Source organism: Streptomyces sp. 2A115 (assembly GCF_052245575.1).
GTDB lineage: Bacteria > Actinomycetota > Actinomycetes > Streptomycetales > Streptomycetaceae > Streptomyces.
Genome location: NZ_JBQQCG010000004.1, coordinates 284,991 through 332,227 on the forward strand (window position 1 = coordinate 284,991; position 47,237 = coordinate 332,227).

Sequence of the window (47,237 nt, forward strand, 5' to 3'; positions counted from 1 at the left end):
GCGCAGGACGTTGCGGATCGAGTTCATGTGCGTCTCGACGTTGGCCTCGCGGTAGGTGCCGCCGCCGACCTCGATGGTGATGGCGGGCTTGCCGGCCGCCAGGGTGGGGTGGCGGACCGTGCCGCCCCACTTGCCGCCCTTCCAGACCAGCTCGTGACCGGCGGCGAGGGCGAGGTCCGTCGCCAGGTCCTCGTAGCCGCCCTGGAGGATGACGAGCGGGGCGATCTCGCCGTAGGCGCCACCGGTGTGCAGGTCGACCAGGGCGTCGATGGCGGGGACGACCTGCTCGACGAAGGTGGCGGCCAGGCGCTGGGAGTACGAGCCCTCCGCGTCGCCCGGGAAGATGCGGTTGAGATTGAGGTGGTCGAGGCCGCTGGTGCGGGCGGCCGCCTCGAAGGCCGGGGTGTTCAGGCAGGGGATGCCGACGACGGTTCCGCGCAGGGTGGCCGGGTCGAGCTCGGCGAGGACCCGGCGGACGGCCTCCTGGCCGTCGTACTCGTCGCCGTGCACGCCTGCGTCCACACACAGGACCGGGCCGTCCTGGACGCCGTTGACGACGATCAGCGGAATGCCGAGCTCCACGCCGTAGCTGCTGGTGCCGACCGGGATGAGGCCCTGGGCGCGCTCGCCGGGGGCGACGGTCAGCGGACCGATGGAGTACATGTCGTTCCTTTCCGAAACAGGGATCAGATGCGGGCGGACGCCTCGGCGAGGGTCTCCGCGAGGATGTCGGCGATACGGTCGAGAAGTGCCCGGTCGCTGATCAGCGGGGGCGCGATCTGGACCAGCGGCGCGGACCGGTTGTAGACGCGGGCCAGCAGGCCGGCCTCGCGCAGCCGGCGCGGGATCAGGTCGACGATCAGCTCGGCGCGAGCGGGGTCGCTGAAACCGCCGCCGTCGAGATCGCCGACGAGTTCGCAGGTGTGGAAGAACCCGGCGCCCCGGACGTCGCCGACGATCGGCAGGTCCGCGAGGGATGTCAGCCGGCCCGCCAAGTGGTCCTGGAGGCCACGGACGTTCTCCAGGATCCGGTCCCGTTCCATGATCTCCAGGCTGCGCAGGGCGATGGCCGCGCTCAGCGGGTGCCCGGCGAAGGTGTAGCCGTGGTTGAGGACCACGCCGGGCCGGTTGATGACCTCGGTGACCTTGGTGCTGACGAGGGTGGCGCCCATGGGGGCGTATCCGGCGGTGATGCCCTTGGCGACGGTGACCATGTCCGGGCGGGCGCCATAGCGGTCACCGCCGAACCACTCCCCCAGCCGCCCGAAGGCCGTGATCACCTCGTCGGCGACGAGCAGGAAGCCGTACCGGTCGGCCAGCGCCCGCAGACCCTGCCAGTAACCGGCCGGCGGGGTGATGCAGCCGCCCCGGTTCTGCACCGGCTCGGCGATCAGCATGGCGATCGTCTCCGGGCCCTCGGCCAGGATCGCGGCCTCCAGCTCGGCGAGCAGCCGGGCCGTGTACACGCCGTCGTCCGCGTACTCCGGCCCAAGACCGAACCGGTTGGTGTTGGCCACGAACCGGGTGTCGATCGCCGGCGGGCCGTACGGCTCCGCCAGCCCGGGGTCGTCGGTGAGCGACAGGGTGCCGATGGTCAGCCCGTGGTAGGCGCCGCGCCGGGCGATCGCCTTGACGCGGCCGGGCTCGCCGCGCAGGGCGTGGTAACGGCGGGCGATCTTCCAGGCGCTCTCGACGGCTTCGGCGCCGCCGCTGGAGAAGAAGACGTGCTCGATGTCGACAGGGGCGATCCGGGACAACCGCTCGGCGAGTTCGATGGCCGTCGGGTGCGCGGAGGAGGTCCACAGCGGGCTGTAGCACAGCTCGCGCAGCTGCCGTTCGGCGGCCTCGGCGAACTCGGGGCCGTAGGAGTACCCGAGCTGGCAGCAGTACAGACCGGACAGGCCGTCGATGTAGCGCCTGCCGTCGGCGTCGTCGACGTACGGGCCCTCCCCCCTCCGAACGACGAGGAGGTCCTCGCCCTCGGGGCCGAGCGAGCCGTTGGGGGTCATGTTGAGCAGCAGGTGTCTGGCCGCGGTGGCGGACAGTTCACCGGCCGGGGTGCTGGTGCCGGTGCTGGTGGTCATGAGGTCTCGCTCCCGGTGGACAGGCCCGCCGCGGGCTCCGTCGGCAGCAGACCGTCCTGCTTGCCGGCGCCGCCGAGCCGGCGTACCGCGGCGACCAGGGCGAGGGCCTGGACGGCGACCGCGATGAGCACCGCGCTGATGGCCGTCACCGACGGGTCGACGTCGAACTGGAGGACGTTGAACACCTGGACAGGCAGCGTCACGGTGTCCACCGAGGACAGGAACATGGAGATGAAGAACTCGTCGAAGCTGGTGATGAAGGAGAAGATCGCGGCGGCGATCATGCCGGGCATGGCCAACGGGAGGGTGATGCGCCGGGCGACGGTCAGGCGGTTCGCGCCCATGCTGGCTGCCGCGTCCTCCAGCCGTTCGTCGATGCCCTTCAGGGTGGCCATGAGGATCATCACGGCGATCGGTGAGGCGAGCACGGTGTGGCCGAGGGCGATGGCGATCGGGCTGCCGAGCATCGCGGCTGGCTCGAAGAGCAGGAACAGGCCGAGGGCGACGACGACCTGGGGGATCACCAGCGGGGCGAGGACGAGGCCGTAGACCGCCGAGCGCAGCGGCAGGTTGCTGCGGACCAGAGCCGTGGCCGCCGTGACGCCCAGGACGAGCGAGAACACGGTGGTCAGTGAGGCGACCAGGGCGCTCAGCGAGAGCGCGGCCGGCCACTTGCTGCCGTCGGCGAACAGCGACTTGTACCAGCCGAGTGTCCAGGAGTCCGGAGGGAAGGAGCCGAACGCGTCCTTGCCGAAGGAGGTGACGACGATGAGGATGATCGGCAGGGCGAGGAACAGCAGGATCAGCGTGGACGCGGCGGTCAGGGTGATCCGCCCGGCCAGGGTCGAGCGCAGCGCGATCATGAGATACCTCGATTCTTCGCGGCCTCGCTCAGAACCTTGATCAGCCGCAGCATGAGCAGGCCCGCGAAGGTGAGGAGCAGCAGGATGATGCCGAGCGCGGCGGCGCCGTTCCATTGGCTCTGTTTCATCACCTGTTCGCTGATGAGCGAGGCCACCATGGTCTGCTTCGGGCCACCCATGAGGGCGGGCGTCAGGTAGTAGCCGAGGCAGAGGATGAAGCACAGGATGCCCGCGTTGACCAGGCCGGGAGCGACCATCGGCAGGTAGACCCGGCGGAAGATCGTCAGCCGTCCGGCGCCCATGCTGGCCGCGGCGGCCGGCAGTCTGCGGTCGATGCCCTTCATGACCGCGTAGAGCAGCAGCACGGTGTACGGCAGCATCACCGAGGTCGTGCCGATGACGACGCCGATCTCGTTGTAGAGCAACTGGAAGGGAGCGCCGGGGACGTTGAGATCCGTCAGGGCGTTGTTCACCACGCCGTGTTCACCGAGCAGGATGATCCAGCCGTAGGTGCGCACCAGGGCGCTGATGAAGTGCGGCACGATGACGATGACCATCACCAGCCCTGCCCACAGCGGCTTGAGCCGGGAGACGGCGGCGGCCAGCAGGAACCCGATGACCAGACTCAGCAGCGAGGTCTCGGCGGAGATCCGCAGGGTGGTGAGGAGGACCTCCAGGTTGGAGCCCTGGAGCGCGTTCGCGTACCAGTGCAGCGTCCAGCCGCCGTCCTCTCCTTTGAAGCTGAGGAGGAGGGTGCTGAAGATCGGGTAGACGAACAGCACCAGCAGGTAGATGACGACGGGGGCGGCGTTGAGCAGCCCGAAGCGGGTGCGGCGCTCGGACAGTGCGCGGCGCAGCCGGTGAACGCGTCCCTTGGGTGCGGCGGGGGTTGTGGGGCCGGGGGCCGGGGGCGCGGGGGCGAGGAGGGATCCGGCCATGCTCACCCGCCTCCTTCCACGGCGAAGACGCTGACGTCGTCGGGGTGGGCCGTCAGGCTGACCTGCTCGCCGACGACCGGGGCCCTTCCGGCCGGGAGTTCCAGCCGTACGAGGCCGGTGTCGACGTCGCCCGCCGGGCGGACGGTGACGCGGACGAGGGTGCCGACGTAGGTGACCGTCTCCACCATCCCGGTACAGAATCCGTCGCCGGGTGCACACAGCCCGAGCCGGCCGGGCTGGACCGCGGCCCGTACCCGGGCTCCTTCCGCTCCCGACTGCGGGCGGGCCTTGAGCAGGCCTCCCGTGTCGAGCCGTACGAGGGTCTGTTCGGAGGCCTGCTGCTGGACGGTGCCGGGAAGGAAGTTGGCCGCGCCGAGGAAGTCGGCGACGAACGGGGTGCGTGGGCGCTCGAAGAGTTCACGCGGGGTGTCGAACTGGTCGATCCGCCCGTCGCGCATCACCGCGATCCGGTCGGACAGGACCAGCGCCTCCTCCTGATCGTGCGTCACGTAGATGACGGTCAGGCCGAGTTCCTGCTGGATGCGCTTGATCTCGGTCTGCAGCTGGTCGCGCAGCTTCTTGTCGAGGGCACCGAGCGGCTCGTCCATGAGGATGACCGGCGGCCGGTAGACCAGGGCCCGGCACAGCGCGACACGCTGCTGCTGGCCGCCGGACAACTCACGCGGTCGGCGCCGGGCCAGGGCGGAGAGCCCGGCCATCTCCAGGGTCTCGCCGACCCGCCGACGCAACTCCGCCTTGGGTACGCCGCGCAGTTGCAGGGGGAAGGCGACGTTCTCCCACACCGTCATGTGCGGGAACAGCAGGTACTGCTGGAAGACGAAGCCGAGGCCGCGCTTCTGCGGGGCGAGGCGGGTCACATCACGGCCGCCGACGACGATGCTGCCGGAGTCGGGTTCGGTGAACCCGGCGATCATCATCAGGGTGGTCGTCTTGCCGGAACCGGAGGATCCCAGGAAGGTGACGAACTCGCCGCCCGCGATCTCCATGGAGACCGTGTCGACGGCGGTCACACCGCCGTACGTCTTGCGCAGGTCCGTGACGGAGAGCGGTTTTCCGGTGCCGGTGCCCGGCGGCGGGGAGCCCGCCGGGGACGGCTGGGGCTGGGACTTCAGATGCAGCTCAGTCATTGACCCACTCCTGCCAGCGCTTGGACACGGCTTCCTCGTTCTTGATCCACCACTCGACGTCCAGGTCGAAACCGGACTTCAGGTGCTCGGGCGAGCTGGCCAGGTTGTCGGCGGCGGCCGGGGAGAGCTTCTTGTACGCGGCGGGCACGACCGGGGCCATCGGGTAGACCTCTGCGTAGTTGGCCTGGATGTCGGGCCGCAGCGCGAAGTCGATCAGCTGGTAGGCGGCGTCGGGGTTCGCCGCGCCCTTGGGGACGCAGAAGCCGTTGCTCTGCCGGCGGGCCCCGTTCCACTGGTACGCCATCGGCGAGCCGCCCTTGATCAGGGCGTCGAGACGGCCGTGCCAGACGCTGCTGGCCACGACCTCCTCGCGGCCCAGCAGCAGGCCGGGGAGGGCACCGGTGTCCCAGTACTTGCGGACGGAACCCTTGATGTTGTCGAGGGACTTGAAGGCCCGGTCCACGTCGAGGGGATACAGCTTGTCCAGGGGCACGCCGTCGGCGAGGAGCGCGAACTCCAGCTCGGGCAGGTCGGCGTCGCGGGCCTGGAGGGCACGGCTGCCCTTGAACGCCTTGGTGTCCCAGAAGTCCGCCCAGCTCTCGGGCTTCTTGCCGTCGAAGGAGTCGGTGCGGTACGCCATGACGCTGGCCCAGTAGTTCTTGCCGACGCCGTGGGTCGTCATCAGGGAGTCGGCGATGCCCGTGTTCTTGGCGCTCTTCAGCCGGTCGTAGTCGAGCTCCTCGGTGGCGTCCTGGTCCTTGAAGCGCACGACGTCGGCCATGGAGGTGTCGATCAGGTCGAACTGCGGGCGGCCCTGCTTGATCTGGGCGAGCAGCTGGGCGTACGCGATGTTCACCACCTTGATCTCGATACCCGTCTCCTTGGTGAACGCGTCGTAGACGGCCTTCTGGTTGGCCTCGCCGTACGTGCCACCGCTGTTGCGCACGACGAGCGTCTTGGAGCTCTTGCCGCTGCCGGCGGTCGTGCTGCGGCTGCTGCCAGTGCCACAGGCACTCAGTGCGGACGCGGCGGCGAGACCCGCCGTGACTCCGCCGACTCCGCGCAGGAACAGCCGGCGGTCTATCCGGACATCTCTCATCGTGTGCCTCCTGGGGCGGTGCTGCTGGGAAGGGGGGCAGGGGGGTGTGGGGCGCTGCGGGCAGGGAGTTGGGGTGCTACGGACGGTGGGCCGTCTCGTCGGAACCGAGGCCCGCGCCGGGGGTACGGAGGGTGTCGGGGCGCGAGACCGCGTCGGGGTCCCACGGGACGGCGAGGGCGGCGAGCTCGGCGCCGGGGGCGACGGTGAGGCCGTGCATGCCGTAGAAGACGCGTCCGCCGGCCGGGGCGTGGACCGTGTGCTCGGTGCCGTCGGCCGGGTCGACGATGCGGCCGAGGACGTCGCCCTCGACGAGTTCGCCGATGACGTAGGCGTCGGCGTCGAGGGAGAACTCCGGGTACCACAGGCCGGCGGCCTCGGCGGTGACGCCGGCGGACCAGACCCATTCGCGGATCGGGGCCGGGGCGGAACCGTCCTGGTCGAGGACGCCCAGGTGGCGCAGTGCCGTGAGTAGGCCGTCGACGCGGCGGAGGGCCGTGGGCTCGTCCCGCTGGCCGAGTGAGCCCACCTCGACGAGGACCGCCGCGACGCCCCGGCGGGCGGCGGCGGCATGGCTGTTGCCGCCGTCGGCCTTCAGCCCGAGGATGACGTCCTCGATGCCGAAGGAGCCCGCCAGTTCGGCCGTGGCCTTGTCGAGGTCCGGGTCACCGGTGAGGCGGTAGCCGACGAAGTCCCGCAGGACCTGGTCGATGCCGCCGCAGTGCAGGTCGATGTAGACGTCGGCACCGTCGACCAGGTGGGCGAAGAGCCAGGCGGCCAGCCGTTCGGTGGGGCCGCCGGCCGGGTCGCCCGGGAAGACGCGGTTGAGGTTCACGCCGTCGACCGGGGAGATGTTGAGCCGGCCCTGGTACACGGCGGGAGGGTTGGCGACGGGGCAGACGATCACCTGCCCGTGCACCTCGCGGGGGTCCAGCCTGTCCGCCAGTCGTACGACGGCGTCGATGGGCGTGAACTCGCCGCCGTGCACGCCCGCGGTGATGACGACCCGGGGGCCGGGGCGGGTGCCGTTGACGAGTGTCAGCGGAATGTCCACCGTGAGGGTGCCGAGGTCGGCCTGGACGGTGCCGCGGGCCTTGGTGCCGGGCTGCGCGTGCAGGGAGCCGACGGAGAGGGTGGCGTCGTTCATGGTCAGGCCTCCGTACGGCCGGCGGTGGAGAGGAAGTCGATGTGCTGGGGCGAGGTGCCGTCCAGCGCCAGGTCCGCGGCGATGTCGCCGAAGGCGGGCGAGAGCTTGAAGCCGTGGCCGGAGAAGCCGGCGAGCAGGACGACGTTCTCGGCGCCGGGCAGCGGGCCGACGAGGGGACGGGTGCTCTCGGTGTAGCCCTCCATGTAGACGGAGAGACGGGTCGGGTCCGGGTGCAGGTCCGGCAGGTAGCGGTCGATCAGTTCGGAGAAGGTCTCCAGTTCCTCCGGCTGCACCGCGCGGTCCAGCTGGTTCGGGTCGCCCGCGGGGCGGTGCAGGGCGCGGGAGAGGCCGAGCTTGACCGAGATGCCGTCCGGGGAGGGCAGCCCGTAGCAGTGGGTGGGCGCGGTCCGGATGAAGGCCGAACGCTCCTCGCCGAACCAGGCGTCGGGGGTGGTGGGCACGTACCAGGCGCTGACGACGCGGCGGATGTCCACCTCCCACGGCAGGTCGGGCAGCAGGTCGTTGACCCAGGGGCCGGGCGTGACGACGGCGGTGTCGAAGCGCTCGCTGCCGGAGTCGGTGCGGATCTCCACGCCGTTCGCGACGGGGACGATCTCGCGGACCGTGGTGTAGCGGTGGATCAACGCGCCCAGCTGCTCGGCGCGGCGGGCGGCGGTCTGGATGGTCAGCTCCGGGCGGATGAAGCCGGCTCGGCGGTCGAGCACGGCCGCGTCGCCGTCCTCGATGCGGTACTGGGGGAAACGTTTCGCCAGAAGCTCGGCATCGAGCACCTCGTGGTCCAGGTCGTGCTCCGCGATGGACTGCAGGACGGTGGACATCTGGTGGTGCCCGGTCGGCCCCATCAGCAGACACCCGGTCAGCCGGCGCAGCTCACGGCCGGTCTCCTCCTGGAGTTGCTCCCACAGGGCGTCGGCGTGCTTGAGCAGCGGGACGTACCGGGAGTCCTCGAAGTGCGCGCTGCGGAAGATCCGGGTCTCACCGCCGGCGGCGCCGCGGTCGTGGCCGGGGGCGAAGCGGTCGTAGCCGACGACCTCGGCGCCGCGGGCGGCCAGGCGCCAGGCGGCCTGGCTCCCCATCGTTCCGACACCGACGACGGCGACGCGCTTCCTGGCAGCTGACACAGGACTTTCCTTTCGTATCGCCGAGGCGCATGCTGAGCGCCCGACGTGAGGCTGATCGATTCGAGGCGGTTTGGACGGGGGCCGGGCCCTTCTTCGGACCCACGGCTCACAGCCGCCGTGCCTCGCGGTGCGGCCCAACGTCTTCGGGATCTCCCCGTTGAGCCGTGCCACATTGTGGAACGCTGTGCTAGAATCTGGCACAGACAATGACAGCGGCCCGGAGGGGAGTCAAGAGGGTGTTCATCAGAAATTCCGAGGATTAACGGGGGGAAATCGGATGGAAATGAAGAGCGTCACCAGGTCGCTGCGAGTCCTGGAGGCGGTCGCCCAGCATCAGCCGGTCACCGTAGGGGAGTTGACGAAGCTCTTCGGTCTCCCGAAGTCGACCGTGCAGCGCACCCTGGTCACACTGGCCGAGGCGGGCTGGCTGCGCGCGAGCCGCAAGGACACCACCCGCTGGGAGATCGGCGCCCGCGTCCTGGCCGTACGACCCGCCGCCCTCCAGGGCTCCAGCCTGTTCGCCGCCGCCCGCGAACCCATGATCCGCCTCCGGGACACGGTGAACGAGACCATCCACCTCTCCGTACCCGACGCACTGCACAGCATGGTCGTCGTCGACCGCGTCGACTGCGACCACCCCGTACGCACCTTCCACACCATCGGCGACACCTCACCCCTGCACGCCACCGCCGTCGGACGCGCGATCCTCGCCCACCTTCCGAAGCGGGACGTCGAGGAACTCATCTCGCAGGGACTGGAGCGCTTCAGCGACACGACCCCCGCCGACCCCGACGAACTGCGCGGTGAGCTGGACCGGATCCGCACCGACGGCTACGCGATCAACCGCAACCAGTACCGGCCGGGCGTCTGCGCCCTCGCCGCACCCGTACTCGACGAGACCGGGACACCGGTGGCCGCCGTGGCCATCTCGATGCCCGACTCCCGGTACGACGCGGACCGAGCGCCCGAGTGGGGCGGCCTCGTCGCCGGCACGGCCGCGGAGATCACCCAGCGCCTGTCGGGCACCTGAACGGAAGGCGGAGCCCCACGAGGGCTTCGGACCGGCAAGGGCCGGCTCGCACGCTCCGACGCGTGCGAGCCGGCCCTTGCCGCATGTCGCGGCAGCCATCGCTCCGGGCCCGGCCGGGGATGCGCCGGGTCCAGGGCGGCCGCCCCGCGCGACGGAGGAGGGCTGAGCGGAGCAGAGCGTGGCCAGGGCGCCCCGCCGCTCATCGCCGCGGAGATCGTCGAGTCCGCTCGGCATTCATGCCGCATTGTGGAACATCATGCTAGAATCCGGCACGGATCAGCCCCGTGGCTCCGGAAAGGAGTCAAGAGGTGAGCACGAGGAAGCCACGCAACTGACGGGGGCACGGGATGGAAATGAAGAGCGTCACCAGGTCGCTGCGAGTCCTGGAGGCGGTCACCCAGCATCAGCCGGTCACCGTAGGGGAGTTGACGAAGCTCTTCGGTCTCCCGAAGTCGACCGTGCAGCGCACCCTGGTCACACTGGCCGAGGCGGGCTGGCTCCGGGCCAACCGCAAGGACACCACCCGCTGGGAGATCGGCGCCCGCGTCCTGGCCGTACGACCCGCCGCCCTCCAGGGCTCCAGCCTGTTCGCCGCCGCCCGCGAACCCATGATCCGCCTCCGGGACACGGTGAACGAGACCATCCACCTCTCCGTACCCGACGCACTGCACAGCATGGTCGTCGTCGACCGCGTCGACTGCGACCACCCCGTACGCACCTTCCACACCATCGGCGACACCTCACCCCTGCACGCCACGGCCACCGGGCACGCGATCCTCGCCCATCTCCCGAATCCCGAGGTCGACGAGTTCACGACGGGCACGTTCGAGGGTTACGGCGAGGAGACCATCACCGACCCGAAGGAACTGCGCACGGAGCTCCACCGGGTCAGGGAGCGTGGATACGCCGTCAACCACAACCAGTACCTCCAGGGTGTCTGCGCCATCGCGGCCCCCGTCCTGGACGGTGACGGCGTCCCGCTGGCCGCGGTGGCCGTCTCCCTGCCGGACTCGCGCTTCGAGCCCGGCCGGCTCGCCGAGCTGGGGCAGCTGGTGACCGAGACGGCGGCGGAGATCACCGCCCGCCACCTGCGCTGAGGGCATCTTCGGACCGACCCTCCCGCGGCGCGGCCGACCGTCCCCCGTGCCCGGTCGGGAGACGGTTCGGCCGGGCACGGGGTGGCCGCGCGGTGCGCGAGGGTGCGCCTGTCAGGGCAGGACCGCCGCCGTCATCGCACGGGCACCGCGAGGTACTGGTACTCCAGGAACTCGTCGATCCCGACCCGGCCGCCCTCGCGACCCAGCCCGGACTGCTTGACGCCGCCGAAGGGGGCGGCCGGGTTGGAGACGAGGCCGGTGTTGAGGCCGACCATGCCGACCTCCAGGCGTTCGCCGGCACGCAGGGCACGGTCCAGACCCTCGGTGAAGAGGTAGCCGACGAGGCCCCAAGGTGTGTCGTTGGCCCGGCGCACGACCTCGTCCTCGTCGTCGAAGGTGAGGATCGCCGCGACCGGGCCGAAGATCTCCGTGTCCATCAGGCGGCTGTCGGGGGCGACGTCCGTGAGCACGGTCGGCGGGTAGAAGCAGCCCTGCCCTTCGGGTGTACGGCCACCGACGAGCACCCGGGCGCCGCGCTCCACCGCGTCGGCCACCAGTTCCTCGACCTTGGCCCGTCCGGCCCTGTCGATCAGTGGGCCGACGTCGACGCCGTCCCGGGTGCCGGGGCCCACGACGAGCGCTCCCATGCGCTCGGCCAGGCGTCGGCCGAACTCCTCCGCCACAGAGGTGTGGACGAAGAAGCGGTTGGCGGCGGTGCAGGCCTCGCCCATGTTGCGCATCTTGGCGACCATCGCGCCGTCCACGGCCTTGTCCAGGTCGGCGTCCTCGAAGACGATGAACGGCGCGTTGCCGCCCAGCTCCATCGAGGTCCGTACGACGGCGTCCGCGCTCTGAGCCAGCAGGAGCCGCCCGACGTTGGTGGAGCCGGTGAAGGAGAGCTTGCGGATCCGCCCGCCCCGCAGGAGCGGTTCGCAGACCTCCCCCGCACGGGAGGTGGTGACGACGTTCAGCACGCCGTCCGGCAGCCCCGCCTCCTTCAGGATCCCGGCGAGCGCCAGGCTGGACAGAGGGGTCTGCGGGGCCGGCTTGAGGATCATCGTGCAGCCGGCGGCGATCGCCGGGCCGATCTTGCGGGTGCCCATGGCCAGCGGGAAGTTCCACGGGGTGATCAGCAGGCAGGGGCCGACCGGACGGCGGGAAAGGAGCATGCGGTTGCGTCCGTCGGGCAGGACGCCGTGGCCGCCCTCGATACGGACGGCCTCCTCCGAGAACCAGCGGAAGAACTCGGCCGCGTACGCCACCTCGCCCCTCGCCTCGGCCAGCGGCTTGCCCATCTCGGCCGTCATCAGGTGGGCCAGCTCGTCGGTGCGGTCGAGGATGATCTCGTACGCCCGGCGCAGGATCTCGCTACGGGCCCGTGGTGCCGTACGGGCCCACTCCTCCTGCGCGCGGACGGCCGCGTCCTCCGCGCGCTGCGCGTCCTTGACGCCCCCGTCGGCGACATGGCAGAGGATCTCACCGGTCGCGGGGTCGTCCACGGGCATGGTGGCGCCGTCCGCGGCGTCCACCCAGGCCCCGCCGATGAACAACTGTGTGAGTGTGTCGGTCATGAGGTTTCTCCTGGTTGATCGGCGGTGGGGTCGAGCAGTTCCGCCAGGTGCAGGGCGCGGATACCCCGGTTCCCGGCGAGGTGGTCGATCTGGGTGGCGCAGCTGAAACCGTCGGCCACGACCACCGTCCGCGTGGCCTGGTCGATGTCGTCGAGGCGTGGCTTCAGGGCCAGGTCGGCGACGGCCATCGAGGTGTCGTAGTGCTGGGCCTCGAAGCCGAAGTTCCCGGCGAGTCCGCAGCAGCCCTCCGCCTCGTCGACCTTGCCCACGCCGAGGCGGCCGAGCAGATCGCGGGGGTGGTGGCCCTTGAAGGTGGCGTACTCGTGGCAGTGGGTCTGCAGGACGACGTCGTCCGGCAGTTCCGGCGGGGTCCAGTCCGGCGCGGCGAGGTCGGTCAGGGCGCCGGTGAGGGTGTGGACGCGGGCGGCGACGCGCTGGGCGGCGTCGGTGCCGAGCAGTTCGGGCACGTCGCGCTTGAGGGCGGCGGCGCAGCTGGGTTCGGCCACGACGATGGGCCGGTCGTCGCCGTTGTCCAGGCGGGCGACCGTGCGGGCCATGATGCGGCGCGCGGTGGACAGCTGGCCGGTGCTCACCCAGGTCAGGCCGCAGCACAGGCCGTCCTCGGCCGTGCAGGGGAGGCCGGCGTCGGCGAGCACGCGGCTCGCGGCGCCCGCGACCTGGGGGCGGAAGGCGCGCGTGAAGCTGTCGACGAAGAGCAGGGCTTTCGCCGGTTCGTCCGTCTTCGCCGCCCGCAGGACCTTTCGCAGGGCGCGCCGGGAGGCGAAGGCCGGGATCCGGCGCTGCGTCGTCACACCTCCGAGGCGGGCGAGCAGCCTGCCGACCGGTCCGCGAAGCAGGGCGTTGAGAGGTCGGGCGGCGAATCCGGCGAGGGCGGAGGTCAGGGGCAGCCAGCCCAGTGAGTAGTGGGAGCGGGGCCGGAGCCTGCCCTTGTAGTGCTGGTGCAGGAACTCCGCCTTGTACGTGGCCATGTCGACGCCGACCGGGCAGTCGCTGGAGCACGCCTTGCAGGACAGGCACAGGTCGAGGGCGTCGCGCACTTCTGCCGAGCGCCAGCCGTCCTGGACCCTGTCGCCCCGCACCATTTCCTGGAGCAGACGGGCCCGGCCCCGTGTGGAGTCGTTCTCCTCCCCCGTGGCCCGGTAGCTGGGACACATCACGCCACCCGCGTCGCTGCGGCAGCGGCCGATTCCGACGCAGCGGCGGACCGCGCCCGCGAAGCCGTCCTCGTCGTGCGGGAAGGAGAAGAGGCTCTCGACGGGCAGCACGTCGGACGGCGTGTGCAGCGCGAGGTCGGCGTCGAGGCGAGCCGGGGTCACGATGACACCCGGGTTGAGCAGCCCCTCGGGGTCGAAGATCTCCTTGAAGGCGGCGAACGCCTGGATCATCCGGTGGCTGTACATGACCTCCAGCAGCTCCCCGCGCGCCCGCCCGTCCCCGTGCTCGCCCGACAGCGAGCCGCCGTGCTCGACGACCAGGGCCGCGGCTTCGGAGAGGAACCGGCGGGCGGCGGCCCGGCCGGGGTCCGTGGCCAGGTCGAAGTCGATGCGGACGTGCACGCAGCCCGCCCCGAAGTGCCCGTAGAGCACCCCGGTCAGCCCGTGGGAGGCCAGCAGCTTGCGGAAGTCCCGCAGGTAGGCGGCCAGGTTGTCGGGCGCGACCGCCGCGTCCTCCCAGCCGGGCCACGACTCCCCGCCGTCCACCAGACGGGCGGCGAGACCGGCCCCGTCCTCGCGGACCCGCCACAGCGAGCGATGCTCGGCCGGGGTCCGCACAACCCGTCCGCCGGTCATCCGGCCCTGCGCCCTGAGCACGTCCAACAGATCCGCGGCTCGGGCGTCGACCACCCCCTGGTCGTCGCCGTCGAGTTCGACGTAGAGCCAGGCCCGCCCCTTGGGCAGTCCGGTCACGGAGTCCGGTCCCCGCCGGGCGCGCATGGTGGCGACGATCGCCTCGTCCATGCCCTCCACGGCGGTGGGATTCCAGCGCAGGATCTCGGGGACGTCTTCGGCGGCGTCGACCACGTCGTCGTACCCGAGGGTGAGGAGTGTCGAAGCCTGTGCGGTCGCCACCAGGCGGACCGTCGCGGCGGTGACGACCGCACAGGAACCCTCGGTGCCCACCAGGGCACGGGCCATGTCGAAGCCGTGTTCGGGCAGCAGGTGGTGCAGTTGGTAGCCGGAGACCTGACGCGGAACGCGGCCCAGTTCGGTGCGGATCGGCGCCAGATTGGCGTCGATCAGGCGTCGTACGTCCGCTACGAGGCGGGCGACACTTCGGACCGCGTCCGTGTCGTTGGGATCGGCCGCGCGCAGGCCCGCGCCGTCGGCGACGGCTCGCACGCCGTCGGCCGTCACGATCTCCAGCGCCTCTATGTGTGTACTGGTACGCCCATGGCGCACCGACCTGTTGCCGCACGCGTCGTTGCCGATCATGCCGCCGAGGGTGCAGCGGCTGTGCGAGGAGGGGTCGGGGCCGAAGGTGAGCCCGTGCAGGGCGGTCGCGCCGCACAGCGCGTCCAGGATCACGCCCGCCTCGACACGCGCGGTGCGCGCGACGGGGTCGATGTCCAGGATCCGGTTCATGTACCGGGAGAAGTCCAGGACCACACCCGGCCCGATCGCGTTGCCCGCCATGCTGGTGCCGCCGCCGCGCGCGGTGACCGGGACGCCCGCCTCCCGGCAGGCCCGCAGCACCGCGCACACGTCGTCGGCGCTGCGGGGGAACACCACGGCCCGCGGCGGGACCCGGTAGTTGGAGGCGTCGTAGGCGTACGGACCGGTGGGGCCCGGGCCGGTCTCCACCCGCAGGCCGGGAGCGGTCTCGGCGAGCCGCGCGACCAGCGGCTCCAGGGCCGTGGTGGTGTCCGTCATCGCCGTGCCGCTCCCGAGGTGCCGACCTCGACGGCGGTCGCCCATGCCTGGAGGCCCTCGTCCACCGCCGTCTCGTCGATGACGAGCGCGGGGATCATGCGCACGACCTGGTTCCAGGCGCCGCACAGCAGCAGGAGCAGGCCCTCGTCAACGGCGGCGCGCTGCACACGGGCGGCGGTCTCGGGGTCGGGGCTGCCGTCGTCGGTGACGAACTCGGTGGCCAGCATCAGCCCGAGGCCCCGCACGTCGCCGATGGCGGGTGTCCGGTCGGCCACCGCCTCCAGACCGTGGCGCAGCCGCTTGCCCATCGCGTCGGCGTTCTCGACGAGCTTCTCGTCGCGTACGACGTCGAGGGTGGCGCAGGCCGCGGCGCAGGCGACGGCGTTGGCACCGTACGTACCGCCCTGCGAACCGGGCCACGCCTTTGCCATCAGCTCCTCCGAGGCGGCGATGCCGGACAGCGGGAAGCCGCTGGCCAGGCCCTTGGCGGTGACGAGGATGTCCGGGGTGACGCCGAAGTGGTCGTGGCCCCAGAAGCGGCCGGTGCGGCCGACACCGGTCTGCACCTCGTCGAGGATGAGGAGGAAGCCGTGGCGGTCGGCACGCTCCCGCAGTCCTTCGAGGAAGGCGCGGGTGGCGGGCACGTAGCCGCCCTCGCCGAGCACCGGCTCGACGATGATCGCGGCGGTGTCGGCAGGCGAGGAGATCGTCTGGAGCGTGTAGTCGAGCTCCTGGAGGGCGAAGCGGGTGGCGGTCTCCTCGTCCCAGCCGTAGCGGTAGGCCGTGGGGAACGGGGTGACGACCACGCCGCTCATCAGCGGGGAGAAGCCGGAGCGGAAGCGGGTGCCGGAGGTCGTCATGGCGGCGGCGGCCACCGTGCGGCCGTGGAAACCGCCGTGGCAGACAAGGACGTTCGGCCGACCGGTGGCCTGCCGGGCCAGCCGCAGCGCGGCCTCCACGGCCTCGCTGCCGGAGTTGGTGAAGAACAGGCTGTCCAGGCCGGCGGGCAGCACCTCCCCGAGCTTCTCGACGAGGCGCCGCAGCGGCTGGTGCATGACCGTCGTGTACTGGCCGTGGACGAGCGTGCCCACCTGCTCCCGCGCGGCCGCCACGACCTTGGGGTGGCAGTGTCCGGTGCTGGTCACGCCGATGCCGGCGGTGAAGTCGAGGTAGCGGCGGCCGTCCTCGCCGTAGAGGTGGACGCCCTCGCCCCGGACCGCCGTCACGGGCGTGGCCTGGCGAAGGTGCGGCGACAGTGCGGTCATGTTCGTCTCCCGGCGGTTTCGTCGGTCTGCTCCGGTCTCCCCGAGCATGTCCGCGGGTCGGGGTGTCGCCGACGCGCGATCTGTCCAGCCGCGACGCGGTATCCGGACGTTGTGTCAGGCGCTTCGGGCCGGATACCCCTCCCGTCTCCCTCGCAGGCGCGTTCTCAGGGCTCTTGCGCAGGTCAACGGCGCTTGTCACAGTGACGGGGCACTCCCCGAGCGCTCGGGGTCAGCGAGCAAGGGACCCACATGGAGGCACCGTGAGCGAGAACCACCACACGGCTCCAGGGCCCGACGCCGACGGCCCCGACGCCTCCGTTCCGGGACCGGACATGGCTGCCGCCGGCCGTCCGCTCACCGTGGGAGACGTCCTGGCCCTCCCCGTCCTGGCCGCCGGACAGCCCCAGGTCGTCACCGGCGTGACCGATCTCGACCGCCCCGTCCGCTGGGTCCACATCACCGAGCTGACCGATCCCGCCTCCTTCCTCAAGGGCGGCGAACTCGTCCTGACCACCGGCATGCCCCTGCCCGAGGAAACGGCCGGCGTACGCCGCTACGTCGACGAACTCGCCGACATCGGCGCGGCGGCCCTGGTCATCGAACTGGTCCGCCGCTACCACCGACCGCCCGACGCCCTGGTCCACGCCTGCCAGGCCCGCGGTCTGCCCCTCGTGACCCTGGCCAAGGACGTCAACTTCCTGGAGGTCACCCAGGTCGTCCACGCCCTCCTCCTCGGCAACCAGGCCGAGGTGATGCGCCGGACCCAGCGCATCCACGAGGCGTTCACCGCCCTCACCCTGCGCGGCGCCGGACCCCAGGACGTCGTACGCGCCGCCGCCGAGATGAGCGGCCACACCGTCGTACTGGAGAACCTGGTCCACCAGGCACTCATCTGCGAGCCCTCCGGCGACACGGTCGGGGCGGCGCTCACCGAATGGGAACAACGATCCCGGGCGACAGAGCCCGTTCACCACACCACGGTCTCGGGTCCCGAGGGCTGGCTCGTGACACCCGTGGAGTACCAAGGTGAACGCTGGGGCAGGGTGGCCATGCTCCCCGCGCCACCCGGGCCGGCCGCTCCCTCGGCCTTCGGCCCGTTCGGCCCCGAAGACATGACGGTCCTGGAGAGAACCGCGATGGCCCTCACCATCGCCCGCCTCACCCACCCCACGCCCTGGGAGCGCGCCGCACACCGTGACGTCCTGCGCGACCTCGTCGAACAGCGCCACCGCTCCCCCGCGGACGCAGGCGCCCGGGTGGCCGCGCTGGGCCTGCCCACGAAGGACGCACGCTTCGTCGCCGTGCTCGTGGACGTCGCTCACGAGGACGACACGACGAAAGCGGAGGATCTCCTCTCCGAGGAGCTGAGGAAGAAGGGAACACAGGCCCTCCTCGGCCTCCTCGGACCGCTCCGCCTCGGCATCCTCCTGTCCCTGCGCCCGGACCAGCCGTGGCGACCCGTTGCCGAACACCTGAGCCGCACCGCACTCGACGTGGTGCCGGGGACAACGGTGAGTGCGGGCAGTGAGGCGACAGACCTCACCGGCGTCGCCCGCTCCTTCCGTGACGCGGGTCGCGTCGCCGAAGCAACCGAGCCCGCCCAGCCGCTCCCGCCGGGACGCTCCTACCACGAACGATCCGACATCGGCCTGCGCCGCCTCCTCTTCGCACTCCGCGAGGACACCCGGATCCAGGACTACGTCGAACGCCGGCTCGGCAGACTCGCCGACCACGATGCCCGCCACGGCACGGACTTGCTGACCACCCTGCGCCACTACCTGGACGCGGCAGGCAACAAGACCGTGGCCGCCCGCTCCGGCGGGCTGTCCCGCGAGACCGTCTACCAACGCCTGCGCACCATCGAGCGGATCCTCGACTGCGACCTCGAATCCGGCGAGCAACGCACCGAACTGCACGTGGCACTCACAGCGCTCGACGTCCTGCGGGTGCGCTGAGGTTCCTTTCGATGCGCCTGCCCTTGTCCCCTTGCCCCCGACGGCTCGGCGCTCGACCGCTCGCCGTTCTCGCCGTGTCCGCCACGGCCTCGGGACGAGGCAGACCCCGACGGACGGCCCGCTCCACCGTCCTGCCGCGAGGAGCACGTGAGTGCCTCACCAGCGGCGCGAGTCCGGCTTCCGGGCACATGTGATGCAAGCAGAACCGAGGGTGCTCAAGGGGGCGTCGGCGCGGCCGCTCCGCATCTCAAGTGCCTCGTGCGCGAAATGCCGTACGACCTACGACCGTGTCGGAGCGTGTCAGGCGGTCTCGGCTGTGGCGCGTACGACAAGGTGCGGGGTGAGTACGACGTCGCGGGGTTCGGTACGGCCCCGGTCAAGGCGTTCGACGGCGGCGGCCGGCGCGTACCGGGGCCTGTTCCTCGGCTCCTCGGCTCCTCGGCTCCTCGGCTGACGGTGGTTGAAGCAGCTCACCCGGGAGAGGGCGTCGTCGTAGCCGGCCACGGAGGTCAAGTGGATCGCCCAGGACCAGGCGAGGCGTGCGCTGTACGAGCACGTCGAGGCCTGCTCCTTCTGACACGAGGACACGGCGCTCCAGGTGATCCCGGAGGAGACCAGCGCGCGCTCGGCTCCCCACGCCATTCATTGATCATTTATCAGCGGTCATGTGTTCCGGAAGTCGTCCACCCGCTCGCCCTCCGCCTGGGACGGCTCGGTCCTGGGAACGTCCGGGTGCTGCTCCACGGCCGCACGCTCGGCCGGTTCGTCGCGCTCGCCCTCGGCCTGGGAGGGCGTGTGCGAGTACAACCAGCGGTCGTAATCCGAGGCTCCGGTCTTCATGGCAGGCCTCCCTTGGTCGCTCATCTCCCATACTCCTCCCGAGCCCGCAGCAAGGCCAGAGCGGTCGCTCATGCTCACACCGAACCAGTGATGGCCTGCCACAATCCCCCGTTGCTCAACCTCCCGCACTGAGGAGGACGGTGGCGAGGAAGACCTCGACGACGATGAGGCCGTGGATGTGGCGAACCCGGCCATGGTCAGCCCCACTTCATCTCGCCCTTGGCGACCTTCGCGCCGATCTGGGCGGCGATCAGCATGCCGTTGTCGGGGTAGCGCTTGACGAGCGCCTCCGTCAGCGCGGCACCGTCGGCCGCCTTGCCGAGCTCCTCCTCGAAGGCGAGCAGGTAGTCACGGGTTGCGGTGATGGCGGAGGCGGTGGCCGGGGTGCCGGGCAGACGGTGGCCGGGTACGACCAACTCCGGCTCCAGGGCGGCCATTTCGTCCAGCAGATCGATCCAGGCCGCGCGGTCGCCCGGGGTGGAGGTGTCGGCGACCCAGACGCGCTCCTGCTGGAAGAGCAGGACACCGCCGAGGATCGCGCGCTGCTCGGCCTGCCACAGGTAGTGGCGGTCGGGCAGTCCGGCCGGACCGCCCTTGAGCTCGAAGCGGTGGCCCTCCAGGGTGAGGTCACCGGTCAGCGGCTGCAGGTCGACCAGGCGGGTGGGCAGGTTGGGGCCGAGGGCCGCCCACGCCTTGAGCTTGCCCTCGTAGGAGTGCTGGATGTGCTCGATGACGATCGGGGTGGCGACGAAGACGGCGTCGGGGAAAGCGTCGGCGATCACTTCGGCGCCGAAGTAGAAGTCCGGGTCGGCGTGGCTGACGAAGACGGTGGTCAGCTTCTTGCCGGAGTCGAGGATCTCGGCGGCCAGCCGGTGGCCGTCGGCGCGGGTGAACGCGGCGTCGACCAGCAGCGCCTCCTGCTCGCCGGTGACGAGGGTGGCCGTCTTGTTCTTGCTGCCGGCCGGGAAGTCGAGGTCGAGGACCTTGAAGGAAAGCGTGCTCATCGATGGCTCCTTCGCACAAGGGATGGGTGGTGACGGGGAAAGCTCAGTGAGCGGCGAGGCGTTCGTCGACCTGGTCGACGGTGGCGTGGCCGTGGGCCAGCGGGGTGACGGAGTCGCCGTCGACGGCCAGCAGGGTGGGGAATCCGGTGACGCCGAGCTGGGCCGCGCGGCGGAAGTCGGCGTGGGCCGCGGTCTGTGCCTCGGGTGCTTCGAAGGCGGCGACGACGGCATCCGCGTCGAGCCCGGCCGACTGGGCGACCGTCCGGTAGGTGGCCACTTCGGACAGGCTGCGTCCGTCGACGTAGAAGGCGTGCTGTAGGACCGCGGCCAGCTCCACTGCGCGGTCGGGGGCCACCTGACGCAGGGCCGCGACCCCACGGGCGGCGGCCTCGGAGTCCATCACGAACGAGCCGTCGGCGATCAACTTCTCGTACGCCTGGCCGAACGTGGCACCGGTCAGTTCGGCGATCTTGGTGTTCGCGCCCTGAACGTAGCCGAACTCGCGGATCGGCACCCGGCGCGGCCCGGTGAACAGACCGCCGGAGATCACCTCGACCGGCAGGTCGGGGTGGCGCGAGGTGATCTCGCGCAAGGTGCCGGAGAAACCGTGCGACCAGCCGCAGTAGGCGTCGAAGACATAGACGAGCTTCATCGAAGACCTCGGCAGAGAGGAACGCCCGCCGATTGCGAGCGAATTACCTGACTAAACAGTACCTGACTAATCAGGCATTCCTCGACCCGTGTGAACTGGGACACACGAGCGCCGCCGACGCCATCAGACCTGCGCCGCCGCAGGTCCGCAGGTCCGCAGGTCCGCAGGTCCGCAGGTCCGCAGGTCAAGGAAGTCGAGGCAGCACGTCCCGGGCCGTGTGGCTGAGGATCCGGAGATCCTCCGCGAACCGCTCGCGGTCCGCCTCGGGGAGGGGCTCCACGAAGTGGCGCTTGATGTTCTCCAGGTGCACGCGGGCAGCGCGTACGGCCGTCTCCTCGCCCAGCGGGGTCAGCCGCACCAGCTTCCCGCGCCGGTCGTCGGGCGACTCCACGCGCGTCACGAGACCAGCCGTCTCCAGGCGGTCCACCAGCCGGGTGGCGCCGCCGGTGGTCAGGACCTGCTCCTGCGCGATGGCCCGCATGGAAAGCCCCGGCTCGCCCACCCGCCCGAGGATCAGCAGCACCTCGAAGACCAGATGGCTGATGCCGCACTCCACCTCGAGCGCCCGGCCGAGGATGTACTCCAGCCGGTTCGCCGCCCCCTGCAACCGCCCGAACGCCAGGATGAGCTCGTGGTCGGCGGCCTCCTTCGCCGTCCTGATCTCCGCTTCCTCACCCACGGCCGCGCCGCCCCTCTCGTCGTCCCGGTACCACCGTACCGATCACGCATGGACGGTCGGCGCAGCGGAATCGGCTCGACCAGTCGAGCGACACCAGCCGCATCCCTTCCCGCCCCCATCCCTTCCCGCAGCGGCATGCGCTCGGGTCACCGCAGAGCAGCTCACGTTCCCCTTCTGGAGTGGCGCATGTCACGTACCAGGTGACCAGGTCCGGGACCTCAGTGACCGGCACGATCGCGTGACGCGCACACCCGGCTCAGCCGCGACGGCACCAGGGCCTCCTGGCACTCGGTCGCATCGCGAACTCGAGCTGACAGGAGGCCCTTCGTCAAGCCCACGACGAGTGGGGTGATGATGGTCGCTCAGTTGATGCGGACGATCTTCCAGAGTTGGTCGTCGGCGTTCAGGTCGTTCCACTGGATGACGGCAGCGCCGTTACTGGTGGAGGACTGTGCGACACCGGCGTTGAGGCCGCTGCTGACGTTCTTGAGTTCGTAGTAGCCGTCGCCCGCGTCGGTGAGGCTCCACTTCTGCGAGTCGGCGGTGGAGGGGGTGTTCTGGACGACGGCGGCTCCTGCGGTGGTGGAGCTGTCGCGGATGCCCAGGTTGAGTCTGCTGTTGACGTTCCTGATGGTCCACGCTCCGCCACCCGCGGACTGGAAGGTGAACAACTGGCATACGCAGGCGGAGTTCTGCCACTGGTTGGCGGCCGTACCGGTGGCGGTGGAGCCCTGGGGGATGTCGAGGTACTTGCCGCTGTTCTTGTTGACCAGGACGTACTGCCCGGTGCCCAGGGGCGGCAGCGCGGTCTGGGTGAAGTCCCAGCGCTGGCAGGCGCAGCTGGTGCCGCTCCACTGCACTGCGGTGGTGCCGGTGGCAGTAGAGGCGCTCGGGATCTCGAGGTACTTACCGGTCACGCGGTTGGTGATCGTGTAGCCACCGGCCTGGTGCGGAGCGACGGCCCACTCGTGGTCGAGGGTGCCGTTGTCGTCCCACTGCAGGATCCTGGCGCCGTTGGCGGTGGACTGGTTCTCCACACCGAGGACCTTGGCACTGGCCACATTGAAGATCTTGAAGTAGCCGGAGGGCTGCCGTACGAAGCGCCACTGCTGGTTGGTGGCGGCAGTGGTGGTCTGCTGGGTCGCGGCGGTGCCGTTGGTGGTGGAGCCGCCGGCGATGGTGAGGTTCAGGTCGCTGCCCGCGTTGGACAGGGTGTAGGTGGCGCCGTCGGAGATGCCGCCGCCCAGGTCGATGGTGCTGTATGTGACAGGGTTACGGACGTTGCTGCCGCCGCTTCCCCCACTGAGCACCAGCAGGCTGTGGCCGTCGGTCAGCGGGAGCATGCCCCGGCTGTATCCGCCGACGACGTTGGAGCTGATGCGTGTCCAGGCGTTCGCGGCGCCGTTCTGGGTGTTGAGGAACAGGTCGCTCGTGCTGTAGGCGCCGACGACGAGGGTGCCGTTCGGTCCGCCGGTGGGCAGCCAGGTGATGTAGGGAGTGCTGGTCGGGATCAGGCCGTCCGTCGACCTCAGTGAAACGCCCGTGACGGAGCCGAACGCCTCCGGGTCGGAGGAGATCTTGTAGTAGACGGCGAAGTTGCCGGCAGGGGAGCCGCCGTACTCGTACGTCATGACGTAGTTGCCGTTGGGCAGCTTCGCGACGGTGGCCATACCCGGGCGCTGGCTGAAGGTGGGCATCGCCACGTCGTCCACGACCGGGCCCCAGTTGCGGATGTCCGTGGAGACCTGGTGGACGATCTTCTGGCCGTGGTCGGGGTCGCGCTGGTCGGAGTAGTAGACGATCAGCTTGCCGCCGGAGACGAGGAAGAACGGCTCCCACACGGGAGTGTTGCCATTGCCGTTCTGGTCGAATGCCGGGCCGCCGGTGGCGATGTTGCTGACGAAGCTCCAGCTCTGGCCGCGGTCGGTGCTGGCATAGACATCGATCTTGATGGCCGAGCGGTCGGCGGGGACGGAAGCTCCGGCGGCGAGGATGGTTCCTGCGGGGAAGCCGCCCATGGCCGTGGGCAGTTCGAACAGTTCGGGCTGCCAGCGCATGCCCCAGCCGTTCTGCGTGTCGGCGACTTCGGAGATCTTCGTCCAGGAGTTGCCGTTGTCGGTGCTGCGGTAGATCGGGAGGACCGGTGTGCCGTTGGTGTACTGCTCGAAGGTGGCGAGCATGGTGCCGTTGGCCGAGCCGTTGTACTGCAGCCGCATCGCGCGCGGATAGTACGACCCGGGCGACGGCGCATCCGACGGCGGGGTGTACATCGTCTGCGACGGACGGGACAGGGCCTCGGCCCGGCCAGCGGCCGGCAGAACCAGCGTCGCCACCAGGGCGAGCAGGGCGAAGGCTGTCGACAAGAGGGAGAGCGGACGGGGGCGTGGAGCGGCGCCGGGTCTGGCGCCTGGCTGTGCGGGGGACATGTGCGGCTCCCAAGCGGGGAAGGGAAGGTGTGTTTCGCTGTCCGCCGGCTCGGAACGGCTCCAGAGTGACGCGGCGGAGTTCGTTGGGCGCGTCGCCCGGGGAACAGCCGGGCGACGCTGCCGGGCGCGACTCGCATGCGCGGAAGGCGCGGCGCGGCAAGCGCGGAATGGCGGAGGTGGGCGCCCCGGAGCAGTGGCAGGGAGGTGGGTCAGAGGGTGGGCGGAGGCGCGGTCGAACCGCGGACGATCAGCTCGACGGGTGGGTCATTCGCCGGTGGCAGTTCGGTGTCGGGCTTCTCGATGGCGTGCAGGAGAAGCCGGATTCCTTCCCGTGAAGCGGCCTCGAACGGCTGACGGACGGTGGTCAGGGGAGGAGAGATGTAGGCGAAGACCGGGTTGCCGTCGAAACCGACGACGCTGATGTCCTCCGGCACCCGGCGCCCGGCTTCCCGCAGGGCATGGATCAGGCCGACGGCCATCTCGTCGCCCGCGGCGAACACCGCGGTCACCGAGCTCTCCGAGGCCAGCTCACGGCCCGCGGCGTACCCGGATGCCGCCGACCAGTCACCGTTCAGCACGGGCGGTTCGTGCGCGTCCCGGGCCGCCAGTGCCGCCCGCCATCCCTCGATGCGGTCCTTGGTGGCGTACCACCGCCGCGGCCCGGCGAGGTGATGGACGGTCGAATGCCCCAGGTCCAGCAGGTGTTCGGTGGCTGCGCGCGCCAGCTGATGGGCGCCCACACCGATGGTCAGTGTCCGGGGGGCGGTGAAGGCCGGTGGTGCTCCGAGGAAGAGGACCGGCACGTCGACACCGAACGGGACCTCTCCTTCGACAATGGGTTCGGAGACGACGACGCCGTCCACGCCCTGTTCGAGGAGTGATTCCAGCGCGCCGGCGATGCTTTCCGGGTCACCGTCCGGTGTGTTGACCACGCGAAGCGCGTAACCGGCGTCCCGTACGGCCTGTTCAATGCCCACGAGCAGGGAGGCGGTTCCATACCCGGCGGTCCCCAGGGCGACCACACCGATGGAGCGGGTGCGGCCGGAGGCCAGTGCCCTGGCGGCGTGGTTCAGCCGGTAGCCGAGCTCGTCGGCGGCCGCCAGGACGCGTCGGCGGGACTCGTCGGAGACGTACGGCTCGTTGTTGAGGACCCGGGAGACCGTCTTGCGTGAGACGCCGGCCAGCCTGGCCACGTCCGCGCTGCGCGGCGCGGAGGAGCCGGCACCGCGCCCCACCCCTGCTGTCATGAAGTCTCCCCATGGCTGTGTACCTGCGTCGAACGAAGTCAGTGACATGACCGCGCGGTCTGACCGCGCGGTCAATGTGTACGCATCCACCGACCGCACGTCAAGAGTTCGCGCAACGCCACTTGCTCCGGCGTTGGCGGTCATCGAGACGCATGGCCGGGCGGAGCGAGGTGCCGCAGGTGCCCGAGGAAGGCGTGCCCGGGATACATTCCCGCAGCTCAAGCAGCAATTGCTCCGCCTGTAACGGTTCGAGAGCCAGCCATGTCAGACCTGTCCGACTGATTCGGCTGCCCATATGTGCGGCTTCTGGCCGGACCCGATCCGCCCTGAATTGCTGAGCGCGAAGTCTTGACAGCGAGTCCACAGAGCGTTCACGCTTCCTGGCGTCCGCCGATCGCGTTGTTCGATCGTGTTTGGTTCTGGTCGCTCGACGACCCTCCCTCCGCCATACCCCCTTCCGGCTGATGTGCCGAGCCTCGGCACCGCCAGCCCTATCAGGAGTCGAAATGCGCCTTTCATCCCTTGGTCAGCCCATGCCTGGTACCAGCCGCCGTGGCGTGCTCCGCGGACTCGGCGGAGCCGCGGTACTGGGTGCCGGCATCCCTTTGCTGAGTGCCTGCGCCGGCAGTTCCACCTCGTCGGACACCAAGACCGTCACCGTCGGCTCCAAATCGAAGCCCTGCGCGCCTTCGACCTGGTCTTCGTCTTCAACAAGGGCGCCGAGGGCACCGAGCTGCTGTCGATCCTGGTCACCAACAACATCATCGGAGAGTCCAGCCGCATCGGATACGGCTCCGCGATCGCGGTCGTCCTGCTGCTGATCTCCCTCGTCGTGATCATCCCGTACCTGATCGCGACCTTCCGCAAGGAGCGGCGCGCATGACCTCCCCCACCCTCGCGGCCCAGCTGAAGCAGCGCACCCCCGTCCGCCCCGCCCGGATCCTGCTGCACACGTTCCTCGTCGTCACGGCCCTGGCCTGGCTCGCGCCCCTGCTGTGGGCCCTGTTCTCGGCCCTGCGCCCGTACGCGGAGACCAGCACCAAGGGCTATGTCTCCTGGCCCGACGAGCTGAGCCTGGACAATTTCACCGACGCGCTCACCCAGTCGGACATGCTGCACCACTTCGGGAACACGCTGCTGATCGCGGTCCCGGCCGTGCTGGTGACACTGTTCCTGTCGTCGATGGTCGCGTTCTACGTGAGCCGCTTCGACTTCCGCGTCAACCTGTTCCTGCTCCTCGTGTTCACGGCGGGCAACCTGCTCCCGCAGCAGGTGATCATCACCCCGCTGTACCGCCTGTACCTGCTCATCGACCTGCCCGGCATCACCATGTCCGGCAAGCTGTACGACTCCGCGCTGGGCCTGGTTCTCATCCATGTCGCGTTCCAGTCCGGCTTCTGCGCGTTCGTGCTGAGCAACTACATGCGTTCACTGCCGCACGAACTGACCGAAGCCGCGCTCGTCGACGGCGCCTCGGTGCGGCACCTGTACCGGCAGATCGTGCTGCCACTGTGCAAGCCCGCGATGGCGGCCCTGGCGACTCTGCTGTCGATCTGGATCTACAACGACTTCTTCTGGGCGATCGTACTGATCTCGACCGGCGAGAACATGCCGATCACCTCGGCCCTGAACAACCTCTCCGGCCAGTACTTCACCGATCCCAACCTGGTCGCCGCCGGAGCCCTGCTCACCGCGATCCCCACCCTGATCGTGTACTTCGTGCTCCAGCGCCGGTTCGTCAGCGGCCTGACCCTGGGCGCCAACAAGGGCTGAGCGCCCATCAAGTCAGACGTTCCTGCTATCCCCCGGAGCACCATCAGTGAGTACTGAACGCGCCCTTCGCCTGCCCGGCATCGCCTACGGCGGCGACTACAACCCCGAGCAGTGGCCCGAGGAGGTCTGGGCCGAGGACATGCACCTGATGGGCGAGGCGGGGGTGACCATGGTCAGCGTCGGCATCTTCTCCTGGGCACTGCTGGAACCGGCAGAGGGCGTGTACGACTTCTCCCGCATGGACAGCGTGCTGGACCTGCTCCAGCAGAACGGCATCGCCGCCGACCTCGCCACCCCGACCGCCGCCCCGCCCGCCTGGTTCTTCAAGGCCCACCCGGAGGCCCTGCCGGTCGATGCCGACGGCCGCACCCTGTCCTACGGCAGCCGTCAGACCTTCTGCCCCAGCAGCCCCGCCTACCGGAAGGCATCCCTGCGCATCGCGAACGTTCTCGCCGAGCGCTACGCCGACCACCCCGCCGTCGCCATGTGGCACGTCCACAACGAATACGGCTGCCACAACGCCACTTGTTACTGCGACGCGAGCGCGAAGGCGTTCCGCAGGTGGCTGCGGACGCGATACGCCGACGACCTCGCCGCACTCAACCACGCCTGGGGCACCACCTTCTGGAGCCAGCGGTACTACGCGTGGGACGAGATCCTGCCGCCCCGCACCACCGCGGCCCCACCCAACCCCACCCATCGACTCGACTGGCGCCGCTTCTGCTCCGACGAACTCCTCTCGCTGTGCACCGCCGAACGCGAGGTGCTCCGCCGGGCGGCTCCGGACACCCCGGCCACGACCAACTTCATGGTGCTGCCCACCTTCGACGCGCTGGACTACTGGCGCTGGGCGCCCGAGCTGGACATCCTCTCCAACGACCACTACCTGATGTCCGACGACCCCGAGCCGGAGGTCGACATCGCGCTCAGCGGCGACCTGATGCGGTCGCTGGCCGGCGGGCGGCCCTGGCTGCTGATGGAGCACTCCACGGGCGCGGTCAACTGGCAGCCCGTCAACCGCGCCAAACTCCCCGGCGAGATGCGCCGCAACGCCCTCGCCCACGTCGCCCACGGCGCCGACGGCATCCTCTTCTTCCAGTGGCGGGCGGCCAAGGCAGGCGCCGAGCAGTGGCACTCGGCCATGCTGCCCCACGCGGGCACCGACAGCACCATCTGGCGGGACGTCGTGCTGCTCGGCGCCGACCTGCGATCCATCGCCCAAGTGCGCGGCAGCACGAGCAGCGCACAGGTCGCCATCATCTGGGACTGGGAGGCCCGATGGGCTCTGGAACTCCCCTCGCAGCCAAGTAGCAGCGTGCGCTACCAGGACCTGGTGCGCGATTGGTACCGCCCCCTGTGGCGCGCAGGCATCGCCGTGGACTTCGTACGCCCCGACGATCCTGGTCTCGACCGCTACAAGCTCCTTCTCGCGCCGAGCCTCTATCTGGTCGACGACACGAGCGCGGACAACCTGACGGGATTCGTCGAGCGTGGGGGCACCCTGGCCGTGGGTTTCCACAGCGGTGCGGTCGACGAGAACTGCCATGTCCGCCTGGGCGGTTACCCCGGCGCCTTCCGGGAGATCCTCGGCGTGCACGGCGACGAGCTGTTCCCGCTGCTGCCCGGCCAAACGGTGGGCCTCACCGGTGAGGTCCCGCGGGACGCGAGGGCCGACCTCTGGACGGAACGCATCCGCCTCACCGGTGCCGAGGCCGTCGCCACATACTCCGACGGCCCGCTCGCCGGCGTGCCGGCCGTCACCCGTCACACGTACAGCGCCGGAACCGCCTGGTACGTGGCAACCCGGCCGGAGCCCGCAACCCTGGCCGCCCTCATGGAGCGCATCTGCCAGGAGGCGGGTGTGCGGCCGGAGTGCGAGACACCCGCGGGGATCGAGGTCGTCCGGCGCCGTGGCACGGACGCCGACTACCTGTTCCTGATCGACCACGCCGGCCAGGGCGCCGAGATCCCCGCACACGGCGTCGAACTCCTCACGGGCAAGGCGGTCTGCGGCTCGGTCACCGTCCCCGCCGGAGGCGCCGCAGTCGTACGCGAGCCGCACTGACCGGCTCGGGGGAAACAATCGCATTGCTCGCCACCGCGGCTGGACGGGCACAGCAGCGCCATCACGTCACACCAACCGACCCCAGCCTGAAAAGCTCAGTACCTGGCGGCGGACGAGACCGAGTACCTCCTTCGCCATGGTGGAGGTTCAGGTCTCTTCGTCGTCCACGAGCGCGAGCAGCGGCCCCCGTTCGTTCTCCGGGACGTAGCCGGCGTAGTAGTCGTAAAGGTCGCGCCGCGAGATGCGTGCTGCCGCCGGGCCGTCCTGTGCCCGGATCGCCTCGAGCACCTCCCTGTGGTGGTGGAGCGACTCCCGCATGAGCGCTGTGCTGTGGGCTGCGTGGGCGAGCTTGTCCGAGATCAGCGTGAGGACAGCACCCCGGACCACCAGGTTGCAGACCTCGATGAGGGAGTTGCGGCTGGCCTGGGCCACCACCTCATGGAATGCGACGTCCGCCTTGCTGAACTCCTCGTACCCTGCCTCGATCGCGTCCGACATGACGGCAAGCGTCCGCTCCATGGCAGACAGCTCCTCCTCGGACCGCAGCCGAGCCGCCAGCAAGCTCGCCGACCCGTCGAGGATCATGCGGAACGAGATCAACTCGGCCATCGACACGTTGTCGAACTGGACGAGCCGGGTCATCTCCTTGATCAGGCCGGCCGACGAGAACGCCAGGATCTCCGGGCCGTTCGGGTCACCCTGGCGCGAGCGGACGAGGCCGTTGCTCTCCAGCACGCGCAAGGCCTCCCGCACTGTCGGGCGGCTCGCCCCGAACTGCACCACCAACTCCCGCTCGCTCGGCAGCCGTTGACCTGGCTTCAGGTCACCTCGCGCGATCGCTTGCTCGATCTGCTCGACGATGCGCTGGTAGAGCCGTACCGGCGGCGATACCTGCCGGAACTGTGCCCCGTCACTCACGGCTTCTCCCCTTCGAGCGTGGTCCATGTCGTCTTCTCCCCGGTGGTCGCCCCGGGTGCGCTGTCCGGCCAGCGCGGGACCGCCTCGGCAGGCCGGTTCCGTTCGTACCACGCCGCCGCCCTCAGGACGCCGAGATCGTCGAAGCGGCGGCCCGCGATCTGCACCCCGATGGGCCGACGGTCCGCCGTAAAGCCACAGTTGACGGTCGCCGCGGGCTGCCCCGACATGTTGTACGGCGCGGTGAAGCCGATGTGGTACATGGTCTTCCCGTCCCCCATGTACGGCATCGGCTGCTCAGCGGGAAACGCCGCCACCGGGGCCACCGGCGAGAGCACCAGATCGTACGGCACCGTCGCCGCCACGGTCCGCTCCTGGATGCGCATGATCTGCTGGTAGCACTGGAGTACTTTCGTGCCCGGCACGTCCGCGCCTCCCTGGCACCACCGGATGATGTGGGGGTGGACGCGGAGCCCGGCCTCGGGCGCCAGTTCGCGGAAGTCGTTCCAGGACCGCACCCGCCAGAACAGATCCAGGTCGTCCAGGAGATCCTGGCTCATGAACGGCTCGACCGGTTCCACGACGGCTCCCGCCGCCTCGAAGACCGCGGCGGCACCGTTCACCGCGGCGAGGATCTCGGCGTCGCACGGCTCCCCGCAGCCGGCGTCCAGGTGCACCCCCACCCGCAGTCCGCGTACATCGCCGTCCAGCGCCGACCAGTCGATGTCCTGCGGCGGCAGGCTTGACCAGTCCCGGGGATCCGGTCGGCTCAGGACACGCATGAACAGGGCGGCGTCCGCCACGGTGCGCGTCATCGGGCCGGCGGCGCGCCCTTGGTACGGGGTGTCCAGCGGGATCCTCCCGTAGCTGGGCTTGAGCGTGGCGAGGCCCAGCCAGGTGCCCGGCAACCGGATCGATCCCCCGATGTCGGTGCCGACGTGGAGCGGACCGTATCCCCCGGCGGCCGCGGCCCCCGCACCGGAGCTGGAACCGCCGGTGGTCCAGGCAGGGTTCCAGGGGCTGCGCGAAATGCCGTGCCGGCTGGAGACACCCGAGGAGAGCATGCCCCAGTCCGGCATCACGGTCGACCCGAGTACCACCCCACCGGATTCGACGATCCGCGCGGTGATGGGCGCGTCCGCCTCGGGGACGACCGGCTCGGTCCCCGCGTTGCCCGAGGACATGGGGACGCCCCTGCGGGCGACGTTCTCCTTGAGCGTCACGGGGACGCCGTCGATGAGCCCGAGGGGTTCCCCCGCCGCCCATCGGGCCTCGCTGGCCAGGGCCGCCTTGCGGGACTCATCCGGATCCCGCACCCAGAACGCGTTGAGCACACTCTCGCGCGCCTCGATCACCGACTGGACGGCGTCGTGGACCTGGACCGGCGACAACGTCCGATCAGCGAATTTGGCCACCATCTCGACGGCCGGCATGGCGGCCAGGTCCTGTTCCGTGAGCACCCGCACCCTCCTTCGTTCGCGCCTTCTGGGGCATGCGAGCCCTTGACAAGAACAGTTTCAGTCGTCCACGGTACCTGACAACTGAGGTTACTGGTCAGGCCAGTTCAGCGAAAGGTACGTCCATGACGCGGGACACCAAGGTCGTGCGGCTCGCCGTCATTCCGGGCGACGGCATCGGTCCTGAGGTCGTCGCGGCGACCGTGCCCGCGCTTCACGCAGCACTGGAGGCCGAGGGCCACCGGCTCGACGTGACCTCGTTCGACTGGGGAGGCGAACGGTTCCTCCGGCAGGGCGCGGCGATGCCGGCCGATGCGGCCGACCTCGTCAGGAAGACGGACGCCGGCAACGCCACCACAGCGGACGTCGCATCCGCCGTCCTGCACGCCATGAAAAGCCAGGGGTGGAACACATGAGACACAAGCGGCTGACGCGGCATACCGGAACGGTCGCGGTCACGCTCGCCTGCCTGCCGCTGGCGGCCTGCTCGGCCGGGTCCACGGTGGCCGGAAACAGCGGCGGCAACTCGCTACAGGTCGGCCTCACCGCCGAGCCGGCCAACTTCGACTTCACCAAGACCGAAGGTGCCGCCATTCCGCAGGCACTGCTCTACAACGTCTACGAGAGCCTGGTGAAGCTTGACCAGTCCGGGACGATACGGCCCGGCCTGGCCACGTCGTGGAGCCTGTCCAAGGACCGCAGGACGTACACGTTCCAGCTGGTGAAGAACGCCGAGTTCAGCAATGGCGCACCGTTCACGGCCAAGGACGCCGAGTTCTCCATCGAACGCGTCCCGGCCGACTGGACGGTGGCGCAGAAGGCCCAGATGGACGTCGTCGACACGGTGCAGGCGGTGTCGACGACCGAACTCAAGGTCACCCTGAAAAGGCCGAGCAACGACTGGCTGTACCGGATGACCACTCGCCTCGGCGCGATGTTCAGCCGGACCGGCGTGAGCAAGCTGGCCACCGAGCCGGTGGGCACCGGCCCGTATGTGGTGAAGAAGTGGAACCGCGGCGACTCGATCACACTGGCCCGTCGCGATGGTTACTGGGGGCGCAAACCGCAGTTCGCGTCGGTCACTCTCAAGTACTTCAAGGACCCGACGGCCCTGAACAACGCGCTGCTCACGGGCACCATCAACGTGATCGGCACGATGCAGTCCCCGGAGACCCTGTACCAGTTCGAGAACAACTCGAAATACAAGGTCATCGAGGGCTCGACCAACGGCGAGGTGGTCCTCTCCCTCAACAACGGCTCGGGCCCGCTGCGGAATCCGAAGGCCCGCCAGGCAGTCCGCTACGCCATCGACCACAAAGCCCTGCTGGACACCTGCTGGGCAGGCCGCGGCAAACTCATCGGCAGCATGGTCCCTCCGACCGACCCGTGGTACCAGAACCTCACGAACCTGTATCCGTACGACCGCGACAAGGCCAGGAAGCTCCTCAAGGAGTCCGGCGAAGCCGGCCGTACGCTGCGGCTGCGGATTCCGTCGCTGCCCTATGCCATCGCGTGCGGCACCGTGGTCAAGAGCCAGCTCGAACAGGCCGGGTTCAAGGTCAAGCTCGACCAGCTGGAGTTCCCCGCCGCCTGGCTGACCACCGTGTTCAAGAACGCCGACTACGACATGTCCATCATCGGTCACGTGGAGCCCCGCGACATGCAGACGGTGTTCGGGAACAAGACCGCCTACACCCGCTACGACAACCCTGAATTCCGCGCGTTGCTGAAGAAGGCGGACGAGGGCACCCAGCAGGAACAGATCACCTACATGCGGGCAGCTGCCCGGCTGCTGTCCAAGGACGCCGCGGCCGACTGGCTGTTCCTGCTGCCGAACCTGATGGTGGCGGACAAGGACATCACCGGCCTGCCCGTGAACACCGTCTCCGAGTCACTGGATCTCACCGGCCTGGGCCGGTCATGAAAGGCGGTCTCAACCAATGATCGTCCGTCTGATCCAACGGATCGCGGTCCTGCTGGCCAGCCTTGTCGTGAGCTCCGTGCTGGTGTTCGCGTTCATGGCGGTGCTACCGGGAGATCCGGCCCGCGTCGCCCTCGGGACCAGCGCGTCGGACTCGGCCGTGGCGCAACTGCGCGGGGAGTTCGGACTCGACCGGCCGCTCGTGGCCCAGTACCTGAGCTGGGTGCGCGGACTGGTGACCTTCGACCCGGGGAACTCCTACATCTCCCACACGCCGATCGGCCCGCAGCTCGCCGACCGTCTCCAGGTCACCCTGTGGCTGGTCGGCACCGGGATGGTGATCGCCTGCATACTGGCCATCCCCATCGGCACGCTGATGGCTGTACGGCACCGCAGGCCGTCCGGGCTCATCCTCTCGGCCCTGTCCCAAGTCGGCGTGGCCGTCCCCGCCTTCCTCGCGGGCATCCTCATGATCACCGTGTTCGCGGTGGGGCTCGGGTGGCTGCCGGCGAACGGCTGGACACCCCCGGTGGAGGATCCGGTGCTGTTCCTCAAACAGTTGGTGATGCCCGCGCTGGCCCTCGGAGTGGTGCAGGCGGCGGTGCTCACCCGCTATGTCCGCAGCGCCGTGCTCGACGTCCTCCGGGAGGACTACCTGCGCACCGCTCGCGCCAAGGGACTTCGCCCGACGCAGGCGCTGCTGCGGCACGGATTGCGGAACGCGGCGGTGCCCGTGGTCACCGTCCTGGCGTTGCAGCTCGCCACGCTGCTGGTGGGCGCCGTCGTCATCGAACGGGTCTTCGTCATCCCCGGGCTCGGGAGCCTGCTGCTCGACAGCGTCTCCAACCGGGACCTCATCGTGGTGCAGGACGTGGTCATGATCATCGCACTGGCGGTGCTGCTCGTGAACTTCTTGGTGGACATGGTCTATCTGATGATCGACCCGCGGCTCAGGGGAGGTGCGTCATGAGTGCCCTGGACACGGAAGCCGCCGTCACGTCCGCGGTGCCCGACGAACGCCGGCGGCGCCGCCCGATGACGGGCAGCCTCCTGGTGGGTGGCCTCATCGTCACCATCGTGCTCGGCATGGCGCTGCTGTCCTTCGTGTGGACCCCGCACGATCCGACCCTGGTGAACACCTCGGCGCGGCTGCAGAAGCCGTCGCTGGAGTACTGGTTCGGCACGGACAAGTTCGGCCGCGACGTGTTCAGCCAGATCCTGATGGGCTCGCGCACCACACTGTTCGTCGGCTTCGTGGCGGTGGGGGTCGCCGCCGTGGTCGGAGTGCCCCTCGGCATCGTCACCGGAATGGCACCCCGCTGGTTGGGCGAGCTGCTTATGCGCGGCAACGACCTGCTTCTCGCCTTCCCGGCGCTGCTGTTGGCCATCATGTTCGCCGCCGTGTACGGCGCCGGCACGCTGGTCGCGATGGTCGCCATCGGCATCGCGTCCATTCCCCATTACGCCCGGCTGATCCGCGGCGGCACGCTGCAGGTCATGAAGACCGAATACGTGACCGCGGCGCGCGCGGCGGGCCGCGGGCCGTTCGCGATCGGCCTGCGGCATGTCCTGCCCAACGTCAGCAGTCTCGTCATCGTGCAGGCGTCGGTCGGTTTCGCCATCGCCGTACTCGCCGAAGCCGCGCTTTCCTTCCTGGGCTTCGGAACCCCGCCGCCCACACCGTCCTGGGGCCGGATGCTTCAGGAGAGCCAGGAGATGCTGTCGATCGCCCCCCGGCTCGCCGTGTTCCCGGGCATCGCGATCGCGGTGGCGGTGCTCGGATTCAACCTGCTCGGCGACGGCCTGCGCGACCGTTTCGACCCCAAGCTGGAGGACCGCCGATGACTCCGGCACCTGACACGGCACCGGCCCCGAAGCCGGCACCCGACACGGCACGGGCATCCGGGCCGGGCTCGCCCGACTCCCCCGACGGCGTGTTGGACGTGCGGAATCTCGACGTCTCGGTGGGCGGCCGCAAGCTCGTCGAGGACATCGACTTCACCATCCGGGCCGGCGAGCGGGTCGGCCTGATCGGCGAGTCGGGGTCGGGCAAGTCGCTGACCGCGCTGAGCATCATGGGCCTGCTCCCCGAGGGGCTTGGGGCCACTGGATCGGTGCGGCTCGCCGGAGTCGACCACGATCTGGTGGGTGCCGACGAGGCGCGCATGTCCCGGGTGCGGGGCAAGGAGATCGCCATGGTCTTCCAGGAGCCCATGACCGCCCTCAACCCCACCATGAAAGTCGGGCGGCAGATCGCCGAGGTGCTGCTGGTCCACCGGACCAGGCCCGACCGCGCGTCCGCCCGAGCCGCCGCAGTGGAACTCCTCGCCCAGGTGGGGCTTCCCGATCCCGCGGCCGCCGCGGACGCCTACCCGCACCAGTTCTCCGGAGGCCAGCGGCAGCGGGTGGTGCTGGCCATCGCCCTCGCCAACGACCCCGCGCTCCTGGTCTGCGACGAACCCACCACCGCGCTCGACGTCACGGTGCAGGCTCGCGTGCTCGACCTGATCGTACGGGGCGTCCAGGACCGCGGGTCGGCCATGCTCTTCATCACCCACGACCTGGCCGTGGTGGCCACCGCCTGCGAGCGGGTCATGGTCATGTACGGCGGGCGGGTGGTCGAGTCCGGCCCGGTCCGGGAGGTGTTCACGCGCCCCCGGCACCGCTACACCCAGGGCCTGATCGGCGCGTCCGACCTGACCGTGGTCGACGACCGCGGTCGGCTGGTCACGATCGGCGGGTCGGTTCCGCCGGCGGGCCGGTTCCCGGCCGGATGCGTCTTCAGAAACAGATGCGCTCGGGCGACCGAGGTGTGCGCCACCCGGCCGGAATGGATCCCGACCGGGCCGGACTCCGGCTATGCCTGCTTCCACCCGGTATCCGAGAGCGGCGCACTCGGGACCGGCACACCCACGAACCAGGAGGCCGGCCGTGACTGAGCAGCCGACCAGCGCCACCCTCGCACCCGGGTCGGGGACCGGCCCCGCGGACGCCATCAGCGTCCGCGACGTCACCCGCGACTACCGACGGCCGCGTACCTCGCTGCGCCACCCCAGCCCACCGGTGCACGCCCTGCGCGGCGTCAGTTTCGCCATCCCCCAGGGACAACGGTTCGGCATCGTGGGCGAGTCGGGGTGCGGCAAGTCGACCCTGCTACGGATTCTGGCCGGGCTCGACCGCCCCACCAGCGGTAGCGTCGCGATCGACGGCCGGGACATCACCGGGCTCCGCGAGAGACAGCTCCGGTTCGTCCGCGAGCGGCTCCAGCTCGTGTTCCAGGACCCGATGAGTTCGCTGGACCCGCGCATGCGCGTCGGCGACATCGTGGCCGAGCCGCTCGTCGCCCAGGGGCACCCGAACCGCAAGGAGCGGGTGGCCGAGTTGCTCGAGGCCGTCGGCCTGCGCGCCGACGCCGCGGACCGGTATCCGCACCAGTTCTCCGGCGGCCAGCGGCAGCGCATCTCGATCGCCCGCGCTCTCGCCCCCCGCCCGAAGATCATCGTGGCCGATGAGCCGGTGAGCGCCCTGGACGTGTCCGTACGGGCCCAAGTGCTCAACCTCATCGCCGACCTCGTCGACGAGTTGTCCCTCACCCTGGTCTTCGTCTCCCACGACCTGTCCGTGGTCCGTCATGTGTGCGACCGGGTCGCGGTCATGCATGACGGGCAGATCGTGGAGACCGGGCCCACGGAGCAGGTGTACGAGGAACCGCAACATTCCTACACACGCAGGCTGATCGCCGCCGTTCCGACTCTGAGCAAAGCACTGTCCGGTGTGTCGGCGGCCGACCTCAACCAGGAGTACCGACCTTGACCACCCATGTCGAACCCGTCAGCGGCGACAGCCCCGTCGGGAAGGAGTTTCCCGAGGGTCTTCCCATCGGCGACAACTGGGTGGAGGCACCCGCCACCGAGGACGTCCGCTTCCCCTACGACGGGACACTCGTCGCGCGGGCACCGGTCGGGGACACCGGCCTCGCACGCCACGCGGTGGACGCGGCCGTCGCGGTCCGCGAGCGGGTCGGCCGACTCCCCTCGCACACACGCAGGGCGGCGCTGCTCGCGACGCACGAGGCGGTCGCCTCCCGGCGCGCGGACTTCGAGCGGCTTCTGGTCCTGGAGACCGGCAAACCGCTGGTCGACTGCCGTGTCGAGGTGGATCGCACCCTTCTGACCCTGCTGACGGCGGCCGAGGAAGTTGCCCGGCTGCACGGGGAGACGGTGCCGCTGGACCTGCTGCCGTCGGGTGAGGGTCTGCTCGGCTTCTGGACCCGCAAGCCGATCGGCGTGGTGGTGGGCATCGCGGGCTTCAACTACCCGCTGCTGCTCGCCGCGCACAAGATCGCGCCGGCGCTGGCCGCCGGCTGCCCGGTCATCGCCAAGCCCGCCCCGCAGACGCCACTGGCGACCCTGTGGCTGGTGCACCTCCTCCGCGAGGCCCTGCACGCCGACGGGGCGCCGCGAGCCGCGGTCCAACTGGTGACCGGGGGCCCCGAGGTGGGCGCCGCGCTGACCACCGACCGCCGGATCGGGGCGGTGTCCTTCACCGGTTCCGCCGCCGTGGGCCACCAGATCGCCCGGGACGCGGCCCCCACCAAAGTGCTGCTCGAACTCGGCTCCAACGCCGCCTTGGTGGTGGCCGCCGACGCCGACCTCGCCGCCGCCGCCGACGCGGTGGTGCGCGGCGGGTACTACGCGTCGGGCCAGGCGTGCATCAGCGTGCAGCGGGTCATCGTGGTGGACGCCGTGCGCAAGGAGTTCGTGGCCCGCTTGACGGAGCGAGTGGCCCAGGTGGTCGTGGGCGACCCCCGCGATCCGGCGACGAGAGTCTCGGCACTCATCGACAAGCGGTCGACCGAGCGTGTGTGCGCGTGGCTGGAAGAGGCGGTGGAGGCGGGGGCGTCGTTGGCGGCCGGAGGCAGGGTCACCGACGGAGTGATCGAGCCGACCGTGCTGCTGGACGTCGACAGCGCCCTCGACGTCTGGGACGAGGAGGTCTTCGGCCCTGTGGTCGCGCTGCGGTCCGTCCCCGATCTGGAGACAGCCTTCGACCTGGTCAACGACTCGCGCTATGGACTGCACGCGAGCGTCTACACCAGCGCCCTTGACACGGCGTTCGCCGCTCTCGACCGCCTGGAGGTGGGCGGAGTGGTCGTCAATGAGGTTCCCGGTTTCCGTTCCGACGTCATGCCGTACGGCGGCGTGAAGGACTCCGGGGCGGGAAGGGAGGGCCCGAGGTTCGCCATCGAAGAACTCACCGTAACCCGTATGGCAGTGATCCGTCCGACGACAACGAAGCCGTGAGGACCATGCAAGCAAAGGACCGCACCGATGCGGTGGATACGTACTCCCGTCTGTTCAGGCTCGACGGCCGCCGGGCTGTCGTGGTGGGCGCGGGCAGCGGAATCGGCCGCGAGAGCGCCCTGGCCCTCGCCGCGCACGGCGCTTCGGTGGTGTGCGCCGACCTCGACCTGACCGCGGCCAAGACGTCGGCCTCGATGGGGCCGGGCCTTTCGGCGTACGCCCTCGACGTGCTCGACGGCGAGGCGGTCGCGCGTGCCGCCGAGGAACTCGGACCCGTCGACGTGCTCGTCTTCACCACCGCGACGAACGTGCGCAAGCGCCTGCTCGACTACACGGCGGAGGAATTCGAGCGGGTCGTGGCGCTCAATCTGCGCGCGTCCTTCGACCTGGTGCGGGCGTTCGGCCGTGGCATGGCCGAACGCGGCAGCGGAAGCATCATCGGCTTCAGCTCGATTCGCGCGGTGGCCGTCGAGCCGGGACAGGGTGTGTACGCGGCCACGAAGGCCGGTCTCGTCCAGTTGCTGCGGACCGCGGCGGCCGAGCTGGGCCCGTCGGGCGTGAGGGTGAACGCCATCGCCCCGGGCATGGTGGACACCCCGCTGACCGCGCAGATCAGGGCTGTGCCGGAATGGTCGCAGGCCTATGCGGCCAAGACCGCCCTGGGCCGCTGGTCCCGCGCCGACGAGTTGGCAGGCGCCGTCGTCTACCTCGCGTCGGACGCGTCATCGTTCGTCACGGGGAGCCAGCTCTTCGTCGACGGAGGCTGGACGGCGATCGACGGACGCTATACGCCGCCCAACTGACCGGACGTGACTGGCGAAGGCCGGCTGCGCCGATCGGCGCAGCCGGCCTTCGTGGTGCTGGAGAGGTACTGGAGGAGGTGAGCGGGAGCGAGTCAGTCGATTCGCTCGAAAGGTTCCTTGCCGTCCTCGTCCGGCGCGACCGTGAAGACGGCCTTCTCGAACTCTCCGGTGAACGCGAACTCGCCCTCGTAGTTGGGTGAGGAAGGCGACAGGGTGTCCCGGCCGATATCGAGGCCCTGCCATCCCAGGAAGTGCGGGAGGACCCGCGGAATGGCCTCGGTGCCGACCGGCTTTCCTGACACGTACAGGTGTCCGACGCCCTGCATGTCACCGGTCTTGACGAATTCGAAGGTCAACTCCGCCGGGCCGACCGGGAGTTCTTCATCCGAGGTCACCGCGTACCGCGTACCGAGGAAGTTGTACTCGTAGACCAGCCGGTTGTCCTTGACGTACAGGACGTATCCGCTGCTGATGTTGCCCATGGACACCAGGACGCCCTCATCTGACGCGGCGGCCCGGTCGACGAACGCGGTGATGCGGTGGCCGCGGTTCATCACCGGTGGCACTGCGGCGCCGGGCAGATGGGCCATGCCGGGGTAGTAGGTGAAGGTGGTGCGCATGCGCGGAGAGCCGGGACGCGGAATCTTCGCCCGGTAGGCGAATCCTTGGTCGTCCAGCGGCAGCACATCGTACTTACCTGCCTCCACCCAGAAGCGGGCGACCAACTTCTGCAGTTGCTCGGGCCGCGCCTGCGCCAGGTCGTTGCATTCCGAGAAGTCGGTGTCGTGGTGGTAGAGCTCCCATTGGTCCGCGTCGAAGGACGTTCCCCGTTGATGGTAGGAGACGGCCTTCCAGCCGTCGTGCCAGATCGCGCGGTGCCCGAACATCTCGAAGTACTGGGCTTCCTTGCGCGTCGGCGCGGTGGGCGAGTCGAAGGTGTAGGCCATGCTCACACCGTGGATCGGCAGTTGCGGGATGCCGTTGTAGACCGAGGGGGCCTGCAGACCGAGCAGTTCGAAAAGGGTCGGGGCGATGTCGGTGACATGGTGGAACTGCTGCCTGATCTCGCTGGTGCGCGGCAGCCCTCGGGGCCAGTGCACGATGAGCGGGCAGCGGACGCCGCCTTCATGGGTGTTCTGTTTGTAGCGCTTGAACGGCGTATTGCCCGCCTGTGCCCAGCCCCAGGGGTAGTTGGCATGAGCGCGTGTGGTGCCGATTTCATCGATTCGCGCGACCATCTCCTCCAAGTTCTCGGAGATCCCGTTCTGGAATGCGGTGGGGTTGAGGGAACCCTTCTGCCCGCCTTCCTGGCTGGCCCCGTTGTCCGAGAGCAGGATGGTGACGGTGTTCTCCATCTGGCCTATCCGCTCCAGGAACTCCATGAGCCGGCCGATGTGGTGGTCGGTGTGGTCGACCATCGCCGCGTAGGCCTCCTGGAGGCGTACGGACAGCTTCTTCTCGTCGTCCGACAACTCGTCGAAGGGAACGACCCCTGGGTTGCGCGGCGCCAGTTCGGTGTCGGGCGGCAGGATGCCCCGTTCGATCTGGCGGGCGTGCCGGGCGGTGCGCTCGGCGTCCCAGCCGTGGTCGAACCGGCCCCGGTACTTCTCCAGGTATTCCTGGGGAGCCTGGTGGGGGGCGTGCGCCGCACCGAACGCCAGGTACAGGAAGAAGGGCTTTTCCGGGGTGACCGACGTCTGGTCCCTGACGAATTCGATCGCCCGGTCGACCAGGTCCTCACTGAGGTGATAGCCCTCTTCCGGGCTCTTCGGTGGAGCCACGGCGTGGTTGTCGTGGAACAGTTCCGGATAGAAGCTGTCCGTCTCGGCTTCCAGGAATCCGTAGTAGCGCTCGAATCCGCGGCCCAGCGGCCACTGGGTGTACGGCCCGGACGCGGTGGTGTGCTCCATCGGCGCCAGGTGCCACTTGCCCACGGCCATGGTGTTGAAGCCGCTGTCACACAGCACCTCAGGCAGTGTCGCGGCCTCCTTGGTGATCCGTCCGCGACCGCTGGGGAAGCCGGTGTCGAAGTTGGACAGCATGCGCATGCCGACGGAGTGGTGGTTCCGGCCGGTCAGCAGGCTGGCACGGGTCGGCGAACACAGCGTGGTGGTATGGAAGTTCGCGTAGCGAAGGCCGCCGGCGGCGAGGGCGTCCATGGCCGGGGTGTCGATGTCCGAGCCGAAGCACCCGAGGTCGGAGAAACCGACGTCGTCGAGCACGATGACCACGACATTGGGCGTGTCCTCGGGAAGCGCCTGCTGATCGGGCCACCACGGAGTCGATTCCTCATAGGTCGTACCGATCTTGCCTTGGAAAGTACCGCTCGCGGACGGCGGATGCGGAGAGACGTTGGTCATCCAGGACGCTCCTCTTGCATGGACGTTCGAACGTGCGCTGTGCCGGCGACGGGGTCCGCACTCACTACGTCTGCTGGGCGGCGCGGCGGTCGGGCGGGCTGAATCCGAAGGCTTGGCGCCGCCGGCGGATCCCTGAAGGTTCCGAAGAAGGCTCCCTCAGTTAACTGGTCTTACCAGTAGCCTGAGTTGAATTTTGACCTGCCGTCATTCACGTGTCAACCACAGCTGCCCCATGCCCGTACGCCCATCGTCAGGCGGCAGTTGGCCCACCGACCGGCCCCCACCAGGAACCCACACCCGTGATCTGCCGCAGCCACGCCCCCCTGAGGCGTGAGCGGAGGCGGTCGCCCGAGCGGTCCGTCAGCGTGACCGGGGCAGGTCCGCCGCGCAGCGGAACCCCATGTGCCCGGTGCTGCTGTCGGGCGTGTTGGAGGTGCGCGCGGCGACGCGGTAGCGATTGCAGTACGACGCATGGCACAGGTAGGAGCCGCCGCGGATCACCTTCGCCTCCCCCGCGGGAGGTCCGGCCGGGTTCTGGCGGGTCTCCGGACGGTCGGCCGCGTGCCATGTGGTGCTCCACCAGTCGGAGCACCATTCCCACACATTGCCCGATGTGTTGTACAGGCCGAAGTTGTTGGGCCGGTAGGTCTTGACCGGCGCGGTTCCCAGATACCCGTCCTCGCCAGTGTTGACCTGCGGGAACTTCCCCTGCCAGATGTTGCAGCGGTGCTGCCCCCGCGGCAGGAGCTCGTCCCCCCAGGGGAAGCGGGAGCGTTCCAGACCGCCACGCGCCGCCATCTCCCACTCCGCCTCCGTGGGCAAGCGCTTGCCCGCCCATGCCGCGTAGGCGGACGCGTCGCGCCAGGAGACATGGACGACAGGGTGGTTCGACAGATCGGTCCATGACGACCCCGGCCCGTAGGGGGCCTGCCAGCACGCCCCATCAACCGCGAGCCACCAGGGCGCCTGCGTCACCGTGCCGTCGCGCACCAGATGCCGGGCGTCCGGGTGGACGAGTGCGTAGAACACAAAGGACCAGCCGTAGCGCTCGGCGTCGGTCCGGTAACCGCTGCTGCGCACGAACGTCGCGAACTGCCTGTTGGTGACGGTGGTCGCATCGATGAGGAACGGCGACAACCGCACCTCCCGGACCGGGCCTTCACCGTCCTCGGGAAACGCGTCGGCGTCGTCACCTCCCATCAAGAACGTCCCTCCGGGGATGCGCAGCATGGCGCGCAGCCCCTGCACCCGGTCCCGCTCCGAGGCCTGGAGCCGCACGGCGGACGGCTCGGGAATCTCCTCGTCGCCCCCTGACGTGGGGGCGCAACATGCGCCTGACATCGCTCCTCCGACCGCGGCGGCGGTTTTTCCCGCCCGACTGACCGCACATTCGTCCGCGGGTCCGAGAGTACGGCCCGCTGCGCCTGCCCCGACCGGCGGCCGGGGCAGGCGCCCGTTTTACGTCGTCTCCGGCCCCGGGCCGAGGCGTGGAGAGCCAGGCAGAAACGGCCCCAAGAACCTGCAGGAACCGGCCAGTCGGCGTGACGCCCGTTCCCACGTACGCCGCGGATGCGGGATGACCCGGAACACTCGACCGCCGGTGGCACCATGCACCGTCTCCGGTCACCACGCGACTGGCCACACTCCTGGCGCGGTACAGCCCGGATCCCGCTCTCGACCTCCGGCACGCTTCCTGCGCGCAGGGCGGCGTCCAGTGAGCGGGGTCGTGCGGCGCCGCCCCACCCTCATCCAGCATCAGCCATTTGAAGAACTGCTGCCGCGCATTGTGCTTGTTCAACGCGGTACCGCTGTGGGCGGCGGGCACGCGTGCTGGGGATGGAGCGCGCGTGCCCACCGTGGAAGCGCTGCGGGAGCTCTGAGCGATCGGCGTCAACGCCCCGGCCGGGACATCGGGGGATCAGGAGAGGTCGAACCGATCGAGGTTCATCACCTTGTCCCACGCGGCCACGAAGTCACGCACGAACTTGTGTCCCGCGTCCCGGGACGCGTAGACCTCCGAGGCGGCTCGAAGCTGGGAGTGTGAACCGAAGACGAGGTCGACCGCGGTAGCGGTCCACTTGAGCTCGCCTGTGGCGCGATCCCGGCCTTCGAACACGTTCTCGTCCGAAGTCGACGCCTTCCACTCCGTGCCCATGTCGAGCAGGTTGACGAAGAAGTCATTGGTCAGTGTCTCCGGCCGGTGAGTGAAGACGCCGTGTGAGGATCGCTTGTAGCCGGTTTTCAGGATCCGCATGCCGCCGATCAGCACCGTCATCTCGGGGGCGGTCAGCGTCAACAGGTTGGCGCGGTCCAGCAGGAGTGTCTCCGGCGACAACTTCTCTCCCGCGCGGACGTAGTTCCGGAATCCGTCGGCCCTGGGTTCGAGCACGGCGAACGACTCCACGTCGGTCTGTTCCTGCGAGGCGTCCGTGCGCCCCGGTGCGAACGGGACGGTGATGTCGTAACCGGCGTTCTTCGCGGCTTGCTCGACGGCCGTGCACCCGCCCAGGACGATCAGGTCGGCGAGCGAGACCCTCGTGCCGTCGGCATGTGAGAGGTTGAAGTCCTGCTGAATCTGCTCCAGCTTCTGCAGCACCTCGGCCACCTCGGGCAGGTGGTTCACCTCCCAGTCCCGTTGCGGCGCGAGGCGAATCCGTGCCCCGTTGGCCCCGCCCCGCTTGTCGGTGCCGCGGAAGCTCGCCGCGGACGCCCAGGCGGTGGTGACCAGCTGGGAGACGGACAGCCCCGAGGCGACGATCCTGCTCTTGAGAGCAGCGATGTCCTCGTCCACGACGAGTTCGTGATCGACTTCAGGGACGGGGTCCTGCCACAGCTGCGGCTCGGGAACCCACGGGCCGAGGTAGCGCGTGACGGGTCCCATGTCGCGGTGCAACAGCTTGTACCACGCCTTGGCGAAGGCCTCCGCGAGCTTGCCCGGATTCTCGTGGAAGCTCTTCGAGATCGGGCCGTAGATCGGATCCAGCTTCAGCGCGAGGTCCGTCGTCAGCATCATCGGAGCGTGCCTCCTCGACGGATCATGAGCATCGGGCACCGTGCCCTGGGCCGAAGGATCCGTGGGAGTCCACTGCTTGGCACCGGCGGGGCTCGTCGTCAGCTCCCATTCGTACCTGAACAGGTTGTCCAGGTACCCGTTGTCCCACCTGGTCGGCTCGGCGGTCCATGCCCCCTCGAGCCCACTGGTGAGCGCGTCGGCGCCCTTTCCGCTGCCGTACGTGTTCCGCCAGCCGAGGCCCTGCTGCTCGGTGGGTGCGGCCTCGGGTTCCGGGCCGATGTACGCGGGATCGACCGCACCATGGCACTTGCCGAACGTGTGGCCGCCGACGATGAGCGCGACCGTCTCCTCGTCGTTCATCGCCATGCGCCCGAATGTCTCGCGAATGTCCCGGGCGGCGGCCATCGGATCCGGGCTGCCGTTGGGCCCCTCCGGATTGACGTAGATCAGTCCCATCTGTACGGCACCGAAGGGAGCGGCGAGTTCCCTGTCGCCGCTGTAGCGCTCATCTCCGAGCCAGATGTCCTCGGGCCCCCAGAAGATCTCCTCGGGTTCCCAGATGTCCTCTCGCCCGAATCCGAACCCGAACGTCTTGAATCCCATTGATTCCATGGCGCAGTTACCGGCGAAGACCAGAAGGTCGGCCCAGGAGATTCTCTGGCCGTACTTCTGCTTGACCGGCCACAGCAAACGGCGCGCCTTGTCGAGGCTCGCGTTGTCCGGCCAACTGTTGAGGGGGGCGAAGCGCTGAGCGCCGCTGCCGCCACCGCCCCGGCCGTCGGCGACACGGTACGTGCCCGCGGCGTGCCAACTCATCCGGATGAACAGAGGCCCGTAGTGGCCGTAGTCGGCAGGCCACCAGTCCTGTGACGTCGTCATCACCTGGAAGACGTCCTGCTTCAGCGCGTCGAGGTCGAGGGTCGCGAACTCTCTCGCGTAGTCGAAGCCCTCGTCCATCGGATTGGAGCGGGACGAATGCTGGTGGAGAATTTGAAGGTCCAGCTGATTCGGCCACCAGTCCCGGTTCGTCCTGGGCCGAGTCGGCGTGGGGGTCGGGGAGGCGATTACCGGGTTCTCGCTTTCGCTACCGGACACGTCGTCCTTCTTTCTGTCTCGGTTATTCCACGCACCATGCCGATAAATGTGATGTCGGCGTCCGTATGGTCGCGCACCGCGGACGGCACCGCTACGAAACACGCAGAGCACCCCCGCATGACAAACGTGCGAGCAAAAGGCTTCTTTCCTGCTTGGAAGTCGATTTCCGAGCCGACGGGGACAGGCGCCTGACCTCACGCTCGTGGAGCAGACGGCGCGGCACAACGGCGAGTTCGGCCATGCAGCCGGGGTGTTGCTCACCACGGACCTGTGACCGTAGCCACCCCGTGTGGCCGGCCTTACGTCCATGCTGCCCAGAGTCATCGCGGCTCGCACGGCCGAACGCCGACGCGGAGGCGACCGACCCCGAGGGTGCGTGCCGGGCGTCGGTGGGCAGGTGGGGGTTCAGAAACAGGCTCTTGCCCATCCGGCCCGTGCCCGCCGCCAGGTGACGGAGAAGTGGCCCCGCCGACGCCGGTCGGGGGCAAGCGGTGCGGTGGTCGCGGCCGCGGCTGACCAAGATCCGGCCCAACGCGGGCCAACCCTCGCGATTCGCCTTGGCTCGCGCCCTTTCCCCTGGTCGGCCGCCCGCCGACTCTGTACCACCAGCAGACGAAGCCTGGGCGGCTGCCAGCGGGTAGTTGTACCGGGTGGTTTCCGGATGGTTCCCCGCTCGCAGTGAGCGGTCCCAGTCCCGCAGAAACCCCGACCAGGTCTTCGACAACCCGACAGTGATCTTGTCCAGGTCCAGCAACGGCGTTTTCGCCGGCCTCCGAGTAAAGGTGCCGATGAGCGGCATGCTCAACCTCGAAGATCGGAAACGCCCCACACGAAAAGGGCCCCCACAGGCTCTCGCCTGCGAAGACCCTTCACACTGTCGGGACGACAGGATTTGAACCTGCGACCCCTTGACCCCCAGTTGCGGAGCCCCTGAGCGGCGTGCGAAGGATCGTTCTTCGAGGTCACTGTCCAGCGTACTCAGCCGAGTAAAGGAGTCTGTGCACTCAGGCCTCCGCTGGGCAATCTCGTCGCCTCACGCACCGCCTTACGCTCGTCGAGTGGAACCACAACGAACTCTCACTTTTCCATCGTCTCGCTTCGGTCAAGAGCCAGCAAGTCGGAACATATATGCGGGCCTTGCGCTCTGAGGCGACTCTGGCCCACATGCCGTCGAGACCCACCTGGCGGTGCGAATCGTTCGAAGGAGCGCCTTCGTCGAGCGTCCTGGTCTGCTGGCGCCGTCTGGCCTCGACACCCCTCCGCAGTGAAGCAGTCCCGGATTGGTGGCCGCTCTACGCGTTGACTCCAGACCCGAGTTGGGGCTGCTTACCAGTAGTTCGTTAAATCCGGTGGTAGAGGTCAATGCCGTGTCCGGTGGTGACTGCGTCGATCAGGGCCTGGAGTTCGGAGGGTGGGTCCTTGTCCGTCCAGGCTTGCCACCACCGGTTGAGGGTGAC

Annotated in this window: 36 protein-coding genes and 2 pseudogenes (1 of these 38 only partly in view); 15 read left to right on the forward strand and 23 right to left on the reverse strand. The window is 69.5% G+C overall.

Annotation, left to right across the window (positions count from 1 at the left end; all coding sequences use genetic code 11):
* The 8 genes from ACTWQR_RS05905 to solA all read right to left on the reverse strand — a co-directional run.
* Positions 1-663, reverse strand: partial view of a succinylglutamate desuccinylase/aspartoacylase family protein gene (locus tag ACTWQR_RS05905; RefSeq protein ID WP_443225819.1) — the 5' portion only. Its footprint begins 291 nt before the window's first position; the window shows 663 of its 954 coding nt (coding positions 1-663); its start codon is at positions 661-663; its stop codon lies off the left edge, out of view.
* A 23-nt stretch (positions 664-686) separates the two neighbouring features.
* The gene (locus ACTWQR_RS05910; RefSeq protein ID WP_443225820.1) at positions 687-2,084 is read right to left on the reverse strand and encodes an aminotransferase class III-fold pyridoxal phosphate-dependent enzyme; all 1,398 of its coding nucleotides are present in this window, start codon (positions 2,082-2,084) and stop codon (positions 687-689) included.
* A complete protein-coding gene (locus ACTWQR_RS05915; RefSeq protein WP_443225821.1) occupies positions 2,081-2,947 on the reverse strand; it encodes an ABC transporter permease in 867 nt (288 codons plus the stop codon). The genes ACTWQR_RS05910 and ACTWQR_RS05915 overlap by 4 nt, the downstream gene beginning before the upstream one ends.
* The gene (locus ACTWQR_RS05920) at positions 2,944-3,885 is read right to left on the reverse strand and encodes an ABC transporter permease (RefSeq protein ID WP_443225822.1); all 942 of its coding nucleotides are present in this window, start codon (positions 3,883-3,885) and stop codon (positions 2,944-2,946) included. Before ACTWQR_RS05920 ends, ACTWQR_RS05915 begins: the two co-directional genes overlap by 4 nt.
* Before the next feature lie 2 nt (positions 3,886-3,887).
* Positions 3,888-5,033, reverse strand: coding sequence for an ABC transporter ATP-binding protein (locus tag ACTWQR_RS05925; protein ID WP_443225823.1), 1,146 nt, complete (start codon positions 5,031-5,033; stop codon positions 3,888-3,890).
* The gene (locus tag ACTWQR_RS05930) at positions 5,026-6,132 is read right to left on the reverse strand and encodes an ABC transporter substrate-binding protein (protein ID WP_443225824.1); all 1,107 of its coding nucleotides are present in this window, start codon (positions 6,130-6,132) and stop codon (positions 5,026-5,028) included. The genes ACTWQR_RS05925 and ACTWQR_RS05930 overlap by 8 nt, the downstream gene beginning before the upstream one ends.
* Before the next feature lie 76 nt (positions 6,133-6,208).
* Entirely contained in the window at positions 6,209-7,276 is a 1,068-nt protein-coding gene (locus ACTWQR_RS05935; protein WP_443225825.1) for a succinylglutamate desuccinylase/aspartoacylase family protein, read from the reverse strand.
* A 2-nt stretch (positions 7,277-7,278) separates the two neighbouring features.
* Positions 7,279-8,418, reverse strand: a complete 1,140-nt coding sequence (solA, locus tag ACTWQR_RS05940; protein WP_443225826.1) for an N-methyl-L-tryptophan oxidase — start codon at positions 8,416-8,418, stop codon at positions 7,279-7,281.
* A 283-nt stretch (positions 8,419-8,701) separates the two neighbouring features.
* Between solA and ACTWQR_RS05945 the strand changes: the two genes are divergently transcribed.
* Positions 8,702-9,448 carry an IclR family transcriptional regulator gene (locus ACTWQR_RS05945; protein WP_443225863.1) on the forward strand — a complete coding sequence of 249 codons (747 nt, stop codon included), beginning with the start codon at positions 8,702-8,704 and terminating at the stop codon, positions 9,446-9,448.
* Between the two features lie 353 nt (positions 9,449-9,801).
* Positions 9,802-10,545, forward strand: coding sequence for an IclR family transcriptional regulator (locus ACTWQR_RS05950; RefSeq protein WP_443225864.1), 744 nt, complete (start codon positions 9,802-9,804; stop codon positions 10,543-10,545).
* 131 nt (positions 10,546-10,676) lie between these two features.
* On the opposite strand, the gene ACTWQR_RS05955 is transcribed toward ACTWQR_RS05950, so the two are convergent.
* From ACTWQR_RS05955 to ACTWQR_RS05965, 3 genes are read right to left on the reverse strand one after another with little or no spacing between them, the layout of a single operon-like run.
* Positions 10,677-12,116, reverse strand: coding sequence for an NAD-dependent succinate-semialdehyde dehydrogenase (locus ACTWQR_RS05955; protein ID WP_443225827.1), 1,440 nt, complete (start codon positions 12,114-12,116; stop codon positions 10,677-10,679).
* Entirely contained in the window at positions 12,113-15,007 is a 2,895-nt protein-coding gene (locus tag ACTWQR_RS05960) for an FAD-binding and (Fe-S)-binding domain-containing protein (RefSeq protein WP_443225828.1), read from the reverse strand. Before ACTWQR_RS05960 ends, ACTWQR_RS05955 begins: the two co-directional genes overlap by 4 nt.
* On the reverse strand, positions 15,004-16,272 hold the full coding sequence (locus tag ACTWQR_RS05965) for an aspartate aminotransferase family protein (protein WP_443225829.1): 1,269 nt from the start codon (positions 16,270-16,272) through the stop codon (positions 15,004-15,006). The genes ACTWQR_RS05960 and ACTWQR_RS05965 overlap by 4 nt, the downstream gene beginning before the upstream one ends.
* Before the next feature lie 260 nt (positions 16,273-16,532).
* On the opposite strand from ACTWQR_RS05965, the gene ACTWQR_RS05970 reads away from it, so the two are divergent.
* Positions 16,533-18,227 carry a PucR family transcriptional regulator gene (locus tag ACTWQR_RS05970; RefSeq protein WP_443225830.1) on the forward strand — a complete coding sequence of 565 codons (1,695 nt, stop codon included), beginning with the start codon at positions 16,533-16,535 and terminating at the stop codon, positions 18,225-18,227.
* A gap of 300 nt (positions 18,228-18,527) precedes the next feature.
* Here the strand turns inward: ACTWQR_RS05970 and ACTWQR_RS05975 are convergent, their stop codons facing one another.
* The 7 genes from ACTWQR_RS05975 to ACTWQR_RS06005 form a co-directional block, all read right to left on the reverse strand.
* Positions 18,528-18,869 (reverse strand): hypothetical protein, encoded by a 342-nt coding sequence (locus ACTWQR_RS05975; RefSeq protein ID WP_443225831.1) that lies wholly within the window; start codon positions 18,867-18,869, stop codon positions 18,528-18,530.
* 21 nt (positions 18,870-18,890) lie between these two features.
* Entirely contained in the window at positions 18,891-19,067 is a 177-nt protein-coding gene (locus ACTWQR_RS05980) for a hypothetical protein (protein ID WP_443225832.1), read from the reverse strand.
* Positions 19,068-19,264: 197 nt separating this feature from the next.
* Positions 19,265-20,071: an MBL fold metallo-hydrolase gene (locus tag ACTWQR_RS05985; protein ID WP_443225833.1), complete on the reverse strand. Its 807-nt coding sequence runs from the start codon at positions 20,069-20,071 to the stop codon at positions 19,265-19,267.
* 43 nt (positions 20,072-20,114) lie between these two features.
* Positions 20,115-20,723: a DsbA family protein gene (locus ACTWQR_RS05990; protein WP_443225834.1), complete on the reverse strand. Its 609-nt coding sequence runs from the start codon at positions 20,721-20,723 to the stop codon at positions 20,115-20,117.
* Positions 20,724-20,907: 184 nt separating this feature from the next.
* The gene (locus ACTWQR_RS05995; protein ID WP_443225835.1) at positions 20,908-21,402 is read right to left on the reverse strand and encodes a MarR family winged helix-turn-helix transcriptional regulator; all 495 of its coding nucleotides are present in this window, start codon (positions 21,400-21,402) and stop codon (positions 20,908-20,910) included.
* Positions 21,403-21,764: 362 nt separating this feature from the next.
* Positions 21,765-23,828 (reverse strand): RICIN domain-containing protein, encoded by a 2,064-nt coding sequence (locus ACTWQR_RS06000; RefSeq protein WP_443225836.1) that lies wholly within the window; start codon positions 23,826-23,828, stop codon positions 21,765-21,767.
* A gap of 209 nt (positions 23,829-24,037) precedes the next feature.
* On the reverse strand, positions 24,038-25,075 hold the full coding sequence (locus tag ACTWQR_RS06005; protein WP_443225837.1) for a LacI family DNA-binding transcriptional regulator: 1,038 nt from the start codon (positions 25,073-25,075) through the stop codon (positions 24,038-24,040).
* Between the two features lie 506 nt (positions 25,076-25,581).
* Here ACTWQR_RS06005 and ACTWQR_RS06010 point away from each other — a divergent pair.
* From ACTWQR_RS06010 to ACTWQR_RS06025, 4 genes and pseudogenes are all read left to right on the forward strand, one after another.
* Positions 25,582-25,764 (forward strand): annotated as a pseudogene (locus ACTWQR_RS06010) (carbohydrate ABC transporter substrate-binding protein); the annotation flags it as partial.
* Positions 25,746-25,958, forward strand: a pseudogene (locus ACTWQR_RS06015) (sugar ABC transporter permease); the annotation flags it as partial. The pseudogenes ACTWQR_RS06010 and ACTWQR_RS06015, both read left to right, overlap by 19 nt.
* Positions 25,955-26,848, forward strand: a complete 894-nt coding sequence (locus tag ACTWQR_RS06020) for a carbohydrate ABC transporter permease (protein WP_443225838.1) — start codon at positions 25,955-25,957, stop codon at positions 26,846-26,848. The pseudogene ACTWQR_RS06015 and the gene ACTWQR_RS06020, both read left to right, overlap by 4 nt.
* A 46-nt stretch (positions 26,849-26,894) precedes the next feature.
* Entirely contained in the window at positions 26,895-28,913 is a 2,019-nt protein-coding gene (locus ACTWQR_RS06025) for a beta-galactosidase (RefSeq protein WP_443225839.1), read from the forward strand.
* Between the two features lie 147 nt (positions 28,914-29,060).
* Here ACTWQR_RS06025 and ACTWQR_RS06030 read toward each other — a convergent pair whose 3' ends face one another.
* Complete coding sequence (locus tag ACTWQR_RS06030; RefSeq protein ID WP_443225840.1) at positions 29,061-29,831, reverse strand: FadR/GntR family transcriptional regulator; 771 nt, start codon at positions 29,829-29,831, stop codon at positions 29,061-29,063.
* The gene (locus tag ACTWQR_RS06035) at positions 29,828-31,288 is read right to left on the reverse strand and encodes an amidase (protein WP_443225841.1); all 1,461 of its coding nucleotides are present in this window, start codon (positions 31,286-31,288) and stop codon (positions 29,828-29,830) included. Before ACTWQR_RS06035 ends, ACTWQR_RS06030 begins: the two co-directional genes overlap by 4 nt.
* 122 nt (positions 31,289-31,410) lie before the next feature.
* Between ACTWQR_RS06035 and ACTWQR_RS06040 the strand changes: the two genes are divergently transcribed.
* Genes ACTWQR_RS06040 through ACTWQR_RS06075 form a run of 8 tightly spaced genes read left to right on the forward strand, consistent with a single transcriptional unit; the run spans position 31,411 to position 39,312 of the window.
* A complete protein-coding gene (locus tag ACTWQR_RS06040; RefSeq protein WP_443225842.1) occupies positions 31,411-31,701 on the forward strand; it encodes an isocitrate/isopropylmalate family dehydrogenase in 291 nt (96 codons plus the stop codon).
* Positions 31,698-33,209 (forward strand): ABC transporter substrate-binding protein, encoded by a 1,512-nt coding sequence (locus tag ACTWQR_RS06045; RefSeq protein WP_443225843.1) that lies wholly within the window; start codon positions 31,698-31,700, stop codon positions 33,207-33,209. Before ACTWQR_RS06040 ends, ACTWQR_RS06045 begins: the two co-directional genes overlap by 4 nt.
* A 16-nt stretch (positions 33,210-33,225) precedes the next feature.
* Entirely contained in the window at positions 33,226-34,176 is a 951-nt protein-coding gene (locus ACTWQR_RS06050; protein WP_443225844.1) for an ABC transporter permease, read from the forward strand.
* Positions 34,173-35,051, forward strand: a complete 879-nt coding sequence (locus ACTWQR_RS06055; RefSeq protein ID WP_443225845.1) for an ABC transporter permease — start codon at positions 34,173-34,175, stop codon at positions 35,049-35,051. The genes ACTWQR_RS06050 and ACTWQR_RS06055 overlap by 4 nt, the downstream gene beginning before the upstream one ends.
* Positions 35,048-36,145, forward strand: a complete 1,098-nt coding sequence (locus ACTWQR_RS06060; protein ID WP_443225846.1) for an ABC transporter ATP-binding protein — start codon at positions 35,048-35,050, stop codon at positions 36,143-36,145. Before ACTWQR_RS06055 ends, ACTWQR_RS06060 begins: the two co-directional genes overlap by 4 nt.
* Entirely contained in the window at positions 36,138-37,019 is an 882-nt protein-coding gene (locus tag ACTWQR_RS06065) for an ATP-binding cassette domain-containing protein (protein WP_443225847.1), read from the forward strand. The genes ACTWQR_RS06060 and ACTWQR_RS06065 overlap by 8 nt, the downstream gene beginning before the upstream one ends.
* On the forward strand, positions 37,016-38,509 hold the full coding sequence (locus ACTWQR_RS06070; RefSeq protein WP_443225848.1) for an aldehyde dehydrogenase family protein: 1,494 nt from the start codon (positions 37,016-37,018) through the stop codon (positions 38,507-38,509). The genes ACTWQR_RS06065 and ACTWQR_RS06070 overlap by 4 nt, the downstream gene beginning before the upstream one ends.
* 5 nt (positions 38,510-38,514) lie before the next feature.
* Complete coding sequence (locus tag ACTWQR_RS06075; protein WP_443225849.1) at positions 38,515-39,312, forward strand: SDR family NAD(P)-dependent oxidoreductase; 798 nt, start codon at positions 38,515-38,517, stop codon at positions 39,310-39,312.
* A gap of 92 nt (positions 39,313-39,404) precedes the next feature.
* Here the strand turns inward: ACTWQR_RS06075 and ACTWQR_RS06080 are convergent, their stop codons facing one another.
* From ACTWQR_RS06080 to katG, 3 genes are all read right to left on the reverse strand, one after another.
* A complete protein-coding gene (locus ACTWQR_RS06080) occupies positions 39,405-41,672 on the reverse strand; it encodes an arylsulfatase (RefSeq protein ID WP_443225850.1) in 2,268 nt (755 codons plus the stop codon).
* 360 nt (positions 41,673-42,032) lie between these two features.
* Positions 42,033-43,013 (reverse strand): formylglycine-generating enzyme family protein, encoded by a 981-nt coding sequence (locus ACTWQR_RS06085; RefSeq protein ID WP_443225851.1) that lies wholly within the window; start codon positions 43,011-43,013, stop codon positions 42,033-42,035.
* Between the two features lie 577 nt (positions 43,014-43,590).
* Positions 43,591-45,780: a catalase/peroxidase HPI gene (gene katG, locus ACTWQR_RS06090; protein ID WP_443225852.1), complete on the reverse strand. Its 2,190-nt coding sequence runs from the start codon at positions 45,778-45,780 to the stop codon at positions 43,591-43,593.
* Between the last annotated feature and the right edge of the window lie 1,457 nt (positions 45,781-47,237).

Excerpts from the sequence above, each read along its gene's own strand:
- ACTWQR_RS05910 (WP_443225820.1), bottom strand. The coding sequence starts at position 2,084 with ATGACCACCAGCACCGGCACCAGCACCCCGGCCGGTGAACTGTCCGCC.
- ACTWQR_RS05915 (WP_443225821.1), bottom strand. The coding sequence starts at position 2,947 with ATGATCGCGCTGCGCTCGACCCTGGCCGGGCGGATCACCCTGACCGCC.
- ACTWQR_RS05920 (WP_443225822.1), bottom strand. The coding sequence starts at position 3,885 with ATGGCCGGATCCCTCCTCGCCCCCGCGCCCCCGGCCCCCGGCCCCACA.
- ACTWQR_RS05925 (WP_443225823.1), bottom strand. The coding sequence starts at position 5,033 with ATGACTGAGCTGCATCTGAAGTCCCAGCCCCAGCCGTCCCCGGCGGGC.
- ACTWQR_RS05930 (WP_443225824.1), bottom strand. The coding sequence starts at position 6,132 with ATGAGAGATGTCCGGATAGACCGCCGGCTGTTCCTGCGCGGAGTCGGC.
- ACTWQR_RS05935 (WP_443225825.1), bottom strand. The coding sequence starts at position 7,276 with ATGAACGACGCCACCCTCTCCGTCGGCTCCCTGCACGCGCAGCCCGGC.
- ACTWQR_RS05945 (WP_443225863.1), top strand. The coding sequence starts at position 8,702 with ATGAAGAGCGTCACCAGGTCGCTGCGAGTCCTGGAGGCGGTCGCCCAG.
- ACTWQR_RS05950 (WP_443225864.1), top strand. The coding sequence starts at position 9,802 with ATGAAGAGCGTCACCAGGTCGCTGCGAGTCCTGGAGGCGGTCACCCAG.
- ACTWQR_RS05955 (WP_443225827.1), bottom strand. The coding sequence starts at position 12,116 with ATGACCGACACACTCACACAGTTGTTCATCGGCGGGGCCTGGGTGGAC.
- ACTWQR_RS05960 (WP_443225828.1), bottom strand. The coding sequence starts at position 15,007 with ATGACGGACACCACCACGGCCCTGGAGCCGCTGGTCGCGCGGCTCGCC.
- ACTWQR_RS05965 (WP_443225829.1), bottom strand. The coding sequence starts at position 16,272 with ATGACCGCACTGTCGCCGCACCTTCGCCAGGCCACGCCCGTGACGGCG.
- ACTWQR_RS05975 (WP_443225831.1), bottom strand. The coding sequence starts at position 18,869 with ATGGCGTGGGGAGCCGAGCGCGCGCTGGTCTCCTCCGGGATCACCTGG.
- ACTWQR_RS05980 (WP_443225832.1), bottom strand. The coding sequence starts at position 19,067 with ATGAAGACCGGAGCCTCGGATTACGACCGCTGGTTGTACTCGCACACG.
- ACTWQR_RS05985 (WP_443225833.1), bottom strand. The coding sequence starts at position 20,071 with ATGAGCACGCTTTCCTTCAAGGTCCTCGACCTCGACTTCCCGGCCGGC.
- ACTWQR_RS05990 (WP_443225834.1), bottom strand. The coding sequence starts at position 20,723 with ATGAAGCTCGTCTATGTCTTCGACGCCTACTGCGGCTGGTCGCACGGT.
- ACTWQR_RS06000 (WP_443225836.1), bottom strand. The coding sequence starts at position 23,828 with ATGTCCCCCGCACAGCCAGGCGCCAGACCCGGCGCCGCTCCACGCCCC.
- ACTWQR_RS06005 (WP_443225837.1), bottom strand. The coding sequence starts at position 25,075 with ATGACAGCAGGGGTGGGGCGCGGTGCCGGCTCCTCCGCGCCGCGCAGC.
- ACTWQR_RS06020 (WP_443225838.1), top strand. The coding sequence starts at position 25,955 with ATGACCTCCCCCACCCTCGCGGCCCAGCTGAAGCAGCGCACCCCCGTC.
- ACTWQR_RS06040 (WP_443225842.1), top strand. The coding sequence starts at position 31,411 with ATGACGCGGGACACCAAGGTCGTGCGGCTCGCCGTCATTCCGGGCGAC.
- ACTWQR_RS06045 (WP_443225843.1), top strand. The coding sequence starts at position 31,698 with ATGAGACACAAGCGGCTGACGCGGCATACCGGAACGGTCGCGGTCACG.
- ACTWQR_RS06050 (WP_443225844.1), top strand. The coding sequence starts at position 33,226 with ATGATCGTCCGTCTGATCCAACGGATCGCGGTCCTGCTGGCCAGCCTT.
- ACTWQR_RS06055 (WP_443225845.1), top strand. The coding sequence starts at position 34,173 with ATGAGTGCCCTGGACACGGAAGCCGCCGTCACGTCCGCGGTGCCCGAC.
- ACTWQR_RS06060 (WP_443225846.1), top strand. The coding sequence starts at position 35,048 with ATGACTCCGGCACCTGACACGGCACCGGCCCCGAAGCCGGCACCCGAC.
- ACTWQR_RS06075 (WP_443225849.1), top strand. The coding sequence starts at position 38,515 with ATGCAAGCAAAGGACCGCACCGATGCGGTGGATACGTACTCCCGTCTG.
- ACTWQR_RS06080 (WP_443225850.1), bottom strand. The coding sequence starts at position 41,672 with ATGACCAACGTCTCTCCGCATCCGCCGTCCGCGAGCGGTACTTTCCAA.
- ACTWQR_RS06085 (WP_443225851.1), bottom strand. The coding sequence starts at position 43,013 with ATGTCAGGCGCATGTTGCGCCCCCACGTCAGGGGGCGACGAGGAGATT.